This is a genomic window from Xanthomonas maliensis, from assembly GCF_009192945.1.
In the GTDB taxonomy this organism is placed as follows: domain Bacteria; phylum Pseudomonadota; class Gammaproteobacteria; order Xanthomonadales; family Xanthomonadaceae; genus Xanthomonas; species Xanthomonas maliensis.
Map to the genome: position 1 here is coordinate 1 of NZ_NSET01000056.1, position 46,398 is coordinate 46,398.

A 46,398-nucleotide genomic window follows, 5' to 3' on the forward strand; every position below is an offset into this window, starting at 1 on the left:
GCCCGGTGGGTGTGGGGAATCCACCTAGCGCGGGCGCGAAGGGCGCGGTGATAAATTTTGCTGCGTCTGACGGCAACGCAATGGCGGCCGCCAGCAGTCCGGAGGGGGGCGCAGGGCGAGTGGAGATCGGGGGGGAGGGCACGCAGATCAGCGGCGTCCGCGGCAGGCGTCTGCTGCGGATGGCAGGTGCGTGGCTGCTGTTCGGATGTCTGCTGTGGATCGCCTGGCCGGGGGCGGCGCAGCCGCTGTCGCACAGCGTCCATCACACCGTCACCCGCTGGAGCATGGACGACGGCCTGCCGCACAACCTGGTGCATGCGGTGGCGCAAGGCGAGGACGGCCTGATCTGGCTGGGCACCTGGGAAGGCGCCGCGCGCTTCAATGGACGCGACTTCACCGTCTTCGACCGCCAGAACACGCCCGGTGCGGAGCTGGGCGGGGTGTTCGTGGTGACGCGCGACAGCGCTGGCGGCATGTTGTTCGGCACTGCCTTCGACGGGGTGTATCACTATCAGGACGGGCATTGGCGCCAGTTGGGGGACGCTGCCGCGCGGCACCTGGCCGTCAGTGCCTTGCTGCGGCGCGCCGATGGCGCGCTGTGGGTCGGCACGCCGCAGACCTTGTATCGAATGGACGTCGACGGCCGCCTGCAGGACATCGGCCAGCAGGCTGGCTTGCCACGCGCGCGCATCACCGCGCTGCAGGCCGATCCGTCCGGCGATCTGTGGATCGGCACCGACCGCGGTCTTTACCGCCTGGGGCGCGATGGCACGGCCGCTGCCTGGGGTCAGGCACATGGCATGGGCAGTACCGCCGTGCGCCGGCTGGCCAGCGACCGCCAAGGCGGCCTGTTGGTCGCGGGCGACGACGGCGTGTGGTGGTGGGGGCGCGGTGGCGGCCTGCAGCGCCTGCGTGCCGGTCAGCGGGTGGATGCGGTGCTGCTGGATCGCAATGGCCAGCTGTGGATGAGCCTGTCTTCGGCCAGCATGCTGGTGGTCCACAGTGGCGCCGGCGTCGCGGACGAACAGATCCCCCTTTCCGGCGTCGTCAGCCCAGCCTTGCTGGAGGATGCCGAAGGCCTGATCTGGGCGGGCAGTACCCATGGCCTGTTCCGCGTGGCCGAAGGCGCTGCGCATGGCGTCACCCAGGACGATGGCCTGGCCTCGGACTACGTGCGCTGCGTGCTGGAGACCGCCGATGGCACGGTGTGGATCGGCAGTTCGGTGGGCCTGGACCGTTGGCGCGATGCGCGCATCGCACGGGTACCGTTGACCGCGGCCAACCATGGCCGCGAAGCCGAGCAGTCGGTGCTGGCGCTGGCCGACGCCGGCAACGGCGGTGTCTGGGCCGGAACCTATAGCCAGGGCGTGCTGCGGCTGGATGCGCAGGGTCAGATCCGGCAGCGGATCGGAGCAGGCGAGGGCTTGCCCTCGCAATCGGTCCGCGCCGTGCTGCCGGTTGGCGAGGATCTGTGGATCGGCACCACCGCCGGACTGGCGCGCTGGCGCGATGGCCAACTGCGCCGCTACACCGCTGCCGACGGCGTCCCCGATGGTTCGGTGCAGGTCCTGTATCACGACGACACCGGCATCCTGTGGATCGGCACCGATCGCGGTATGACCGCGTTGTGGCCCGATGGTGGTACGCGCGCCTGGCTGGGCGAGCAGGATTTTCCCGGCCAGAACGCCTTCGATTTCCTGCGCGATCGCAATGGCGACCTGTGGATCGCCAGCGACCGCGGGCTGCTGCGGCTGCAAGGCGAGCGCTTCCGGGTCTACGACCATCGCGTGGGCATGCCGCGCGACAAGGTGTTTCGGGTGATCGACGACGGCCGCGGCCATCTGTGGTTGTCGAGCAACCATGGTGTCTTCCGTATCGCGCGGCGCGACTTCGACCAGGTGGATGCGGGAACCCGCGATCAGCTGAGCGTGGAGGTGGTCGATCGCAGCGACGGCATGCCGGGCAATCAAAGCAACGGCAGCAGCGCGCCGGCCGGTTGGCTGACCCGGTCTGGGCAACTGCTGTTCCCGACGTCTGCTGGCCTGGGCGTGGTCGACCCGAGCCGTGTCGGCACCCAAGAAGGACACCGCGTGCCGATCGTGTTCGAACGCCTGGTGGTGGATGGTCTGCAACTGCCGCTGACCGGCCCGCACCGGCTGGGCGCAGACACCCGCCGCATCGCCATTGGCTATGCCGGGCTCAATTTCCGCGGCCCGGACAAGGTGCGCTACCGCTATCGGCTGGAAGGCTTCGACCCGGATTGGGTGGATGCCAACGGGGCCATCGAGGCGGTCTATACCAATTTGCCGCCAGGGCGCTTCCGTTTCCGCGTACAGGCGATGTCGCTGCCGGTGGATTGGCGACGGGGCGATCTGCTGGGCGAGGCCGGGCTGGTGCTGGAGCTGGCATCGCCGTGGTGGCGCCGCAGCGAGATCCTGGCGCTGGGCCTGCTCGGTCTGGCCAGCCTGATCTACGCGCTGTATCTGTGGCGCACCGCCAGCTATCGCCGCCGACAGCAGCAGCTCAATGCAGTGATCGAACGGCGTACCCGCGAGCTGAGCGACAAGAACCTGGCCTTGCAGCAGGCCAGCCAGGAGCGCGAAGCATTGATGCGGCAGCTGGAATATCGCGCCAGTCACGACGTGCTGACCGGCTTGCCGAATCGGCGCGAAGCCGAGCGCGTGCTGCAGCAATGGCTGGAGCGTGCGCAGGCCGACGGCGCATCGGTGGCGCTGGCGTTGATGGACATCGATCACTTCAAGCGCATCAATGACGCCTACGGTCACGAGACCGGCGATGCGGTGTTGTGCGCGGTGGGCGAGGTGCTGTCCGATCGCGAGAACGCGCAGCACTTTGCAGCGCGCCACGGCGGCGAGGAATTCCTGCTGGCGGTGATCGGGTTGGACGGCGATGCCGCGCGCGTGGTGTTCGAGGGCTTGCGGCAACGGCTGGCGACGATCGGCGTGCCGGCGCAGGAGACCCTGGTGCGCTGCACCGCCAGCATGGGCATGGCGATGGCGCACGAGGCTGCCAGCTGGAGCGAGTTGTTGGCGCTGGCCGATCGTCGCCTTTACGCGGCCAAGCGGCAGGGGCGCGATCGCCTGGTGCAGCACTAGAGCGGGTTATGCGCGTTGAGGTGAGTGCCAAGCGCCCTGTGGCGCGTCGGGCAAGGTGCGCGACGCGGTGTCGGTGCGCTGGCCGTTGTGACGTGATCGGTGCGCTGCGATCAGCGCGCCGAACGCACAGGCGGCGCTGGTCGCCGCATCATGCCGATGACCGGTCCGCGGGTTCGGCTGCATCGGCCTGCCCCTGCAGCAGAGCGATAAAGGCCTGGCCGGCGCGCGACAGCGTGCGCCCGCCATGGGTGACGCAGCCGAGTGCGCGCGACAGTTGCAGTTCCGGCAGCGGCAGCGTCACCAGCGGAGGATCGATCATGCGCGCCGGCAGTACGCTCCACGCCAGCCCGACCGAGACCAGCATCTTGATCGTCTCCAGATAGTTGGTGGTCATGCGCAGGTGCGGAATCAGTCCGCGTTCGGCGAAGCGCTTGGCGACGATGCGGTGGGTGAAGGTGCCCGCATCCGGCAGCACTGCCGGATGCGCCACGATGTGCTCGAGCGTGGGCGCAGCCAGCATTGCCAGCGGATGATCCGGCGCCACCACGCACTGCAGTTGGTCCTGCCAGATGGGTTGCGCGCGCAGCGGCGCCTGGGTATCCGGCGCCAACGTGGTGACCGCCAGCTCCACCTCCCCGCGCAGTACCGCGGCATAGGCCAGTTCCGAATCGAGGAACTGGATGTCCAGGGTGGCGTGCGGATGCTCGGTGGTGAATCGGCGCAACAACGCCGGCAACCGGTGCAGGCCGACGTGATGGCTGGTGGCCAGGCTCAGGCGACCACTGCCGGCGGCGCCCAGGTGTTCCAGCGCCCGCCGCGTGTCTTCCAGCTCGGCCAGGATGCGGCGCGCGCGCGGCAGCAGCGCCTGTCCGGCTTCGGTCAGCACGATCTGACGGCCGAGGCGGTCGAATAGCCGTGCCGACAACTGCCCCTCCAGCAGGGCGATGCGCTTGCTGACCGCTGGTTGGGTCAGGTGCAGTGCTTCTCCGGCGGCCGAGAAGCTGCCGCTCTGGGCAATGGCGACGAAGGCAGTGAGGCTGGCAAGGTCCAAATGTATTCCCAAAATTCATTTGTTGAATAAACAATATGAATTTGCTTCATCGGGGGCAAGCTCCTAGCATCGACAACAGCCTTGCGGGCCATGGTCCGCTCCCTGCCAACGCACCGGGTTGCCGTGATGACTGCCAAGACGCTGTACGACAAGTTGTGGGACATGCATGAGGTTGCGCATCGCGACAATGGCTCATCGCTGATCTATATCGATCGCCACATCCTGCACGAGGTGACCTCGCCGCAGGCCTTCGAGGGCTTGCGCCTGGCCGGCCGCAAGCCGTGGCGGATCGACGCCAACATCGCCACCCCCGACCACAATGTGCCGACCACGCGCACCGAGCGCCAGGGCGGCCTGCAGGCGATCTCCGACGAAGTGTCGCGACTGCAGGTACAGACGCTGGACGAGAACTGCGACGACTTCGGCATCCTCGAATTCAAGATGGACGACCAGCGGCAGGGCATCGTGCATGTGGTCGGCCCCGAGCAGGGCGCCACTTTGCCGGGCATGACGGTGGTCTGCGGCGATTCGCACACGTCCACCCATGGCGCGTTTGGTGCGCTGGCGCACGGCATCGGCACCTCCGAGGTCGAGCACGTGCTGGCGACCCAGTGCCTGATCGCCAAGAAGATGAAGAACCTGCAGGTGCGGGTCGAGGGCGAACTGCCGCTGGGCGTCACCGCCAAGGACATCGTGCTGGCGGTGATCGGGCGGATCGGCACCGCCGGCGGCAACGGCTATGCGCTGGAGTTCGCCGGCAGCACGATCCGCGGGTTGTCGATGGAAGGCCGCATGACCATCTGCAACATGGCCATCGAAGCCGGTGCCCGGGTCGGCATGGTGGCGGTGGACGAAAAGACCATCGACTACGTCAAAGGCCGGCCGTTCGCGCCCAAGGGCGCGCAGTGGGAGGCGGCGGTGGCGTTGTGGCGCACGCTGGTCTCCGACCCGGATGCACCATTCGATAAGGTCGTGGAGCTGCAGGCCGCCGAGATCAAACCGCAGGTCAGCTGGGGAACCTCGCCCGAAATGGTGGTAGCGGTGGACCAACACGTGCCCGATCCGGCCAAGGAACAGGACCCGACCAAACGCGATTCGATCGAGCGCGCGCTGAAGTACATGGGCTTGCGTGCCAACCAGCCGATCACCGACATCCGCCTGGACCGCGTGTTCATTGGCTCGTGCACCAACTCGCGCATCGAGGACCTGCGCGCCGCTGCGGCCGTGGCCAAGGGCCGCAAGGTCGCCGCGACGATCAAGCAGGCGCTGGTGGTGCCGGGCTCGGGCCTGGTCAAGGCGCAGGCCGAGGCCGAAGGCCTGGACAAGGTGTTTCTGGACGCCGGCTTCGAATGGCGCGAACCGGGATGTTCGATGTGCCTGGCGATGAACCCGGACAAGCTCGGCAGCGGCGAGCACTGCGCCTCCACCTCCAACCGCAACTTTGAGGGCCGCCAGGGCGCCGGCGGGCGCACCCACCTGGTCAGTCCGGCGATGGCGGCGGCGGCGGCAGTGAGCGGTCACTTCGTCGACGTGCGCACGTTGCCGGCGTTGTCGGCGGACTAGCCGCGCCGACCCGCAGCCTGCTCGCGTCTACCCGTCCCTTTATCCAGGTTCCTGCCATGAAAGCCTTCACGACCCACACCGGCCTGGTCGCACCATTGGATCGCGCCAATGTCGACACCGACCAGATCATTCCCAAGCAATTCCTGAAGTCGATCAAGCGCACCGGGTTTGGCCCCAATCTGTTCGACGAATGGCGCTATCTGGACGTCGGCGAGCCGGGACGCGACAACAGCCAGCGGCCGCTCAATCGCGATTTCGTGCTGAATTTCCCGCGCTACCAGGGGGCCAGCGTGTTGCTGGCGCGCGAAAACTTCGGCTGCGGTTCCTCGCGCGAGCATGCGCCGTGGGCGTTGGACGAATACGGCTTCCGTGCGGTGATCGCGCCCAGCTTCGCCGACATCTTCTTCAACAACAGCTTCAAGAACGGCTTGCTGCCGATCGTGCTGGCCGACGCCGAGGTCGATGCCTTGTTCACACAGTGCCTGGCGATCGAAGGCTATCGGCTGTCGGTGGACCTGGCCGCCCAGCGTGTGCGTCGCCCCGATGGCATCGAGTACGCCTTCGAGATCGATGCCTTTCGCAAACACTGCCTGCTCAATGGTCTGGACGATATCGGCCTGACCTTGCAGGACGCCGACGCGATCGGCCGCTTCGAGCAGGCGCATCGCGCCCGCCAGCCCTGGTTGTTCGGCGCCCTGCAGTGAGCGCGGCGGGATCTTCACTGCGCGCCGAGAGCTTGGGCGAGCACGTCGCTGCGCAGTTCGGCGCGCAGGCACAGGCGTACCTGCAGAGCGATGTGCATGCGCAAGGTGCCGAGTTCGCTGAACTGCGCGCCGGCCTGCAAGCGCATCGCAACGGTCGCCTGCTCGACCTGGGCTGTGGCGCCGGACATGTGAGCTTCCAGTTGGCCGCGTTGATGAGCGAGGTGGTGGCCTACGATCTCTCGGCCGAGATGCTGGACGTCGTGGCGGCCACCGCTGCCGCGCGTGGCTTGACCCAGCTGCGCACCCTGCAAGGCGTGGCCGAGCGCTTGCCGTTCGAAACCGGCAGCATGGATGCAGTGGTCAGCCGCTATTCGGCGCATCATTGGAGCGACGTCGGTCAGGCGCTGCGCGAAGTGCGGCGGGTGTTGCGGCCGGGCGGCATCGCGGCCTTCATCGACGTGGTGGCACCGGGCCTGCCGTTGCTGGACACGCATCTGCAGGCAATCGAACTGCTGCGCGATACCAGCCATGTGCGCGACTACAGCGTGGCCCAGTGGCTGCAGATGCTGGGCGAATCCGGCTTGTGCGTGCAGCGACATCATTGCCAACGTCTGCAGTTGGACTACCTGAGCTGGGTGGACCGCATGCGCACACCGGCGGTGCTACGCGCAGCGATCCGCGCGCTGCAGGATGCCGCTGTGGACGATGTGCGCGACTATTTCGAGATTGCTGCCGATGGCTCGTTCAGCACCGACGTGCTGGTGCTGTGGGCGGTACGTTGATTCCCATGGCGCTGCGGCGCCGACCCACGAGGATTGCATGAGCAAGCAGATTCTGGTTCTTCCCGGCGATGGCATCGGCCCGGAGATCATGGCCGAGGCGGTCAAGGTGTTGACGCGCATCGATGCGCAGCACGGCCTCGGCGTCACCCTGGCGTACGACGATCTCGGCGGCGCCGCCTACGACAGATACGGCAGCCCGCTGGCCGACGAAACCCTGGAGCGCGCACGCGCCGCCGACGCAGTGTTGCTGGGCGCGGTCGGTGGGCCGCAATGGGACAGCATCGACCCGGCACTGCGTCCGGAGCGCGGCCTGCTGAAGATCCGTTCGCAGCTGGGTCTGTTCGCCAACCTGCGTCCGGCCCTGCTGTATCCACAGCTGGCCGAGGCGTCCACGCTCAAGCCCGAGGTGGTGTCCGGGCTGGACCTACTGATCCTGCGCGAACTCACTGGCGGCATCTACTTCGGCCAGCCGCGCGGCAATCGCACGCTGGACAACGGCGAGCGCCAGGCTTACGACACCTTGCCGTATAGCGAGGGCGAGATCCGCCGCATCGCCAAGGTCGGCTTCGAGATGGCGCGCCTGCGCGGCAAGAAGCTGTGCTCGGTGGACAAGGCCAATGTGCTGGCGTCCAGCCAGCTGTGGCGCGCGGTCGTGGAGGAAGTGGCCAAAGATTATCCGGACATCGCCCTGTCGCATCTGTACGTGGACAACGCCGCCATGCAACTGGTGCGCGCGCCCAAGCAGTTCGATGTGATCGTGACCGACAACATGTTCGGCGACATCCTGTCCGACCAGGCCTCGATGCTGACCGGCTCGATCGGCATGTTGCCGTCGGCGTCGCTGGATGCCAACAACAAGGGCATGTACGAGCCCTGTCACGGCTCGGCGCCTGACATCGCCGGCAAGGGCATCGCCAATCCACTGGCCACCATCCTGTCGGTGGCGATGATGCTGCGCTACACCTTCGCGCAGGCCGAGGCCGCAAACGCCATCGAACGTGCGGTCGGCAAGGTCTTGGACCAGGGCCTGCGCACGGCCGACATCTGGTCCGAAGGCACCACCAAGGTCGGTACCGCCCAGATGGGCGAGGCCGTAGTGGCAGCGCTGTAAAACGCCGTCCGCAGGGGGCGTTGGTGGTCGCCGTTCGCGGCGGGCACCGACCCCGGCTTGCGTACCGGCATGCACCGCAGGTAGGTGCAATCGCCTCGGCGCCAGTCGGACCGCGCTGCAGCGACGACAACGATCCGCTGCCTGCGATAGACCGCCCGTGCGGCGATGACGCTGTCGCTGCACGGTACCAGCACAGCGTCGGTGTGCTGGCGTCATCGGCGCTACGCCGCGGCAGCGCCTTGGTTGCGCGCTGCCGGGTGCCTGGGCAAGCCGCCTCAGCGCTTGTGCAGGATCATCGTCACCACCGATCGCGCTGGCGCCAGCGCGGCCTGCACGCCATCGCTGACTGTGCTGCTGCAGGTGGTTTCCGCAGCTCGCGTTTGCGAGGTGACGACCACCTGCAGCGCCCAGGCGCCCGGTCCCAGGATGTCCGGTGCGATCGTCAAGCGCCGTGCCGCCAGTCCGGTGTTGACGTGCACCAGCACCAGTGTGCGCCCATCGGCCGCCAGCGCCGCCACCGTATCCATATCGTTCACCGGGAGTAGCCGCATGCCGGGACGCAGATAGCGGCTGAAGTTGGCCATGGCCCAGTACTTGCGGGTGATCACGAACGGATGCTCGGCTGTTGCCTCGGTACTCAGATCCATCCGGATCAGGCCCCAATGGCGGGCCGCGCCCGGCTTGCCGGCCGCTGAGGTTTCGATCGCCTGCCAGAACACCCAGGCCGAAGGCTGCAGGCGCTTGAGGTCCAGCACCATGTGTTCGGCCAGTGCCAGCGCCGGGCGCATGTCGTCGGCATCCTCGGCCACGGTCGATGGCGACAGATCGTCTTCGGACATCCACAGACGGATGCCGCTGGCCGTGGCGATGTCGCGTACGCCGGTCTGTCCGGTGCTGTCGTAGCTGTGCACATTGAGTTGGCCGAGCACCGCCCTGGTGGTGTCCGAATACTCCGACCAATTGCCGATGAACCCCAAGGCGTTGGTTTCGTCCATGGCCGCGACCCGGGTCTGCACACCGCGTGCGCGCAGTGCGCGATCGCTGGCCTGCAGGATGCGTTGCTGCGCCGGCACGCTCCAATGCGCGCCCTCCTGCGTGTTGGCGGCGAACCAATAGGGTGTGTTGGGCTCGTTGACGGGCGACAAGGTGCGGAAGACGATGCCGTGGCGTCGCTGCAAGGTGTCGACGACCTCAGCGAGGTAGGCCGCGAACGCGCTTTCCTGGCCGGGCCGCAGATTGTCGTCCAGTCCGTGCTCGGCGCCGGAAACGCGGCCACTGACGGTCATGAACCACGGCGGCGAGTTGGAGAACGCTTCGAAGATCCGCCATTGTGCGGGCACGCGTGCGCGGATCGCATCCAGCCACCAGCGCTGGCCCTGGTCGGCCGACCAGTCCCACAGCGCCGGATCGTCGGCATGCCACCAGTCCTTGCCGACGGCGCCGCTGGGCTGCCGCCAGAATCCCTGGATGGCCGCGCCGGTGCGCAGATACGGCGGAGTGTCAGCCGCATTGCCGCCGCCGATGTTGTAGCGGGCGATCACCCAGCCCAGGCCATCGCGGCCGTACAGCAGGTCGGCCAGGCGATTGCGCAGCGGCTCCGGATAGGTGCCGGTCACGTTGGCGAACCAGGCCAGCGCCGTCCCGAAACCTTCGAAGCGGGTTTGCGGCGCCTGCAACTCCGGCCGCAAGGCGATGTGGATCGGTGCGTCGGCCACGCAGACCGGCGCGGCCAGGCAGGGCAGCGCCAGCGCCGCAGCCGCAAGCACGCTGCTACACATTCGCAGGCAGCGCCACAGCTGCAGCGAGCAGCCCCGACCAGCCATGTTAGTCACGGTGAGCCTGCAGCAGCGTCACCATCAAACTGCTGCCGCGCTCTGGCAGGCGCAAGCCGAAATAGGTCTCGTCGCCGTTGAGGGTGCGCTCGCGCACCCAGCGCCCGGCCTCGAAATGGCCTTCCTCGACCGTGAGCAACTGCACCGGGCCGCGCGTGCCCAGCTGTTCGGCGAACATCAGGTTGGCATTGGCGCCAGTGATCAGGAACCGCTCCGGCGCTACTTCGGCGACCAGCACGCGGCCGCTTGGCACCTGGTTGCCCTGGCCGCGTGGCCCGCCATAGCCATCGCACACCTCGCCAAAGCGCACCGCCACATCCAGCTGCGAGAAGGCCAGCGGCACGTTGGCGATGCCATCTTCTTCCACTGCCGCCTGCACCCGCCCGGCATCGCGCAACGGCAGCAGGAACGGCGCCGCTTCGCGCAGCAACCGGTAATTGACCGCGACCGGATCGATGCTCTCGCGACCGTCGGCGTCCAGGCCGAACGCAGCGTCGATGCCGAACTTGCCGATGCCCACCGCATAGGGCCGCGCCAGCACCAGGAACATATGCCGTGCGTGCGCGGCAGAACCGCCGGTTTCCGGTACGAACAGCGGATTGTCCTTGCGATCGTAAGCCTGGGCGATGGCGAGATAAGGCGCGACGTTTGTGTCGTAGTTGTCCACGCCGATGACATCGATCGCCGGCGCCAGCGCCTTCCACATCGGCAACAACCACGACACCGCGCCGCCACTGGGCGAGGACAGGCCGGGGCGCAGCAGACCGGGTTGTTCGCGTGGCCAGACGTTGATGTACAGCGGCAGGTCGTAGGCTGCCTTGCCAGCCGCCGCGACCGCCTGCATATAGCGTGCGGTGTGATAGGCCATGAAGGCCTCCGGCGCGCGCGCGCCGAACGCCGCGGTCCAGTTGCCACTCGCAGCGCCGGGCATGTCGGCCGGCACCTGGCCGGCGAACAGCGCTTGCGCCGCGGCAGAATGATCGCGGTCGGCGCCCAGCGTGCCGGCTTCGTTTTCGACCTGCACCATCAGCACGGTGCGGCGCTTGCCATCGATGTCGCGCAGATGCCGCATCAATGCGGCAAACGCCTGCGCGTCGGCATCGCGGCTGGCTGCCGCCAGCGGCGAGAGCGCCTCGACCGGGTGGCCATCGGCGTCGATGACGCGCGGATAGCGCAGGGTGTCGCGCTTCACCCAGTCGGGAACGTAAGCCATGCCGCCGTTCTTCCAGGTGCCGAACCACAGCAGCACCAGGCGCAGGCCTTGCCGCCGCGCCTCGTTCACCAGCCCGTCCACGTTGGCGAAGTCGTAGCGACCGGCCACCGGCTCCAGCTCCTGCCACGATACCGGCGCCATCACCGTATTGCATTGGCTGCGGGCGAGCGCCGGTTGCAGTTGCCGCAGTTGCGTACCGGTGCCGCTGCTGTTGTTGAGTTGCATGCCCAGCAGCAGCCAGGGCTTGCCGTCCACGGTAAAGCTACGCCTGCCGTCGGCAGCGGCCGCGAAGCCGTTGGGCTGCGCCTGCAGCATCAGCGGCGGCAGCAGTGCCAACAGCAGGGCGATCGCGGCGTAGCACCGCCGGCGCGTCGACCTTGCCGGGGAAGAGGTGTTGCTCGATGGCAGCTGCATGCAGTCGGTCTCCGGGGCGGGGCACTGTCGTTGTCGATGGATCGTCACGAGGCGGCACAGTGTGCACGCACGAAATCCTCATGCGAGGGCATGCGGTCCACCAACTGTGCCGTGGTTGCCGCCATGCGTTGCAGTCGCGCGCTCGCTTCCGCGGCGGGCATCGCCAGGGCCAGCGGATCGATACCGTGCGTGTCCACGCCTTGTCCGTGCAAGACGGCCAGCCAGCTGGTCTTGCTGAAGAGTTCGTCGGTGTCGCGGAAGACCCGGCCAGAGTGCGCAAAGCTCTGTAGGCGGTCGGCCAGGCTGTCTGGGATCGCCATGGCGCGTGCGCGCTCCCAGTAGTGGCCAGCACGCGCGGTCGCATGGAAGTGCAGGATGATGAAGTCGCGGATGCTGTCGAACTCCTGCGCCATCAGCCGGTTGTAGCGACGGATCTCGGCAGGATTGCCGGCGCGGTCGGGCAGCATCTCCAGGAAGCGGGCGATGCCGGCCTGGATCAGGTGGATGCTGGTGGACTCCAGCGGCTCCAGGAAGCCCGCGGCCAAGCCCAGCGCCAGACAGTTGCCGGACCAGCAGCGTTCGCGCCGGCCAGGACGGAAACGCAGCAGGCGCGGCTCGGACAGCGGCTCGCCATCCAGATTGGCCAGCAAGGTCGCGGCGGCCGCATCGTCGGACAGTTGCTCGCTCGCATACACATAGCCGTTGCCGGTGCGATGCTGCAACGGAATCCGCCATTGCCAGCCGGCGTCCCGGGCCGTTGCACGGGTGAACGGCGTAAATGCGGGCGAGCGAGCCGATGGCACCGTCACTGCGCGGTCGTTGAACAGCCAATGCGACCAGTCCTGGAATTCCGTGCCGGGGGCACCGTCGAGCAGCACGTTGCGAAAGCCCGAACAATCGATGAAGAAGTCGGCATCGATGCGCGTACCCGATTCCATCACGACTGCCTCGATGTCGCCAGCGGGCGCGCGCCGCAGCACCTGCTGGATCGTGCCTTCCACCCGCATCACGCCGCGGCTTTCGGCGTAGCGGCGCAGCATCTGCGCGTAGAGCGCGGCGTCGAAGTGGAAGGCGTAACCCATTCGCGACAGTGACGTATCGCCTTGCTGCGGCCGCATGAAGCGCCCGCGCGATGCCGCCACGGTGTTGAGCGAATACATCGCCAGCGGTGCGGCTGCGCCCGCGCGATGCATGCGCCGCCACAGCCCGTCGAACGGGACGGTGCCGATGTCCATGCCAAAGGTGCCGAATGGATGGAAATAGCGATGTCCGGGACGTTGCCAGTCGACGAACTCGATGCCCAGCTTGAAGCTGCCCTGCGTGGCGCGCAGGAAAGCGTCTTCATCGATGCCGAGCAGTGCATTGAACAGCGCAATCGGCGGAATCGTCGCTTCGCCGACGCCCACCGTGCCGATGGCCTCGGATTCGACCAGGGTGATGCGCGTGGTCCGCGTCCCGATCACCCGTACCAAGGCCGCCGCTGCCATCCAGCCGGCGGTGCCACCACCGACGATAACGAGATGACGCAGTGGCTCGCCCGCTGTCACGGCCGTCGCCAGCGCGGGCGTGACGATAGCGGCGCGCGCACGATCGTGGCGCGCCCGCGTCTGCTCATCACGCGGGCGAGGTCGGTCCGCCTGCGGCGGTGGCGGCCCGTTTCATCTCCTGTAGGGAGCGCAAGACGCATCAGTAGGTGACTCGCACCGAGACGCCGTAGCGGCGGTCGTTGAGCTCGTAGCGCAACGGCGCGCTTGGCGTGCCGATGTAAATCTCGTTCATGCGATTGTTCAAGTTCACCGCATCGAACGACAGCGCGACGTGGTCGTTGAGGTTGACGTTCAATGAGGCGTCCAGCGAGGCATACGGCTTCTGGTACTGCGGGATGCCATTTGCGCCGCTGCCCTGCGTCGTGTCCAGGTAAGCGCCGCGCCAGCTCCAGGCAAGGCGTCCGGTGAAGCGACCCTTCTCGTAGAGCGCCACCGCGTTGTAGCTGTGTTTGGACAACTTCTCCAACGGCACCGTGGTGGGGATATCCGAGCCGGCGGTGGCGAAAGGATTGGAGACGCTGCTGTCCACGTAGGTGTAGTTGAACTGGAACCCCAGCCCGCTCAGCCAACCGGGCAGGAAGTCGTAGAACTGCTGGTAAGCGAATTCGGCACCACGGATGGTGCCATTGCCGGTATTGAGCGAGGTGCTGATGTCGTAGTCCTGGCCGTTGTAGTTGCGTACCACCGTGCCGCTTGCCAGGAAGCCGTTGACCTTTTTGTAGAACACGCCGGCGGTGAGCGAACCGGCAGGGGCGAAATACCATTCCAGCGTCGCATCGTAGTTGTCGGACGTGATCGGTCGCAGGAGCGGATTGCCCGAGGACCCACTGGGTCGACCGGTAATCGGATTCAGCTGGTTGGACGCCCCCAGCGTCACGTTGGTCGACATCTGGTCGAAGTTGGGCCGGGCGATCAGTTGCGAATAGGCAAAGCGCGCCTGCAGCGTCTCGCTCAAGTGCGCGCGCAAGTTGAAGCTCGGCAGCACGTCGTTGTAAGTGCGCTCCACCGACAGCGGGGTGATGCTGCCATCGCTCAGGAAGACGGCACCCTCCGAGCCGGTGGTGGTCCTGACCAACCGCACGCCGAGATTGCCATCCAGGCGCAGGCCGGCCAGCTCGGTGTCGTAGTCTGCGGTGAGGTAGCTGGCCCAGGTTTTTTCGGTCTGGTGATTTAGGTCGCTGGGTTTGAATGCCGTCTGCGGCGCGAAGCCGAACAGGGCTTCGGTGCGTGCGGTGCGCTCGAACAGTCCGTTGCCGGCGGCGAATTCCGGGTACAGCACGCCACCGGTCAGGGTCTTGCCGTCGAAGAAGTCCGGCGATGGACCGTTGCGCACCAGTTCCGGATGCGCCGAGACCGAGGGGTAGACCAGGCTGGTCGAGCAATCGCGATCGGCACCGGTCACGCCCAGGCAGGCGGCATTCCAGGTGCCGCGCAGGTCGATGGTGCTATCGGCGTAGCGCACGCCGGCGCTGAGCTTGGTGAACAATCCGCCCTCGGTGAAGTACTCCACGTCCGATTGCAGTGCCAGTTGATCGGCATCGTTGCGGGTCAGCGCATCGGCGATATAGCTGAGCCCGTAGTTGTTGGGGTTGGTGAGCAGCGCGGGATCGCGCACGTTGAAGCGTGGGCTGCCACCACGCAGGTCGAAGTCGACGATCGAGCGATTGGCCGCGGTGGTGCGATCTTCCGAAGCGCGGTCGTATAGCGAGATCACGAAGCCATTGCGGTCGGCATCGTAGGACGAGGTCAGATACTGCGCATCGAAGGTGACCGCCACTTTCTCGCTGGGATTCCAGCGCAGGTTGAGGCTGTAGTTGGTATTGGTCGAGGTCAGGTCCTGGTCGTAGCGCGCCGATTCGAACAGCTGGTCGTCCAGCGCGCCAGAGGTCGCGTAGCCGCGCGCATCGAAGGTGAAGGGGGCGCCGGCCAGCGGGGAGGCCGTGTCGAGGCGATTGGCCTGGTAGAAATACTTGCCCTGCCGGTAGAAGTCATAGGAGCTGCGCAGGAACTGCCCGGTCACCAGTACGGTATCGGAGGGCTTCCATTGCAATGCTGCCGCCGTGCCGAAGCGTTTACGGTCGCCGCCATCGTCGTAGATCTGGAAGCCCGACGGGATCTGCGCATTGCTGGGCGCGCCGGCGATGACACCATCGGGTACCGCGACGAACGGTCCAGTCAGAATGCCGTCCTGGCGGTAGCTGGAGCGGCCGTAGCCGACGTTGAACAGCACGCCGATCTCGCCGATGTCGGTGGTGAAGCGATCGCTGTACAGACCAGACGCCGAACCGCCTGCCTTGTCGGCGCGATCGTAATAGTTGCCCTTTGCGGTGGCGCTGATGACTTGGCCCGGCGCGTCGAACGGCAGCCGCGTGCGCAGGTTCACCACGCCACCGACGCCGCCTTCGATGATGTTCGCGGGCGGATTCTTGTAGACGTCGATGCCCGCCAGCAGTTCCGGTGGGATGCCTTCCAGATCCAGGGTGCGGCCGCCGGAAGCGGAGAAGGTATCGCGGCCGTCGAGGAAGTTGCGCACCTGGGTCAGGCCGCGCACGGTGACAGCCGGTTGCGTACGGTGATCGAAGTCGGTCGCGCCTTCGCCATAGCGGCGCTGGATCTGCACGCCGGTGATGCGCTGCAGCGCCTCTACCGTGTTGGCGTCCGGCAGCTTGCCGATGTCCTGTGCCTGCACCGAATCCACGATCTGCGTGGCGTCTTGTTTGATCGCCTGCGCCGACCGCAGGCTTTCGCGCACGCCGGTCACCATCACGCTGTCCAGCGTTGTCACGTCGCCACTGGCCGCCTGCGCCGGTGCGGCCTCTTGCTCGCCTTGGGCGCTTTGCTCGGGGCGCGGTGCGGGGCGGGTTTGTCCCCATGCCAGCGCCGGGGTCAGCATCGCCAGGCCCAGCGCACTGGCCAGGGAGTGCCGATGCACGGGATGACGCGATTTGACGGACGCACGACGTGTCATTCGATCTCTCTCCGGTTCTGAGGAGCGACCTTGGTATCGACACCGACATCGGTGTGAATCTGTACGCGATGAAGGATGACGCCGTGCCGACGATCGGCGACGTCCAAGGACGGTGGCGAGCGGGACTGTTTGCGTGTGTGCAGATTTATATGACAAATCGAGAGGGTGCACGTTGCGTCGCAGCAAGCTGGCATCAGCGTGACTTGCAGTGCGTGTCGGACGTTGCAGGACGGCGTGCCTGTATATCCGCGTATGGAGCGGTGCCGGCCGCGGCATGTTTGCCTGCGTGTTCTGGCCAACGCCGCGCCAGCGGTGTTGGTATGCGATCAGACGCTTGCCATCGCGCAGACGCGCAACTCCGCCATCTAGCGAGGGTCCTTGTTACCGATGAAGACGTGGTGCGCATCTGCCGCTTCTACTTGCGCAACGCGGCGCGCGCGTGGGTGGTCCATCTCCCGCGGTGTCGGCCTGCATGGTGATCTGGCAGTGATCCTAGCGTCGCGTCGTCTTCGCTTGTCGCTGCTGTTCGCGGTCGATCAGTCGCAGGACGTCGTGGATGATGGCGAACATCGCCGCCTGCGCCGTGTCCGCATCGCCGCGCTTGATCGCATGGAGGACGCGTCGGTGTGCGGGAATGCTGGCCGTATGTCCGCGGACGCGATTGGTGAACTGGATGGAGAAGGTCAGGGCCGTGTTCACCAGTTCGTGGAACTGCATGTAGAACGGATTGCCGGTCGCGTCGAGGATCGCGACATGGAATGCCACGTCCGATGACAGGTGATCGTCCTCGCCCCGACCGGCCGCGATCATGCGCTGCAAGGCCTGCTCGATCTTGCCGATCGCTTCGGTGTCGCCCTGCTGCGCAGCCAGCTTGGCCGCCATCGGTTCGATGCCCTGGCGCATTTCGGTGAACGAGCGCAGCAGGCGATGCGAGAACTTGCGCTCCAGCATCCAGCGCAAGACATCCGGGTCGAGCAGGCTCCAGCTCTGCTCGGGGCGCACGACGATGCCGCTGCGCGGGCGTGCTGACAATAAGCCCTTGGCGGTCAGCATCTTGATCGCCTCGCGGGTGACGCTGCGGCTGGTCGCGTAGGCCAGGGAAATGTCCGCTTCGGTCGGGAAATTTTGCGTGCCATACGTGCCGGCGACGACCTCCCGTCCCAACGCATCGAGCAATTGCGCGGTGAGCGTGCTGCTTGCAGAGGTTGGGGATCCCGTTCGCAGCGGGCGCGGTGTCATGGCCGGCGGCCGTCTGCCGAAGAGAGGCCGAGAGTAGCACGGCCACTTCGCCGCGCCGTGCGGGCGTGGGCAGGGGGGCGACGGTTGTGGCCTACCGAAGACCGGCCACACCTGATGGAAATGTCGCAGTGGCAGAGGGGGATGCTCACCCTACGCTGGATCGCCGGGCGATCATGCCGACCAGCTGTTTACCCCTATTCGCCCCTATTCGCCCCTATTCGCCCCTTGCGGCTGCGTCCAGCTGACGCGTGCCGCCGTCCACTCCCCAGCCGGCGCCCCCATGCGCCGACCAGGGCATCGTGATGCCGCTTGCGTCAGGCCACCGCTGCAGTGCGGCCAGCGATCACGCCACGCTCGCGCTGGCGCAGCAGGCGATTGGCCACGTCCAGCCAGGCCAGTGCACTGGCTTCGATGATGTCCTTGCTGGTGCCGGTGCCTTCGTACTCGACGCCATCGTGGCGAACGCTCAGGCTGGCTTCGCCGCGCGCATCGGCACCGATGCCGACGCTATGCACTTGATAGCTGTCCAGCTCCAGCTTCACGCCGGTGGCCGAGGCCAGGGCGCCGAACAGGGCATCCACCGGCCCGTTGCCCTGGGCGGTTTCGGCGACGCGATTGCCTTCGGAATCGGACAGTTCCACCAGCGCATTGGCGCGGCTGCCGACGTCGCTGATGGTCATCGACGCCAGCCGGTAGCCTTCCTGCACGGTGGTGTCCTGCATCAGCGCCTGCAAATCGGCATCGGTGACGACGCGCTGCTTTTCGCACAAGGCCTTGAACTGCTCGAAGACCAACTTGATCTCTTCTTCCTCCAGCAGATAGCCCAGCGCGCGCAAGCGCTGCTCCACCGCGGCGCGGCCGCTGTGGCGGCCCAGCACCATCTGCGAGGACTCCCAGCCCACGTCTTCCGGCCGCATGATTTCGTAGGTGCCGCGATGGCGCAGCATGCCGTGCTGGTGGATGCCGGATTCGTGCGCGAACGCATTGCCGCCGACCACCGCCTTGTTGCGTTGCACCGGCATGCCGACCAGGCGCTGCAGCAACTGGGAGCTGGAGACGATGCGGGGCGTGTTGATGGACGTGTCCAGATTGTAGAAAGCGCCACGTACCTTCAACGCCATGGCGATCTCTTCCAATGCGCAGTTGCCAGCGCGCTCGCCGACGCCGTTGATCGTGCACTCGACCTGACGGGCGCCACCTTCGACGGCTGCCAGCGAGTTGGCCACCGCCAGGCCCAGGTCGTTATGGCAGTGGGCACTGAAGATCACCTTGTCGGCGCCGTCGACGCTGGCGATCAAGCGCGAGAACATGCCGCGGATCTCTTCCGGCGTTGTGAAGCCGACCGTGTCGGGCAGGTTGATCGTGGTGGCACCGGCGGCGATGGCGACCCGGGTCACCTCGGCCAGGAAGTCCTCCTCGGTCCGAGTCGCATCCTCGGCGGAAAACTCCACGTCATCGATAAAGCTGCGCGCCAGCGTGACATGCCGATGGATCGACTCCAGTACCTGCTCGCGGTTCAGCCGCAGCTTGTGCTCGCGGTGCAGCGGGCTGGTCGACAGGAAGACATGCAGGCGCGGATTGGCGGCCGCCTCCAGCGCACGCGCCGAGGTCTCGATGTCCGCCTGCAGGCAGCGCGACAGCACCGCCAAGGTGGGACGCTGCAGTTCGCGTCCGATCATCGCAATCGCTTCGCGGTCGGACTGCGAACTGGCGGGAAAGCCGGTTTCGATGATGTCCACGCCGAGTGCATCCAGCGCACGTGCCATCACCAGCTTTTGTTGCGGCGTCATGCTGCAGCCGGGAGACTGCTCGCCGTCGCGCAGGGTGGTGTCGAAAATTCGGATACGGGGGGTCTGGTCGGATACGGTCGTGTTCACCAGGAAGACTCCTCTACGGCGATGGCGGTGACAGGCGGCAATGCGGCTGCGGATGGGCGGGATGGTGGAGCGGCGGGCGTCGGTTTGGCGGTGCGGTCGTTGCGAAGGCGTTCGGTGTTGCGGCGGCGCGGCTTGCGTGGCGGACGCGGCCTGACCTCGGATAAGAGTGTGGCCAGCACGGTTGCGTCGATATTACCGCCAGAGACCACCGCACATTTGCGTTTACCTGCAACGCGGCGACCGGCGGCCAATGCCAGCGCGCCGGCGCCTTCAGCGATAACGTGCTCTTCCAGGGCCAGCCGGACCAGGGTTTCGCGCAACTCGGCCTCGCGGACGATCACGACGTCGTCCAGCAGGCTGGTACACAAGCGTCGGGTCAGCATGCCAGGAATCTTGACCTTCACGCCATCGGCCAGCGTCGCTACCGGTGTGATCTCGCGCACATCGCCGCGCACTGCGCGTGCCATCGCATCCACGCCTTCGACCTGGGCGCCGACCACCCGCACGCCCTGCGACTTCAAGGCCAGGGCCACGCCGGAAGCCAGTCCACCGCCGCCGATGGGCACGATGACGACGTCGGGTGCATGCGCGGCCAGTTCGATCCCCACCGTGCCCTGGCCGGCAATCACATCCGGGTCGTCGAAGGCGGACAGAAAGCGGTAGCCGTTTTGTTCGGCCAGATCGCGGGCGAAGGCGAACGCCTCGTCGTAGCTGTTGCCATGTTGCCGCACGGTGGCGTCCCAATGGGCGACGCCGGCGATCTTGGTTTGCGGCGCGCCATGCGGCATCACGGTGATCGCCTGCACGCCCAGCCGGTAGGCGGCCCAGGCCACCCCCTGGGCGTGATTGCCGGCCGACGCGCAGATCACCGGGCGTTCGTCGCCGCGCTCCAGGCCTGCCAGCAACGCATTCAGCGCGCCGCGCACCTTGTAGGAGCCGGTGCGTTGCAGGTTTTCCAGCTTGAGCCACACGCCGAAGCGTTCGGCGTAGTGCAGGGGGGTGGGCGAGAGGTACTTGCGCAGCCGGGCCTGCGCGGCCAGTACGTCGGCCACGCTGACGGCGACGTCGCCTACGTCTGGGTCCTGCATGGCAGGGCGGCCGGAATCAGGCATTGCGACACGGTGTCGGCCGAGCCGGAAGAAGATACCTCCGGAGCATGCGGTGGTCGGCGTGCGAGCTGGATGCGCTCATGCGGCGGCCTCGACCGTTTCCAGCGCAGCGATCTCGACCGACTCGCAGTCGTAGACCTTCTGCAATTGCAGGCGCAGCGTTTCCGGCGGGCGTGCGCTGTCCACGTCCAGTCGCACGTGCCAATGGCCGCTGTCGGCCGTGGTCACGCCATGAATCGCGCAGGGACGGAACCCACGGCGCTCGGTCATGCCGATCACCCGCACCAGCGCGCCCTCGGCCGGCTTCAACACCAGCTCAAGCCGGTAACGCATGTGCCGTCTCCTTGGCCGCATGCGCGGGATTGCTGTCGAGCATGGTGCTGTTGGCGTTGTTGGGCGGCACCAGCGGCCAGACGTTGGCGCGCGCGTCGATTGCCACGTGCAGCAGGCCCGGACCAGGCTGCGACAGCAGCTCGGCCAGCGCGCCGTCGACGTCGCTACGGGCCACCACGCGAGTGGCGGGAATGCCGAACACCTGCGCCAACGCGGCGAAATCCGGGTTGTCGGACAGGTCGATCTCGCTGTAGCGCTCGGCGAAGAACAGTTCCTGCCACTGCCGCACCATGCCCAGCGAGCTGTTGTCCAGCAGCACGATCTTCACTGGCAGTTTGCAGCGCGCGATGGTGACCAGCTCCTGCACGTTCATCATGAAACTGCCATCGCCGGAGACCAGCACCACGGTGCGGTCCGGGCAGGCGAATTGCGCACCCATCGCCGCCGGCAGACCGAACCCCATCGTGCCCAACGCGCCGCTGGTCAGATGGTTCCGCGGATGGTTGAAGCGGCAATGCTGGGCGACCCACATCTGATGCTGGCCGACATCGCAGGCGATGATGGTGTCGGCCGGCGCCACTTCGCTCAGGCGCTTGAGCAGGGCGGGCGCATACACATCGGTTCCTGGCGCGTCGTAGCGTGCCGCGAACTTCTCGCGGTTGGCGAAGCAGCGCTTGCGCCAGGCCTCGCAGTTGGCGCGTGCCGCGCTCAGCGCCTTCAGGCTGGTGGCCACATCGCCGGGCACGGCAACGTCGGCGGTGCGCAACTTGGAAATTTCGTACGCGTCGGCGTCCAGGTGGATGACCCGGGCGAATGGCGCGAACTCGCTCAATTTGCCGGTGGCGCGGTCGTCGAAGCGTGCGCCCACCACCACCAGCAGGTCGCATTCCTGGATCGCCATATTGGCAGCACGCGTACCATGCATGCCCAGCATGCCCAGGTAGTCCGGATGGCCATGCGGCAGCGCGCCCAACCCGCGCAGGGTGAGGGCGGTCGGCAATCCGGTGGCCTCGACGAAGCGGCGGAAGGCGTCCACCGCGCCAGCCAGAGCGATACCGCCACCGCCATAGACGATCGGACGCTCGGCGCTGGCAATGGCGGCCAGCGCCTCGGCCAGTTGCGCATCCTGCGGCGCTGCCGGTGCGGCGGCCACCGCCGGCACGTGCGCCGGCAAGTGGCTGGCATCGGCCAGTTGCACGTCCTTGGGCAGATCGATCAACACCGGCCCCGGGCGGCCCTCACGGGCAATCCGAAAGGCTTCACGCACGATCTCCGGCAACTCGTCCACCCGCCTGGCCAGGAAGCTGTGCTTGACGATCGGCATGGTCATGCCGAACACGTCCAGCTCCTGGAAAGCGTCGGTACCCAGCAAGGGCGTAGCGACCTGGCCGGTCAGGCAGACCATCGGGACCGAGTCGAGCATCGCGTCGGCGATGCCGGTGACCAGATTGGATGCGCCCGGGCCGGACGTGGCCACGCAGACGCCAACCCGCCCGCTGGCGCGAGCGTAACCGTTTGCGGCAAGCGCAGCGCCTTGCTCATGGCGGACGAGGATATGCCTGAGACGGGAGTCCACCAGGGCGTCGTAGAACGGCATGATGGTGCCGCCCGGATAGCCGAACAGCGTATCCACGCCTTCGGCTTCCAGGGCCTGCGTCAGCCAGCGCGCGCCATTGCGGGGCGCGCTGTGTGCGGAGGTGTTCATGCGGTGCGGACCTTTGGGGTTCTGCGATGGGGGAGGCGGCCGGGTTACGCCGCTTGTTGTTTGGCTGGCGCCGGCGTGGCTTGCTGCTCGCCGTTGAGCCACACCATCTTGGCGCGCAGTTGCTTGCCTACCTGCTCGATCGGATGCTCCAGGTCGGCCTGCTTGAACTTGTTGTAGTTCGGCAGCCCGGCTTCGTATTCGGCGACCCAGTTCTTGGTGAAGGTGCCGTCCTGGATGTCCTTGAGCACGGCCCGCATGCGCTCCTTGGTGCTGGCGTCGATCACCCGCGGTCCGCTAACGTAGTCGCCGTACTGCGCGGTCTCGGAGACGAACTCCAGCATGCGGGTGATGCCGCCTTCGTAGAACAGATCCACGATCAGCTTCAGTTCGTGCAGCACTTCGTAATAGGCGATTTCCGGTTGGTAGCCGGCCTCGACCAGCACCTCGAAACCGGCCTGCACCAGCGAGGACGCGCCACCGCACAGCACGGCTTGTTCGCCGAACAGATCGGTCTCGGTTTCTTCCTTGAAGGTGGTCTTGATGATGTTGGCGCGTGCACCGCCCAGGCCGCCGGCATAGGTGAGGGCGAACTGTTCGGCCTTGCCGCTGGTGTCCTGATAGATCGCGTAGATGCACGGCACGCCGCGGCCGATTTCGTACTCGCGCCGCACCAGCGCACCCGGGCCCTTGGGTGCGACCAGCACCACGTCCAGATCGGCACGCGGCGCGATCATGCCGAAGTGCACGTTCAGGCCGTGCGCGAACAGCAGGCACGCGCCCTGCTTGATGTTCGGTGCGATGACGTCTTCGTAGAGCTTCTTTTGCACCATGTCCGGGGTCAGCACGGCCACCAGGTCGGCGTGCTTCACGGCGTCGGCCGGGGAGACCACGCGGAAGCCGTCCGCCTGTGCCTTGACCTCGGTCGGGCCGCCCGGGCGCAGGCCCACGGTGACGTCGAAGCCGGAGTCACGCAGGTTCAAGGCATGTGCACGGCCCTGGCTGCCGTAGCCGATCACGGCGATTTTCGGTTGGATGTCGTTGCTCATTGCGGGGTCCTTGCGGTGATTGGGAGGGTGAAGAGTCAGCCAGCCGCAGCGCGTGCGGTCGGCTGTGCAGAGGAGAGGGCGGAACGCGCAACGGCCACGCGACGCAGCACGGCCACCGGCGAGCGGTTGCAGGTGGAGCCGAGCGAGTGGATGTGCGTGCCGTTGTTCATGTCATTCGAAACTTTTGCCGATCCCTGAAACGCGAAACCCCGCGCCGTTGCCGATGCGGGGTTTGATGGAAGCCTTGTGTATCTGTCGCCTACACGAAGTCCCGTCCCGCACCGTTGGGCGAGATAATAAGTACGAGGACGAGAAGCGACGCCGACGCGCTGTTGCGCGTGCTGAAACGGGCATCGGTGTTGGCGGGTCGGTGCGACATGGAGCTGAGATAACCATCGGCGTGATATGTGTGTCAACCCTTGCGCTTGAAACCGTCCCAATTGCGTGATCCAGCGCGTCAAATAAGGCCGTTAGCTGCATGGTTGCGCTTGAAACTTCGTCGTCGAGGCAGCGATTGCGCCGCTGCGAGCGGCCGGTGCGCGACGCCGTGCTCGGATCGGCCGCGTCCGCAGACGCTGCCCGCTGGTATCGTGAGCGCCTGTTCGTCTCGTTGGGGAATCGTCGTATGCGCCATCGCCGTGCCTTGCTGGTGTCTCTCCTGCTGGCGTCCACGCCGCTGGCGCTGGCGGCCGACCGCATCACCGGTCAGGACTTTGCCACTCGCTCGGAAGTGATCGCCCCGCACGCCATGGCCGCGACCTCGCAACCGCTGGCGACCCAGATCGCATTGCAGGTGATGCACGACGGTGGCTCGGCGGTGGATGCGGCCATCGCCGCCAACGCCGCGCTCGGGTTGATGGAGCCGACCGGCAATGGCGTGGGCGGCGACCTGTTCGCCATCGTCTGGGATCCCAAGACCCAGAAGCTCTACGGCTACAACGGCTCGGGTCGCTCGCCGAAGTCGTTGACGCTGGCAGAGTTCCAGCGCCGCGGTCTCAAGGACATCCCGCCCACCGGCCCGCTGCCGGTGTCGGTGCCTGGCGCCGTCGATGGCTGGTTTGCCTTGCACGAGCGCTTCGGGCGCAAGCCCATGGCACAGAACCTGGCCCCGGCGATCCGCTACGCCCGCGAAGGTCATCCGGTGGCCGAGACCATCGCCTATTACTGGGATCGCTCGGTCCCACGGCTCTCGCAATATCCCGGCTTCAAGGAGCAGTTCACCATCGACGGCCGCGCGCCGCGCAAGGGAGAGCTGTGGAAGAACCCCAACCTCGCCAACACGCTGCAGCAGATCGCCGACGGCGGCCGCGATGCGTTCTACAAGGGCGAGATCGCCCGCACCATCGGCGCCTACTTCAAGGCCAATGGCGGCTACCTCAGCTACGAGGACATGGCCAGCCATCATGGCGAGTGGGTCGAGCCGGTCAGCACCAACTATCGCGGTTACGACGTCTGGGAACTGCCGCCCAACAGTCAGGGCATCGCCGCCTTGCAGATGCTCAACATCCTGGAAGGCTACGATTTTTCCAAGATCCCGTTCGGCTCCGCCGAGCACGTGCATCTGTTCACCGAGGCCAAGAAGCTGGCCTTCGCCGATCGCGCTCGCTTCTATGCCGATCCGGCGTTCCAGCCGGCGCCGCTGGCCAAACTGATTTCCAAGGACTACGCCGCCCAGCGGCGCGCATTGATTTCGATGGACAAGGCGCTCAAGGAAGTACAGCCCGGCACGCCCAAGCAACTGGAGGAGGGCGATACGATCTACATGACCGTGGCCGATGCCGACGGCATGATGGTCTCGCTGATCCAGTCCAACTACCGCGGCATGGGCAGCGGCATGGCGCCGCCGGGACTGGGCTTCATCCTGCAGGACCGTGGCGAGATGTTCGTGCTGAAGAAGGACCATCCCAACGGCTACGCGCCGGGCAAACGGCCATTCCAGACCATCATCCCGGCCTTCGTGACCAAGGACGGCAAGCCATGGCTGAGCTTTGGCGTGATGGGCGGGGCGATGCAGCCGCAAGGCCATGTGCAGATCGTGATGAACCTGGTGGACTTCCACATGAACCTGCAGGAAGCTGGCGACGCGCCGCGCATCCAGCACGAAGGATCCACCGAGCCGACCGGCCAGGCCACCGCGATGCGCGACGGCGGAGAACTCAATCTGGAAACCGGCTTCTCCTACGACACCATTCGCGCGCTGATGCGCAAGGGGCACCGGATCGTCTTCGCCGACGGGCCGTATGGCGGCTACCAGGCGATCGCGCGCGATCCGGTCAGCGGGGTGTATTACGGCGCCTCGGAAAGTCGCAAGGACGGGCAGGCGGCCGGCTACTGACGGAGCTTGCCGCGCAGCCACCACACTAGAGCATCATCGGAGCTGCCAGCCGATGGTCGCAGGAGACGGTCATGACATCGATGCAATCCCCGGATCTGCAATCACGTACCGGTGCGGGCATGTTGCCGGAAGCGCCGGTCGGTCTGTTGCGGTTGTCTGCGCAAGCGCACGTCGTCGCCTGCAATCGCGCAAGCCAGGACGTCCTCGGCAAGAGCGCGAGCGAGCTGCTGGGCGCGCCCGCCAGCGTGCTGTGGGGGCTGGCGGTCGAGTCGCTGGTCGGCGAAGAGGGCGTATGGGCGTCGGCGAGCGCCGATCCGGCGCAACGCGTGCGTTATGTCCGCGATCGCGAGCACGGTGGGTGGCTGTTGTCGCTGCCGCATGTGGAAACCGCCGCGTTGTTGCGCGAGGCCTCGCGTCTGGCAAACGACAGCCGGCCCGTGCCGATCTCGCCGCTGCTGGCGCCGCTGGTGGCGCGCCTACAGCTCGAACACGAAGACCGTACCGTGCTGGAGCATGCGGCGCAGGCGCTGTCGGCCTGCGAACTGGAGCTGCGGCTGCCGGCCGATCTGGCGCAGACGGAGATGGGGCGCCGGCTACATGCCGGCTTCGGCAATCTGGCCGAGGCGATCCGTCAGGCGGTGGCGCTGTCGGTGCAGGTCGCGGCGGAGGTTCCGCCGTTGGTGGCCGAGAACGACGAACTGGTCCGCCAGTCGCAGGCGCAGACCGAAGCGCTCGAGGGTGCCCGCGGGGCGGTCGAACGCTTGTCCCACAACCTGCACGCGGTCACTGCCGAGTTGGCGCAGGTCATCGCCCTGGCCGGTAGCGCCGACGAGAGTGCACGTCAGGGCGTGACCGCTGCCCATGCGCTTGGCCAGGCCATGCTGGAGGTGGAACGGCGCGCTGCGCGTGCCGGCGAGGTCATCGAGGTGATCGATTCGGTGGCATTTCAGACCAATATCCTGTCGATCAACGCCGGTATCGAAGCCGCGCATGCCGGCCCGGCCGGACGCGGCTTTGCGGTGGTGGCCACGGAAATCCGTCGGTTGGCCGAGCGCGCGGCCGTCGCTGCGCGCGACGTGCGCGCGATCCTCGCCGAGACCAGTGCGGCAGTGGGCGAGGGCGCCGCCTCGGCGCGCAGCACCGAACAGGTGCTGGACGGCATTACCGCACTCCTGGGACAGGCCAGCGGTGCGATGACGGCGGTTGCTGGCCGGATCCAGGCACAGGACGGCGAAATCCGCGGCATCGAACAGGCGGTCGATGGCGTGGTCGCGCTGGGACACAGCAATCTGCAGCATGCCGCGCATGTGGCCGAACGCAGCGAAGCGCTGGAACGCGGCACCGAAACCCTGCGCGATTGCGTGAGCCTGTTCCGGCTGCCGGCCGATCCGCTTCAGGTGCCGCGGCACGCCCAGGTCAAGACGCTCGCCGTCGCCACAGCCGGCAAGATCGGTGCGGCATTGGCGCAGGCCATCGCACGCGGCCAGATCGCCGAGGAAGCCTTGTTCGCGCGGACCTACACGCCGATTGCCGGTGTGGAGCCGGCCAAGTTCAACACCGATTTCGATGCGCTCTGCGATCAGCTGCTACCTGCGTTGCAGGAGCCGTTGCTGGAGGCGCATCCGTGGATCGTGTTTGCGATCTGTGCCAATCCCGATGGCTATGTGCCCACTCACAATCTGCGCTTCACCCAGCCATTGACCGGCGATCCCAAACGCGATCTGGTGGGCAATCGCACCAAGCGCAAATTCACCGATCGCGTCGGCCGCAGTGTCGGTGCGCACACCGATCCGTATCGCTTGCAGGTCTATCGTCGCGATACCGGTCAGATCATGTTCGATCTGTCGGCGCCGATCTTCGTCGGTCGCAAGCACTGGGGCGGGCTACGGGTGGGATATACCTTGGACTGAGTCGTTATCGACGCCGCGCACCGGTGCCGCCAGTGGCGGGGCAGCGTTGGCCAGACATGCCGGCGTCGAGCGTCTTGGCAGGTATCGGTCGGTGAGCCCGTGCGGTGCGTGAGCTCTCGCGCCGACGATGCTGCGGGAGACGAGCGCCTCGCCGCAGGGCGCGCCCGGTCTGCAGTGTTCGCTCACGCCAATGCGGCCGACGCTGAGATGCGTTGGCCTCCAGTCGCTATCCGATAGCTGCGAGTCGCCAGGGACACCGGCGCCTGCTTGGGCGGCGTCGGTCATGCAGCAGTGCCGCACTGGCTCCTGCGATCAGCAGCAAGGAGCCAACCCGCTGCCTCCGCATCGGGTCGGAGACCTTACGGCGCGGCGGCGGCCGGTGCCGCGGCTGTCACGGATGCGTTGCCCAGGTGCTGTGCAAGGAAACGTTCCAGCGTGCGATAGAAGGCGATCTGGTTGGCGTTGTTGTAGAAACCATGGCCTTCCTTGGGCACGGCCATCCACTCGGGCGGGTTGTTGGCGCGGGTCAGCGCCGCCCGCAGACTCTTGGCGTGCGCAAGCGGGACGCGCTGGTCTTCCTCGCCATGGACCAGTAGCACCGGCACCTTGATCCGGTCGGCCAACGACACTGGCGAATGCGCCGCCAGATCGGCCTGGTCGTGGCCGATCGCGCGCTGCAGATAGTTGATGCCGAAATCGCTCTGCTGGATGTCGCCCTTGTCGTACATCATCTGCAGATCGTAGACGCCGGCCAGGCCCACCGCGCAGCGGAACAACTCCGGTGCCTTGACCTGCACCATCATCGCGGCATACCCGCCGAAGCTGCCGCCATAGCTGCAAATGCGTGTCTGATCGGTCAGACCTTGGGCGATCGCCCAACGCACGCCGTCGATCAGGTCGTCCTGGATCTTTTCTCCCCATTGGCGATAGCCGGCATGCTCGAAGCGGGAGCCACGGCCGCGACCGCCGCGGTAGTTGACCTGCAGCACCAGATAACCGCGACTGGCGAGGAATTGCGCGTCGGTATCGAAGGACCAGCCGTCGCCATCGGCGTGCGGGCCACCGTGGGGCAGCAGGATCGTTGGCAGGGCGACGCCCTTGGGTGCCGACGCCGGGCGGGTCACCACTGCATCCAGCGACAGGCCGTCGCGTGCCTGGAAGGTCACCATGCGGCGTTCGCCCATCTGCTCGATTGGCAGAGCCTGACGTGCCTTGATGACGCGCTTGAGGGTGTTGCCATTACGATCGTAGACGTACCAGGCGCCGGGATCGCGATCGCTATAGGCTTTGAGCAGCACGCGGTTGCCGTCGTCGGTGAAATTGATGAAATCCACGTACTGCCCGGGCAACGCTGCGCGCAACTGTTGGTGCAACTTGGCTTCGCTGCGCTCGGGGGCGAAGTAGCTGACATCGGTGCGTGCGGCGCCAAGCCGGGCCGCGAATGGTGGCTGCGGGGACAGGCCCCACTGCAGATCGTCGACGCTGTAGAAGGGATCGGACGCCAGTACGCTGCGGTCCCCGCCGGCTAGGTCGGTGGCGACCAGCGCATCCGGTCCGCCCGACTGGCTATACCAACCGTAGAGACGACCAGGCTGCAGGAAGCCGATCGGACGCCAATTGTCCTGCACGTCGGTCATGGCCACCCAGCCATTGCCGTTGCGGCGAAACAATTGCGGCTTGTCGTTATCGTCGTCGCCGTACGCATACTGGGGGACGCCGTCCTGATCCAGGATGAAGCCCAGCCCCGGGACGTCGATGTCAGCCATGAGCCGATGGGTCGTGGTCGTGGCGTCCACGTCGTACAACATCGAGTGGCGCGATCCGAGCGACAGCCGGCGCATGTAGAAATGCCCGTTGCGCGTGCTCGGGGTCCCCTGGATATAGCCGAAGCCGCGTTCCAGCCCCGCATTGCGCGTGCTCTGCTGGTAGCCGTAAACGTAGCGCTGGTTGTTGCCATCCAGGTCGGTGGCGATGATCTCGCCCATCGGCACTGGCTCCTCCAGGCTGCCGAGCTTGCGGCCTTTGCCTAGCACCAAGCGCTGGTTGCTGACCCAGGAAATCTGTACCGGAAGCTCGTAGCGTGGCAGCCGCAGCAACGCGGTGTACTGCATGTCCGACAGCCGGTAGACCACCAAGGCGTAGTTGCCATCGCCAAGATCGGCGCTGACGGCCAGATGCTGGCCATCCGGGGACATTCTCGGCGACGAAATGGGGCTTGATTCGACGAATGCCTCCGCCGGCGGAGCATCGCTCGCCCTTGCGTCGGCCGCCCATTGCCATGCCACCAGCATCGCCACGCAGGCGAGCATCTGCAGTCGCAGCATCGTTGACGTCCTTGTTGTCCCCCGAATGTGAAGACGATAGCGAACCCATACGCAGGTCCGCAACCAGCATGGCTGCTGGCGGATGGAAGGCACGTTCGGTCTGTCTCTCCGGTCATGGTTGGCCAGCCGTCGCTGGCGTGGTGATCGGTCTGTTACCTCCCGCAGCGACGCGCCGGCCCAGGCGGGTGCGGCGGGCGCGAGCATGCTTGTTGCGTGCCCGGGCACGGCGCAGGCCATGCAGGGACGGGCGAGGGGGCGTGCCGTGTCAGCGTAGTGGCGAGCTTCCTTCCCCAAGCGTGGCGCAGACCAGGCCGTAGTCCGGCTCGCTTTTGTCATTGATGACGCTGGGGTCGACCGTCTCACGGACCTGCTCGGCATCCATGCCGGAACGGAAGTCGCGTCCGGCCCGGGCACCTTCGGGCAAAATCACCAAGTTGCGCTCCGGCGCAATGAGTTCGGCTTCCACGCTGTCGAGGAATTCGAAGGAGCGCCCGTCCTCGAACACCGCACCTACCCGGGCGTGGCCTAGAGCGTGTTATGCGCTTTGAGGTGAGTGCGAAGCGTCCTGTGGCGCGTCGAGACAAGGCGTGCGTTGCAGCCCAGGCTGGCCGCCTGGGCAAGGCGCGCAACGCGGTATCGGCGCGCCACAGGACGCTTCCCGCAGGGGTGGCCGTCAGCGGCACGGAGCGGCCGCTGGACGGCCAACGCATCTCATCTCAAAGCGCATAACACGCTCTAGACACCCGAAGATGCGGTCGCAGTAAGACGCACCGGCCAAGGTCTGGCAGTCGAGATCGCCGAACACGTAGATACCGCCGTTGCAGATGGCCGCGCGCGCAGGTTGCCGATCACGACCAGGACGTCCTGTCCAGATCGAGCGTGCCATCAATGACCATCGGGCCGTCGCAGGCATCGAATCCGTCGACACCTTACCTGGCATTGCAAATGATCCGACTCCTTTGGGCAGCGCGCCTGCAGCGCGGCCGCTTCGGTCTCGGTGAGTGGGCGGTAGGGATCGTCGATGCCATTCGACTGAACTCCATGGATGTTGATGTGAAATATGACTTAGAAGTTTTAGCTGATCGATTCCTTCTGCAATGGCCAGAGGCGCACGTCCGCATGCCGTGTGCTGGGAGGCGGCAGTGTTTCGTGCTCTAATCCGCCCTGAAGCGGGGGTACCTGCGGCCATGTGGTCAGCCGGTTGAGACAGTCCCTTCGAACCTGACGCGGCTCATACCGCCGTAGGGAAGCTTCGCAGCCGTTCCTTCGCCTGCTCGCCCTCTGGGTACTTGCGTTGACGGCATGCGCCGCCGCTTCGTCCCGCCCGCCAGGGCCCGCCCAGGACGAAGTCGATGAGTACAGTGCCCAGTTCCCTGATCCAGCAGACCGCGCAGCTCTCCGAATCGGTGACGCGGCCGATTCCCGGTTCGCGCAAGATCCATGTCACCGGCTCGCGGCCAGACCTGCGCGTGCCGATGCGCGAGATCGTGCTGACCCGCACGCCGACGGTGTTCGGCGGGCAGGACAATCCGCCAGTCACCGTCTATGACACCTCCGGCCCGTACACCGATCCGGAAGTCGGCATCGATCTGTCCGCCGGCCTGCCGGCGCTACGGGCGCAGTGGATTGCCGAGCGCGACGATACCGAGGCGCTGGCTGGGCCGAGCTCAGCGTTTGGTCGCACGCGCGCGCAAGATCCGAAGCTGGCGGCGGTGCGCTTTCCCGGCCGGATCTTGTCCCGCCGCGCGAAGGCCGGCGCCAATGTCACCCAGATGCACTACGCGCGTCGCGGCATCGTCACTCCCGAGATGGAGTACGTGGCGATCCGCGAGAACCAGCGCCTGGAAGCGGTGCACGATGCCGGCCTGTTGGCGCAGCATCCCGGACACGCCTTCGGTGCATCCATCCAGCAGCGCATCACCCCGGAATTCGTTCGCGACGAAATCGCGCGCGGGCGCGCCATCCTGCCGAACAACATCAATCACCCCGAGAGCGAGCCGATGATCATCGGCCGCAACTTCCTGACCAAGATCAATGCCAACATCGGCAATAGCGCAGTGTCCTCGGGTGTGGCCGAAGAGGTCGAGAAGCTGGTCTGGGCGATCCGCTGGGGCGGCGATACGGTGATGGACCTGTCCACCGGCAAGCACATCCATGAGACGCGCGAGTGGATCATCCGCAATGCGCCGGTGCCGATCGGGACGGTGCCGATCTACCAGGCGCTGGAGAAGGTCGATGGCCGCGCCGAAGAACTCACCTGGGAGTTGTTCCGCGACACCTTGATCGAGCAGGCCGAACAGGGCGTGGATTACTTCACCATCCACGCCGGCGTGCTGTTGCGACATATTCCACTGACGGCGCGCCGTGTCACCGGCATCGTCTCCCGCGGCGGCTCGATCATGGCCAAGTGGTGCCTGGCGCATCACAAGGAGAACTTCCTCTACACGCACTTCGAGGACATCTGCCAGATCATGAAGGCCTACGACGTGGCGTTCTCGCTCGGCGATGGCCTGCGTCCGGGCTGTATTGCCGATGCCAACGATGCGGCGCAATTCGGTGAACTCGAGGCGCTGGGCGAGTTGACCAAGCTGGCCTGGAAGCACGACGTGCAGACCATGATCGAAGGTCCTGGCCACGTGCCGATGCAACTGATCAAGGAGAACATGGACAAGCAGCTAAGCGAATGTGGCGAGGCTCCGTTCTATACCCTGGGGCCGCTGACCACCGACATCGCACCCGGCTACGATCACATCACCAGCGCCATCGGTGCAGCGATGATCGGCTGGTATGGCACGGCCATGCTCTGCTATGTGACGCCAAAGGAACATCTGGGGCTGCCGGATCGTCAGGACGTCCGCGACGGCATCATGGCCTACAAGATCGCCGCGCATGCTGCCGATCTGGCCAAGGGGCATCCCGGGGCGCAGGTGCGCGACAACGCCCTCAGCAAGGCACGCTTCGAGTTCCGTTGGAATGACCAATTCCATCTGGGTCTGGATCCGGAAAAGGCCATGGCGTTGCACGACCAGACGCTTCCCAAGGAAGCCCATAAGCTCGCGCACTTCTGCTCCATGTGTGGTCCGCATTTCTGCTCGATGAAGATCACTCAAGACGTCCGCGACTACGCCTCTCAGCACGCGATGCGTGAAGAGGATGTGTTGGAGGCGGGCATGCGGGAGAAATCCTCCCAGTTTCTTGCCGACGGAGCGGAGCTCTATCGCGCTACGTGATGCGGAGAGGCTGTTTGCGTCGTGTCACGCATGATGTGCGCGCTTAGCTGCAGTTCATTTTTTTGTGAGCAGGTTCACCGGCTGTTTGCAAGTGCCGTGTGAACCGGCGCGCGGCACCACGCGCGCGAAAGCTCGCTCTGCATGGATGTTCGCCTGAATGAAAGTTAAAAAAAACGCGCCAGAGGCGCGAATGGAATGACAGATTATTTGAATGCTTCGGCGAGAGAGAGAGTGCCTGGCGCCGCCACCTGATATAGGAAGCAACGGGGACTAGCGTAAAATCCGCTGCCATTGGATGCATGACACAGTTGGTTGTGCTTCTTTGCTGAATTTGGCGTGTCGCGTGGGTCTGCGGCGCGTCTTTGGTAATACCCGCGCCGAGTCCGCATCAGCCCGATGAGTGTTCCCACTGCCATTGCGATACCGATGGGCCGGTTGCGGGTCGGTAGTTGCGTGGTCGATATGGCGTCGCGGGAAGTGCATGTGCCGGACGCCAAGCGCCCGCTGCGACTGGCGCCCAAGGCCGTGGCGGTATTGGCGACGCTGGCGCGACAGGCGGGCCAGGTGGTGAGCCGCGAACAACTGCTTGCCGAGGTGTGGCCGGATACGCTGCCGACCAACGATGTCGTGACCCAGGCGATCACCCAGCTGCGCAAGGCGTTCGCCAGTCATGGCGGACAGCGGTCGGACTATATCGAGACGATCGCCAAGACCGGGTATCGCCTGCTGGCACCCGTGAGCTGGGAGGAGTCGGCAGATCCAGTGGCCACTCCATCGGCGCCGGCATCGGCACCGAATGAATTCGTACCGCCGGCAGGACCGACGGAGCTAGCCCCGCGTCATCCGCCGCCGGTTGCTGCCGCGTTACCGGTCCCGGTTCCGCCGCAATCGGGCAGTGCGGGTGTGGAGACAGCTCAGGAGCCTGCCAGTCGTGGTGAATCGCGCTCGCGTCGCCGCCTGGGCTGGCTGCTGGTCGGCGTCGCGCTGCTGCTGGCCGTGGTCGTGATCTCGGTGGTGTGGTGGCGCGGGCCGACGACCGATGCGACCGCGGTCGACCCGTTCGTGAGCCCCAAACGGCCATACCAGGTCATTACCGCCGGTGGCGGCTTCGATCTGACGCCCAGTCTGTCGCCGGATGGCGCGATGATGGCGTATGCCTCGCTGACCGACGACCGGCCTGGAACCTCTATCCTGGTCAAGACGACTAACAATGCGTATCCACGCGTGCTGGATACGCCCGCACCCGGGGCATCGGACCGGTTGCCGGCCTGGTCACCCGATGGGCGGCAGATCGCATTCGCGCGCACCGGGGCTGATGGCAGTTGCCGAATCATGGTTGCGGCCGCCAATGGGCAGCCCGATGCGCGCGAGCTGGCCCGTTGCGATGGCGCAGACATGCTCAGCTTCAGCTGGTCGCCGGATGGTCGCCGCCTGCTATTCGGCACGATGACCGGTTCCTACGGCGGCCCGCATCTCCGCACGCTCGATCTGGAGTCGGGGGCATGGCAGCCGTTGCATTACAGCGCCGACGCCAAGGACTTCGACTATCAACCGCGCTATTCGCCCGACGGGCGCTGGATCGTGTTCCTGCGCAATCCGCAGTTGGGCGATCTGTGGCGTGTGCCAGCCAACGGCGGTCGGGCCGAACGCCTGGACGACGACCTGGCCGAGATCCGCGGCTGGAGCTGGTTGCCTGATAGCAGCGGTCTGGTGGTGGCGCGACGGGTCGGTAGCGAGGCGCGGCTGTACCGGTTGAGCCTGCACGATCGCAGCCTGCACGATCTCGGAGTGGACGATGCGCAGGCACCGGACGTGGCTGGCCGGCACCTGGTCTTCGTTCAGCGCCGGCCGCAATTTGCGCTGTTCCAGGTCGTTCGCGACGCGATCAATGGTGGGTATGTCCGACGCCGTCTGTTCCCATCCAGTGGACGCGATACCCAGCCGTCGATCGCGCCGGACGGGCGTCAATTATTGTTCGCCTCCAATCGCTCTGGCGACTATGGCCTCTGGTGGGGGGATGTGACCAAGCCTGGATCCGCGCGACTGATCGAGGGCATTCGACCGGATACGCGCGAGGCGGCGGACTGGTCGGCCGACGGTCGCAGCGCACTGGTGTCGGGCATCGACGATCAGGGGCGGGCGGTGCTGTACGAAGTGGAGCCGGTCAGTGGTCAGGCGCAGGTCCTGCCGGTTCCAGAAGGGCAACTGGTACAAGCCATCCATGTACCGGATCCGCGGCAAATCCTGGTGTTGGCGGCGGCAGCGGATGGGCGGGTCGTGGCAACGCTCTACGATCGTCGCAGGGTTCCGTGGCGACCGCTGGCGACGCTGCCGGACGTCTCGCAACTGCACCTGGATCGCAGTAACGGCCAAGTGCTGCTGACGCGCATCTCCAGTCCGGGTCTGTGGCAGATTGCGCCCAGTCTGGCGCCGGACTCGCTGCGCCCGCTGCATGCGAAAGAGCCGTCACGCTGGCGGTTTCGCAGCTGGGCGCCTGGCCCAGGGGCGGCGGTGCATTATTTGTCGTCCACCGACGAGTGCGCGACCTACGACGGCGATCTTCACAGCGGCAGTGGGCACTGTATGGACGCAGCCAAGTACACCGCGCTCAACGGCTTCAGTGTCGACCAGAACGACGGCGCGCTCTACCTGGCACTGGCCGAGGAAGATGGCAGTGCCATCGGCTTCATGGAGCTGCCGGCGAGCGTTCCTCCACCCTTCGGATTCATTTCCAATATCTTGATTTTTCTCGGAAAGCTGGCTTCGTAACTTTCTCATAGCGCGCTTCGTGAGGATTTCAGCACAAGTTCGTGCAAACCTCCTGACTGCCGCCAGATTCGGCAAAATACTGCGCCCTCTTTTGTATAGAGGGCGGGCGCATGTACCAGGTCATCAGTGCCGATCGTGGCATTGCAGCGTGGGTGGACGAGACGGGAGTGCTGGCAAGCGCCTGCCTGGCGGTCGCCCGTCTCGGCAGTCTCCGGACCGCCGCCGCCACCTTCACCGTGTGGATTCAGTTGCGTGGGCGCGCCTGGGTCGAGTCCAAGGAAGGGCGTTTCCGTCTGCGCGCCGGCGACTGGATCGCATTCGACAAGGACTCGCATCCGCACGTGCAAGCCGATCGCGGTGGCCTGTGCGTGGGCGTCAGCCTGGACAGCAGCAGCATGCACTCGCTGGCGGAACTGACCGACGCCACCCTGTACCCGGGGCGTAGCCAGCTCTCGCGTGGCGACCTGCGCATTGCGTTGCGGCTATGGCGCAACGCGGCGCAACGGCGGGAGCATGCAGAAGTGCGCCCGCTGCTGTTGCATCTGGCCGCGATGCAGCGTGAATTCATCGAGCAGGAGCAGCGGTGTCCGGGACGTTCGCGCAGTCGCCGCCGGCAGGTATTCGGACGCATGCAACGGGCACGGCTCTATCTGGAGGGCAATAGCGACCGGGTGGTCCGCATCAGCGAACTGGCCCAGCTCACCAATTTCTCCAGCTGGTATGTGTCCAAGACCTTCCAGAGCCTCTACGACGAGAGTCCGCAGGCACTGTCGGCCCGCTTGCGGTTGGAGCGCGCCTCCGATCTGCTGCGCGATACCTCGATGATGATCGGTGAAGTCGCCGCTGCCAGCGGCTTCGACAATTGCTGCAGTTTCGCGCGCGCGTTCCGTGCACGCTTCGGCGTGTCCGCCTCGCACTATCGCGACCAAACACTCAATCGGCCAGATTCGGCAAAGCCACGTGGCCTGACGCGCAAAGCGACCGCGTTCACGCGAACGTAATTTGCTCGGGGCGCTTAACGTGCCACTAACGAACTTTGGAGAGATTGATGAACCTTCGCACTCCCGCAGTGCGGCTGGGCCTGTTGCCAGCCGGTATTGCGATCGCGTTGACGCCGGCTTTCGCCGCCAACGCACAAGACCAGTCCGCCCAGTCGACCACGACTCTGGACCGCATTGAAATCACCGGTTCGCGCATCCGCTCGGTTGACGTTGAAACCGCGCAGCCTGTGTTCACCGTCACCCAGCAGGACATCCAGAAGTCCGGCCTGGTCAGCGTTGGCGACATCCTCCAGAACCTGTCCATTGCCGGTACGCAGACCTACAGCAAGGCTGCTGTGCTGACCTCCGATCCGGAGCAGGGTGGCCAGTACATCAACCTGTATAACCTGGGCGAAAACCGTACCCTGGTGCTAGTGAACGGAAAGCGTTGGACCAGCAGCCTGTCCGGTCTGAGCGACATGTCCACCATCCCGAGCTCGCTGATCGAGCGCATCGAAGTCCTGAAGGACGGCGCCTCTGCGATCTACGGCTCCGACGCCGTGGCAGGCGTGGTCAACATCATTCTGCGGAAGAACTACGACGGCGCTGAAGCCTCGGCATACTTCGGCCAGAACAGCCGTGGCGATGGCACCAAGCAGCAGTACTCCTTCACTGCCGGCACCACTACCGACCGTGCCTCGCTGGTCTTCGGCGTCAATTACACCAATGAAGATCCGGTCTGGGCGAAGTCTCGTGCGCTGACCCGTTATCAATCCGGCCCGAACCACATCACCGACAGCCTGAGCGCAACCGGTCCTTGGGGGCGTTTCAATGATCCGCGTGCCGCCGGAACTGCCGGCGCAGGCAACTATCTCGACGGCGACGGCAACATCGTTGATGCCAGCCAGGGGACCTGGACGCCGAATCAGTGGGTGCTCAACCACACTGGTTCGTTCGATGGCAAGGGCGTCGGCGCCGATTCGCGTGACCTGGCCAACTATCATGTTGGCGCCGGCGTGGACGACTACTACAACTCCGTCGATCAGATGATGTTGTCGCAGTCCAGCAAGAACAAGTCGGTCTTCACCACCGGTAGCTACAACCTGACCGATAGCCTGACCTTCAAGTCGACGGCGATGTACTCCGAGCGCGACTCGAACCGCCAGATCGCCGGTTACCCGCTGAATGCCAGGTCGCAGCCGCAATTCCCGGTAGCGATCAGTGGCAGCAGCTATTACAACCCGATCGGCCAGGACATCACCAGCTGGTTCCGCCGTACCATTGAGTTGCCGCGCACGACCGCAAGCAACGTCAAGTCCACGCACTTCGATGCGGCGCTGGAAGGCATCTTCGATGTCGGCAGCCATGGCTGGAACTGGGACGTCGGCTTCAACTACAACAAGTACGATGTGACGCAGGTTTCTCGCGGCAACATCAATCTGTTGGCGTTGCAGAAGGCGCTGGGGCCGTCGTTCCTCAATGCACAGGGTCAGGTGCAGTGCGGTACCGCTGCCAGCCCGCTGCCGCTGGGCACCAGCAATGCGCTGGGCCAGTGCACCCCGTTCAACATCCTGGGCGGCCCGTCGGCCTCTACGGCGGACGCGCTGCAGTACATCAATGCGCTGGGTCAGTCCACGCAGCAAAGCCTGAGCAAGCAGTGGACCGCCAACATCACCGGTGGCCTGTTCGACTTGCCGGCCGGCGAGCTGAGCTTCGCTGCAGGCTTTGAGCACCGTCAGATCAGTGGTTACGACTATCCTGACATGCTGTCCAGCGCTGGTTACACAACCGACCTGGCCGCACAGCCGACCGAGGGTCGCTACCAGACCAACGAGGCATACCTGGAACTGCTGGTTCCGGTGTTGAAGGATCTGCCGGGCGCCAAGGAGCTGTCGTTCGACGTTGCCGCGCGTTACAGCAACTACAGCCGCTTTGGGGACACCACAAACAGCAAGTTCAGCTTCACCTGGAAGCCGATCGACGACTTGCTGGTGCGTGGTACCTACGGCACCGGTTTCCGTGCACCCACCTTGAATGACACCTTCGGTGGCGGTTCGCAGAGCTTCGACCCCTACACCGATCCGTGCGATGCCACCTTTGGGTCGCTGGGCAATGCCGGTGTGGCGGCGCGTTGTTCTGCGCAGGGCCTGTCGAGTAACTTCCGCCAGACCGATACCGCAAACAACCCAGTCACCAAGCGCGATGTGCAGGGCAACTCCCCGTTCAATGCCGGTGTCGGTAACGCCGAGCTCGAGCCGGAACGCAGCATCACCCGCACGGTTGGTATGGTCTACAGCCCGCAGTGGGTGCAGGGTCTGGATCTGTCGCTGGATTGGTACCGCATTTCGATCTCCAACATCATCACTGCGCTGACGGCCGATGATGTGTTGAACAATTGCTACCTCAACAATCTGGAAGACTATTGCGCCAAGTTCACGCGTGATCCGATCACCGGTCAGGTCAACACGCTGAGCCGCGGCAACGTCAACCTGGGTCGCTTGGAGACCGAGGGTTACAACTTCGGCGTGCGTTACCGTCTGCCGGAAACGGCTTACGGTAAATTCGCAGTCAATCTCGACACCAACTACCTTGCGACCTACAAGACGCAGGCGCAGTACGGTGCCGAGTGGGCCAACGATGCAGGCTACTGGAACTTCCCGCGCGTGCGTGCCACCGTGGGTCTGGACTGGTCGATGGGCTCGCTGTCTGCCAATTGGGATCTGCGCTATTACGGCGGCTTCCGTGACTACTGCTGGGATGCGTCGGCAGGGATCGAGTGCAACGAACCGAACTACCAGACGCCGAATCCGGCATGGGGCGGCGGTACCGGCGCCAACAAGAAGGGTTCGATCTCCTATCAGGACGTCTCTGTCACTTGGCAGGCTCCGTGGAACGGCAGCGTGACCGTCGGTGCCCGAAACATCTGGGACAAGAAGCCGCCGATCACCTACTCGATCACCAACAGCAGCACGGCTGCGATCGACCCGATGCTCGACTACGACCGCTTCCTGTTCATGCAGTACAACCAGCGCTTCTGATCATCGAAGTCTAGAAAAAGCGGGCCGCAAGGCCCGCTTTTTTTGTGAGTGTCGCCAACGTAGTCCTGGCTAAAGCGTGTAGGCACTTTGAGATGAGATGCCTTGGCCGTCAGCGGCGCGGAGCGGGTGCTGCGTGGCAGGCTGCGCGGCGCACGCTCCGTGCTGCTGACGGGCAACCTTGCTTGCGGGAAGCGTCCTGGGGCGCGCCGAGACAGCGTTGCGGGCCTTGTCTCCACGCGGCACAGGACCCTCCGCGCTCACCTCAAAGGACATGACACGCTTTAGGCCCACGGGCAATCCACCATTATTCGCAGTCTAGCCGTGAGGGCAGCGGTCTAGGCCGCGTCCGGCGTCATCATCTCTGGGGCCTGATGGGCCTGTTGTGGATCTAGGGCTCGATCACGTCATCGGCCGCGCGCATGGCGTATCCACGGCCCTAACATCCGCGCCGGTGAGTGCAGCGTTTCTTCAATGTCCTGATGAGACTCGGCGGTGTCATCTGCGGCACGCAATGCGGCGAAATGACTTTGTGCTACAAGTCGTGGCGACATTCTGGCCGCCTGCAATTGCTGCGATTAGGCGCCGATCCGCTTGTACGAGTGCATAGAAGAGTAGGGCACGCGTCCAGGTGGGCCGTGGTGCGCACTCGCGCTGCCTGTCTCGATCTCGGCTAGGTCACAGCTCGAACTGATGGCTGGCTGTGACTACCAGCCGTCTTGCCTGGGATTGTGTCGAGAGCTAGCGCCAGCGTGCGCCCACTTTAGGAGCTTGATCACTTGCTGCCCTCACTGAACTCACCAGGCGTTTCCCTTCGAGGATTGACGCCGGGGCCGATTTCAATAGAGCGTCGGCGCTCAGGCCTCGGTCAAACCCAGCAAGGTCTCGGCCTGCTCGCGCCACGCCGGCAGTCGGCTGATGACGCCGACCTTGCCCAAATATTCCTCGTCGACCGGCTCGCCGCTGGCGAGTGCGGTTGCGACATGCACCGCGCCGGTCACCCAGAAGCTGCGCAGGCTCGAGCGCTGCGGATGGCGGTGGAATGCGACGGCTTCGATGATGGGCATCGGCAGGCCCCACAGGCCGAGCAGGTAAGCGCCGGCCTCGGTGTGTCCCAGGCGATCGTCGCCGTCCTCTACCGGCTCGCGTTCATCACGCACGCCGGGTAGCAGCAGGCCGATATCAGCCAGCAGCGCTGCGGTGGCGCCCAGTTCGGCGCTGGTCGGCGGCAGGACCTTGGATGCCAGGCGCGAAGACAGCAGCGCACGACGCTGCATCGCCGCGCGCTCTGCCGGGCTCAGGGTCTGGACCGAGAAGACTTCGCTCGCCAGGACCAGGTCGCGCAACGTGGCCACGCCCAGGCGGGTCACCGCAGTGCGCAGATCGGTGATGCTGCGGCCGCCGGAGAAGAATGCCGAGTTGCACAATTGCAGCACTTTCGCGGCGATCGCGGGGTCGCCGGCAATCAGCTTGGCGATTTCTGCCGCATCCGGGCCATCTTCTTCCTCCAGCGCGTGCATCAGGCTCAGATACAGGTGCGGCGGCGAGGGTAATTTTTCGATCCGGCCGATGGCGGCGCGCAGGCGCGGATTGCTGAGCAAGTCCCGCAGCTCTTCCAGACTGGTGACTGCTTCCAGCAACACTTCCGGCGCCAGCGGCAGCGGCAGGAAGCGATGCGCCACACCAATGATGCGGGCCGGCGGCGTGCGCTGGCCTCCCTGGGCATCGATCAGCGCAATGCGGGTGGTATCCGGACGCAGGGTGCGGATCTGTCCGAGCAGGGTCGCGGCAGTGAGATCCGGCAGGACGGGTGCGACGATGACGGCGTCGAACGGCGACAACGCCGCCGCCGCGATCGCCGAATTGCCATCGGCAACCTGCTGCGCCTGCCATTGGTCGCCGAGATCGGCAATGTAATCGACCAGGTTGGACGGAAGGCTGACTTCGTCCCCAACAAACAGAATACGCAAGGCACTTCCCCAAGAGTCACCGGCAAGACGCACCGGTCAATGCAGTACGCAATGTACTCAATCCGGCCGCTGCGGTCATCGGGATCACGGCAAAAGCGTGACCCCGATCGCCCCATGCCGCAGGGCTACGACGTGCCGGCCTCGGCCGCTCAGGCGGCGTCGGAATTGTAGCGTTCGATCGATTCGGTCAGGATCCGCTTGGCCTCCTCCGCGCCACCCCAGCCATCCAGCTTGACCCACTTGCCCTTCTCCAGGTCCTTGTAGTGCTCGAAGAAGTGGCCGATCCGCTCCAGCCAATGGCTGGATACTTGCTGGATGTCTTCCACGTGGGCGTACCCACTGAAGATCTTGGCGACCGGCACGGCCAGGATCTTCTCGTCGCTGCCGGCCTCGTCGCTCATCCGCAACACGCCGACCGGGCGGCAACGCACGACCGAGCCCGGCACCAACGGCAGCGGCAGCACCACCAACACGTCGGCCGGGTCACCGTCGCCGCACAGCGTGTTGGGCACGTAGCCGTAGTTGCAGGGATAACGCATGGGGGTCGACAGGATGCGATCGACGAAGATCGCGCCGCTGGCCTTGTCCACTTCGTACTTCACCGGCTCCGAATCCTTGGGGATCTCGATGACGACGTTGATTTCTTCCGGCAGGTTCTTGCCGGCGGTGACCAGTTCCAGGCCCATGCGGGTGCTCCGAGGCGTCAGCTGAGTGTGGGCGCCGATTCTACGCGTTCGGCTGTTGCGGTGCAGCGTTCCTGAATGGGCGAGGGGCCGACACGCGCATGCGGCATAGTCCGCGTTCAGCACGTGGTTGAGTCCGATATCGCCGGATCGTGGTGCGCGCGAGGCTGATGGCTCGTCCCCTTGGCCCAGGAGCCGCCCATGTCCCGATCCCTTCCCCTGCTCGCCATCGTCCTGCTCGCCGGCTGCGCCAGCGTGTCTGGCGGCGCTGCAGCCGCCAGCCCGCCCCCCACCTTTGTCGACGCGGTGGACTGGCCCGCCTCCTCGGAGGGCTGGGAAGCGTTCTCCGATCTGGAGCGCCGGCTGGAACACGACTTCGACCAGATCTGCGGCGACACCTTTTGCGCTGGGGATTTCAGCGACTACAAGCCGCTGCGGCTGCGCTGCTCGGTGCACCGGGTAACTGGCGTGGTGCGCCAGTGTGCCTGGAGCTTTGGCGCCAGCGAGATCAGCATCGATCCGCGGACCGGCGCGTTGGCTGTCGATGCGCGCACCTGGCGCTGCACGGCGCCGTTGCGCGCCGGTACGCGCCTGGCGGAGCTGTATCGCGCGCTGGCGGTGGCGCATCCGCTGTTCGAGCCGCTGCCGCACGGTGCACCGCCGATCTACGACGGCTTGATCGGTTGCTTGTGAGATGGCAAGCGTCGCCGGTCCGGCCCGGCGACGCCGTGCGCCGGGCCGGGCCGGCAGCTGCGCCGTCGCTACAGCAATGGCACCAGTAGCAGGGCGACGATGTTGATGATCTTGATCAACGGGTTGATCGCCGGGCCGGCGGTGTCCTTGTAGGGGTCGCCGACCGTATCGCCGGTGACGGCAGCCTTGTGTGCCTCGCTCCCCTTGCCGCCGAAATGACCATCTTCGATGTACTTCTTGGCATTGTCCCAGGCGCCACCGCCGGTGGTCATGGAGATGGCCACGAACAGGCCAGTGACGATGGTCCCGATCAACAGGCCGCCTAACGCCCGGGGCCCGAGCAGCAGGCCGACCACCAACGGCACGACGATCGGCAGCAGCGAGGGCACGATCATCTCGCCGATCGCAGAGCGGGTCAGCATGTCCACCGCGCGATCGTATTGCGGCTTGGCGGTGCCGGCCATGATGCCGGGCAGCTCGCGGAACTGGCGGCGCACTTCCTCGACCACCGCGCCGGCGGCACGGCCGACCGCTTCCATTGCCATGGCACCAAACAGGTACGGGATCAAGCCGCCGATCAGCAAGCCGATGATCACGGTGTGGTCGGACAGATCGAAGGCGAACACCTCATTGGGGTGGGCCGCCTGCAGGTTGTGGGTGTAGTCGGCAAACAATACCAACGCCGCCAGCGCGGCCGAGCCGATCGCATAGCCCTTGGTCACCGCCTTGGTGGTGTTGCCGACCGCATCCAGTGGATCGGTGACGTTGCGGACCTCTGGCGGAAGCTCGGCCATCTCGGCGATACCGCCGGCGTTGTCGGTGATGGGACCATACGCATCCAGTGCGACGATCATGCCGGCCATCGACAGCATCGCCGTCGCGGCGATCGCGATGCCATACAGTCCGCCGAAGTGGAAGGCACCCCAGATGGCGGCGCAGACGGCGATCACCGGCAGCGCGGTGGACTTCATCGAGATCCCAAGCCCGGCAATGATGTTGGTGCCGTGACCGGTGGTGCTGGCGGCGGCGACCTGCTGCACCGGCTTGTATTCGGTGCCGGTGTAGTACTCGGTGATCCAGACGATCAAGCCGGTGAGTACCAGTCCGATCAGTGCACAGGCGTAGATGGCCAGTGCGCCATGGGTATTGTCGCGCATCAAGGCCTGGGTGATCGGCCAATAGGCGAGTGCGGCCAGGACGCCGGAGACGATCACGCCGCGGTACAGCGCGCCCATGATCGAGCCGCCGGACTTGGTCCGGACGAAACCAGCGCCGACGATCGACGCGATAATGGACGCACCGCCCAGGACCAGCGGGTAGAGCACCGCGTGCGGCCCCGCTTCGGCCAGGGTGAGGCTGCCCAGCAACATGGTCGCGATCACGGTGACCGCATACGTCTCGAACAGATCTGCGGCCATGCCCGCACAGTCGCCGACATTGTCGCCGACGTTGTCGGCGATGACCGCGGGGTTGCGCGGGTCGTCCTCGGGGATGCCGGCTTCGACCTTGCCGACCAGGTCGGCGCCGACATCCGCGCCCTTGGTGAAAATGCCGCCACCCAGACGGGCGAAGATCGAGATCAGCGACGAACCGAACGCCAGGCCTACCAGCGCGTGCAGGTTGTCCTGCAGTGCCAGTCCCATGGCCTGCAGGACCGCGTAATAGCCGGCAACGCCCAGCAGTCCTAGCCCAACGACCAGCATGCCGGTGATCGCGCCGCCGCGGAACGCGACATCCATCGCCTTGCCCAGGCCATGACGGGCTGCCTCGGCAGTGCGGACGTTGGCACGTACCGAGACATTCATCCCGATGTATCCGGCCAGGCCGGACAGGATCGCGCCGATGGCAAATCCAACTGCCGTATACCAGCTCAGGAAGAAGCCGACGATCAGGAACAGCACTGCGCCGACGATGGCGATGGTGAGGTACTGCCGATTGAGGTAGGCGCGCGCGCCCTCCTGGATGGCTGCGGCGATTTCCTGCATGCGCGGGCTACCGGCCGGCTGCGCGACCACCCAGCGCGCCGATACGATCCCGTAGACGATTGCAAGGACTGCACAGCCCAGCGCGAGCATCAACCCATAGTGTTCCAGCATGACCCCTCCCAAGCGAATGGATGTCGTCCGGTCGGACGAACGCAGGGCGAGGCGCGCGGACAATCGAACAGTAACCTCAGCGAACGGCCGGTTGTGGCCGTCAGGCGCGTCGCGATGTTCATGTGGCCGGATCGTGGCCGAGTATGCGCCGCGGTGCGCGTGCCCGCCAGCCGCATCGCCTTGGCGCGGGGTTCAGTTATTGCGTGACAGCCTGCGGTCAGCCAATCAAGCAGGAGTGTTCATGCGTATCCATGTCGCCATGCTGGTCGCGATGGTGTTGGCCGGCCCCGTGCTTGCCGCCGAGCCGGCACCGGAACTGCAGCGTGCGCAAGGCACGGCGCAGGCGGTTGGCGCCGTGCACACCTTGCGACAGATTCCCGAGGCCTGCGCGCGGCTGGAAGGGGTGTTCACTGGCGATACCGCGCAGCCGTATCGGTTTTCGGTAGTGCGCAGCAGCCCAACCTGTCAGCCGCGCGCACGCTTCGTCGACTTCGCACAGGCGGCACCTAGCGTCGCCTCCGGGTGGATCTTCAATGATCTGATCCGCGTCCCCAGCGCAGCCTGTCCGGCGCAGCAGGCGGTCGTACGTGTGTGGCGCAAGCCGGTCGAGACGAAACCGCAGCTGGATGGGCAGGGCCAGTCGCGCATCTACCTGGAAGAGGCCAAGCAGCAGGCTGCTGCAGGGAAGATTCCGCAGGTGTCGATGTTTGCTGCGCAAATGACGGTGGAAGGCAAGGCCTGTCACTAGGGCCTGTTAACACTA

General features: G+C 65.7%; 29 protein-coding genes and 1 riboswitch. Of the genes, 13 read left to right on the forward strand and 16 right to left on the reverse strand.

Annotated elements, in window-relative coordinates; all coding sequences use genetic code 11:
* Positions 1-125: 125 nt before the first annotated feature.
* Entirely contained in the window at positions 126-3,116 is a 2,991-nt protein-coding gene (locus tag CKY51_RS17480; protein WP_425479866.1) for a two-component regulator propeller domain-containing protein, read from the forward strand.
* Positions 3,117-3,264: 148 nt separating this feature from the next.
* Here the strand turns inward: CKY51_RS17480 and CKY51_RS17485 are convergent, their stop codons facing one another.
* Complete coding sequence (locus CKY51_RS17485; RefSeq protein ID WP_022972157.1) at positions 3,265-4,167, reverse strand: LysR family transcriptional regulator; 903 nt, start codon at positions 4,165-4,167, stop codon at positions 3,265-3,267.
* 126 nt (positions 4,168-4,293) lie between these two features.
* Between CKY51_RS17485 and leuC the strand changes: the two genes are divergently transcribed.
* The 4 genes from leuC to leuB are packed head-to-tail and all read left to right on the forward strand — an operon-like array spanning position 4,294 to position 8,327.
* A complete protein-coding gene (leuC, locus tag CKY51_RS17490) occupies positions 4,294-5,730 on the forward strand; it encodes a 3-isopropylmalate dehydratase large subunit (protein ID WP_022972156.1) in 1,437 nt (478 codons plus the stop codon).
* A gap of 56 nt (positions 5,731-5,786) precedes the next feature.
* Positions 5,787-6,434: a 3-isopropylmalate dehydratase small subunit gene (gene leuD / locus CKY51_RS17495; protein WP_022972155.1), complete on the forward strand. Its 648-nt coding sequence runs from the start codon at positions 5,787-5,789 to the stop codon at positions 6,432-6,434.
* A gap of 32 nt (positions 6,435-6,466) precedes the next feature.
* Positions 6,467-7,216, forward strand: coding sequence for a class I SAM-dependent methyltransferase (locus CKY51_RS17500; protein ID WP_022972154.1), 750 nt, complete (start codon positions 6,467-6,469; stop codon positions 7,214-7,216).
* A gap of 37 nt (positions 7,217-7,253) precedes the next feature.
* A complete protein-coding gene (gene leuB / locus CKY51_RS17505; protein ID WP_022972153.1) occupies positions 7,254-8,327 on the forward strand; it encodes a 3-isopropylmalate dehydrogenase in 1,074 nt (357 codons plus the stop codon).
* A gap of 275 nt (positions 8,328-8,602) precedes the next feature.
* On the opposite strand, the gene CKY51_RS17510 is transcribed toward leuB, so the two are convergent.
* From CKY51_RS17510 to ilvC, 10 genes are all read right to left on the reverse strand, one after another.
* A complete protein-coding gene (locus CKY51_RS17510) occupies positions 8,603-10,093 on the reverse strand; it encodes a glycoside hydrolase (RefSeq protein WP_238319479.1) in 1,491 nt (496 codons plus the stop codon).
* A gap of 58 nt (positions 10,094-10,151) precedes the next feature.
* Positions 10,152-11,786: a DUF5597 domain-containing protein gene (locus CKY51_RS17515; RefSeq protein ID WP_022972151.1), complete on the reverse strand. Its 1,635-nt coding sequence runs from the start codon at positions 11,784-11,786 to the stop codon at positions 10,152-10,154.
* Positions 11,787-11,830: 44 nt separating this feature from the next.
* A complete protein-coding gene (locus CKY51_RS17520) occupies positions 11,831-13,333 on the reverse strand; it encodes a tryptophan halogenase family protein (RefSeq protein WP_022972150.1) in 1,503 nt (500 codons plus the stop codon).
* Between the two features lie 139 nt (positions 13,334-13,472).
* Positions 13,473-16,265, reverse strand: a complete 2,793-nt coding sequence (locus tag CKY51_RS17525) for a TonB-dependent receptor (protein WP_022972149.1) — start codon at positions 16,263-16,265, stop codon at positions 13,473-13,475.
* 528 nt (positions 16,266-16,793) lie between these two features.
* Positions 16,794-17,651 carry a FadR/GntR family transcriptional regulator gene (locus tag CKY51_RS17530; RefSeq protein ID WP_244952550.1) on the reverse strand — a complete coding sequence of 286 codons (858 nt, stop codon included), beginning with the start codon at positions 17,649-17,651 and terminating at the stop codon, positions 16,794-16,796.
* A gap of 203 nt (positions 17,652-17,854) precedes the next feature.
* Positions 17,855-19,417: a 2-isopropylmalate synthase gene (locus tag CKY51_RS17535; RefSeq protein WP_022972147.1), complete on the reverse strand. Its 1,563-nt coding sequence runs from the start codon at positions 19,415-19,417 to the stop codon at positions 17,855-17,857.
* Complete coding sequence (locus tag CKY51_RS17540) at positions 19,414-20,529, reverse strand: threonine dehydratase (RefSeq protein ID WP_022972146.1); 1,116 nt, start codon at positions 20,527-20,529, stop codon at positions 19,414-19,416. Before CKY51_RS17540 ends, CKY51_RS17535 begins: the two co-directional genes overlap by 4 nt.
* Before the next feature lie 75 nt (positions 20,530-20,604).
* Complete coding sequence (locus tag CKY51_RS17545; protein ID WP_022972145.1) at positions 20,605-20,859, reverse strand: ACT domain-containing protein; 255 nt, start codon at positions 20,857-20,859, stop codon at positions 20,605-20,607.
* Positions 20,843-22,564: an acetolactate synthase 2 catalytic subunit gene (gene ilvG, locus CKY51_RS17550; RefSeq protein ID WP_022972144.1), complete on the reverse strand. Its 1,722-nt coding sequence runs from the start codon at positions 22,562-22,564 to the stop codon at positions 20,843-20,845. The genes CKY51_RS17545 and ilvG overlap by 17 nt, the downstream gene beginning before the upstream one ends.
* 44 nt (positions 22,565-22,608) lie before the next feature.
* Complete coding sequence (ilvC, locus tag CKY51_RS17555) at positions 22,609-23,610, reverse strand: ketol-acid reductoisomerase (RefSeq protein ID WP_022972143.1); 1,002 nt, start codon at positions 23,608-23,610, stop codon at positions 22,609-22,611.
* A gap of 625 nt (positions 23,611-24,235) precedes the next feature.
* Here ilvC and ggt point away from each other — a divergent pair.
* Positions 24,236-25,945: a gamma-glutamyltransferase gene (gene ggt / locus CKY51_RS17560; protein ID WP_152249567.1), complete on the forward strand. Its 1,710-nt coding sequence runs from the start codon at positions 24,236-24,238 to the stop codon at positions 25,943-25,945.
* Between the two features lie 71 nt (positions 25,946-26,016).
* The gene (locus CKY51_RS17565) at positions 26,017-27,855 is read left to right on the forward strand and encodes a methyl-accepting chemotaxis protein (protein WP_031339636.1); all 1,839 of its coding nucleotides are present in this window, start codon (positions 26,017-26,019) and stop codon (positions 27,853-27,855) included.
* A gap of 359 nt (positions 27,856-28,214) precedes the next feature.
* Here the strand turns inward: CKY51_RS17565 and CKY51_RS17570 are convergent, their stop codons facing one another.
* Together CKY51_RS17570 and CKY51_RS17575 are read right to left on the reverse strand one after the other, a co-directional pair.
* Complete coding sequence (locus tag CKY51_RS17570; protein ID WP_031339635.1) at positions 28,215-30,146, reverse strand: alpha/beta hydrolase family protein; 1,932 nt, start codon at positions 30,144-30,146, stop codon at positions 28,215-28,217.
* A gap of 298 nt (positions 30,147-30,444) precedes the next feature.
* Entirely contained in the window at positions 30,445-30,684 is a 240-nt protein-coding gene (locus CKY51_RS17575) for a hypothetical protein (protein WP_022972137.1), read from the reverse strand.
* A 656-nt stretch (positions 30,685-31,340) separates the two neighbouring features.
* A riboswitch (TPP riboswitch) is annotated at positions 31,341-31,445 on the forward strand.
* Between the two features lie 86 nt (positions 31,446-31,531).
* Here CKY51_RS17575 and thiC point away from each other — a divergent pair.
* The 4 genes from thiC to CKY51_RS17600 all read left to right on the forward strand — a co-directional run bounded on the left by thiC (position 31,532) and on the right by CKY51_RS17600 (position 40,196).
* Complete coding sequence (gene thiC / locus CKY51_RS17585; RefSeq protein WP_152249568.1) at positions 31,532-33,409, forward strand: phosphomethylpyrimidine synthase ThiC; 1,878 nt, start codon at positions 31,532-31,534, stop codon at positions 33,407-33,409.
* A 420-nt stretch (positions 33,410-33,829) separates the two neighbouring features.
* Complete coding sequence (locus tag CKY51_RS17590) at positions 33,830-36,178, forward strand: winged helix-turn-helix domain-containing protein (protein WP_170292346.1); 2,349 nt, start codon at positions 33,830-33,832, stop codon at positions 36,176-36,178.
* A gap of 110 nt (positions 36,179-36,288) precedes the next feature.
* Entirely contained in the window at positions 36,289-37,179 is an 891-nt protein-coding gene (locus CKY51_RS17595) for a helix-turn-helix transcriptional regulator (RefSeq protein WP_152249570.1), read from the forward strand.
* Positions 37,180-37,226: 47 nt separating this feature from the next.
* Entirely contained in the window at positions 37,227-40,196 is a 2,970-nt protein-coding gene (locus CKY51_RS17600) for a TonB-dependent receptor plug domain-containing protein (protein ID WP_170292345.1), read from the forward strand.
* A gap of 854 nt (positions 40,197-41,050) precedes the next feature.
* Here the strand turns inward: CKY51_RS17600 and CKY51_RS17610 are convergent.
* Both CKY51_RS17610 and ppa read right to left on the reverse strand, forming a co-directional pair.
* The gene (locus tag CKY51_RS17610) at positions 41,051-42,163 is read right to left on the reverse strand and encodes an HDOD domain-containing protein (protein WP_038220576.1); all 1,113 of its coding nucleotides are present in this window, start codon (positions 42,161-42,163) and stop codon (positions 41,051-41,053) included.
* 149 nt (positions 42,164-42,312) lie between these two features.
* Positions 42,313-42,849 carry an inorganic diphosphatase gene (ppa, locus tag CKY51_RS17615; protein WP_022972130.1) on the reverse strand — a complete coding sequence of 179 codons (537 nt, stop codon included), beginning with the start codon at positions 42,847-42,849 and terminating at the stop codon, positions 42,313-42,315.
* A 198-nt stretch (positions 42,850-43,047) separates the two neighbouring features.
* Between ppa and CKY51_RS17620 the strand changes: the two genes are divergently transcribed.
* A complete protein-coding gene (locus CKY51_RS17620; protein WP_022972129.1) occupies positions 43,048-43,539 on the forward strand; it encodes a hypothetical protein in 492 nt (163 codons plus the stop codon).
* Positions 43,540-43,607: 68 nt separating this feature from the next.
* Here CKY51_RS17620 and CKY51_RS17625 read toward each other — a convergent pair whose 3' ends face one another.
* Positions 43,608-45,635, reverse strand: a complete 2,028-nt coding sequence (locus tag CKY51_RS17625; protein WP_022972128.1) for a sodium-translocating pyrophosphatase — start codon at positions 45,633-45,635, stop codon at positions 43,608-43,610.
* 241 nt (positions 45,636-45,876) lie between these two features.
* Here CKY51_RS17625 and CKY51_RS17630 point away from each other — a divergent pair, with 241 nt between their 5' ends.
* Positions 45,877-46,383, forward strand: a complete 507-nt coding sequence (locus tag CKY51_RS17630) for a hypothetical protein (RefSeq protein ID WP_022972127.1) — start codon at positions 45,877-45,879, stop codon at positions 46,381-46,383.
* Positions 46,384-46,398: the final 15 nt, after the last annotated feature.

Excerpts from the sequence above, each read along its gene's own strand:
- ilvC (WP_022972143.1), bottom strand. The coding sequence starts at position 23,610 with ATGAGCAACGACATCCAACCGAAAATCGCCGTGATCGGCTACGGCAGC.
- leuD (WP_022972155.1), top strand. The coding sequence starts at position 5,787 with ATGAAAGCCTTCACGACCCACACCGGCCTGGTCGCACCATTGGATCGC.
- CKY51_RS17625 (WP_022972128.1), bottom strand. The coding sequence starts at position 45,635 with ATGCTGGAACACTATGGGTTGATGCTCGCGCTGGGCTGTGCAGTCCTT.
- CKY51_RS17540 (WP_022972146.1), bottom strand. The coding sequence starts at position 20,529 with ATGCCTGATTCCGGCCGCCCTGCCATGCAGGACCCAGACGTAGGCGAC.
- CKY51_RS17545 (WP_022972145.1), bottom strand. The coding sequence starts at position 20,859 with ATGCGTTACCGGCTTGAGCTGGTGTTGAAGCCGGCCGAGGGCGCGCTG.
- leuC (WP_022972156.1), top strand. The coding sequence starts at position 4,294 with ATGACTGCCAAGACGCTGTACGACAAGTTGTGGGACATGCATGAGGTT.
- ilvG (WP_022972144.1), bottom strand. The coding sequence starts at position 22,564 with ATGAACACCTCCGCACACAGCGCGCCCCGCAATGGCGCGCGCTGGCTG.
- leuB (WP_022972153.1), top strand. The coding sequence starts at position 7,254 with ATGAGCAAGCAGATTCTGGTTCTTCCCGGCGATGGCATCGGCCCGGAG.
- CKY51_RS17595 (WP_152249570.1), top strand. The coding sequence starts at position 36,289 with ATGTACCAGGTCATCAGTGCCGATCGTGGCATTGCAGCGTGGGTGGAC.
- CKY51_RS17630 (WP_022972127.1), top strand. The coding sequence starts at position 45,877 with ATGCGTATCCATGTCGCCATGCTGGTCGCGATGGTGTTGGCCGGCCCC.
- CKY51_RS17600 (WP_170292345.1), top strand. The coding sequence starts at position 37,227 with ATGAACCTTCGCACTCCCGCAGTGCGGCTGGGCCTGTTGCCAGCCGGT.
- ggt (WP_152249567.1), top strand. The coding sequence starts at position 24,236 with ATGCGCCATCGCCGTGCCTTGCTGGTGTCTCTCCTGCTGGCGTCCACG.
- CKY51_RS17565 (WP_031339636.1), top strand. The coding sequence starts at position 26,017 with ATGACATCGATGCAATCCCCGGATCTGCAATCACGTACCGGTGCGGGC.
- CKY51_RS17570 (WP_031339635.1), bottom strand. The coding sequence starts at position 30,146 with ATGCTGGTGGCATGGCAATGGGCGGCCGACGCAAGGGCGAGCGATGCT.
- ppa (WP_022972130.1), bottom strand. The coding sequence starts at position 42,849 with ATGGGCCTGGAACTGGTCACCGCCGGCAAGAACCTGCCGGAAGAAATC.
- thiC (WP_152249568.1), top strand. The coding sequence starts at position 31,532 with ATGAGTACAGTGCCCAGTTCCCTGATCCAGCAGACCGCGCAGCTCTCC.
- CKY51_RS17515 (WP_022972151.1), bottom strand. The coding sequence starts at position 11,786 with ATGCAGCTGCCATCGAGCAACACCTCTTCCCCGGCAAGGTCGACGCGC.
- CKY51_RS17620 (WP_022972129.1), top strand. The coding sequence starts at position 43,048 with ATGTCCCGATCCCTTCCCCTGCTCGCCATCGTCCTGCTCGCCGGCTGC.